The 56785-nt window shown below is 50.9% G+C and carries 56 protein-coding genes (1 of these 56 running past the window's edge); 36 read left to right on the top strand and 20 right to left on the bottom strand.

What is annotated here, in order from left to right; genetic code table 11:
* The 15 genes from HOLDEFILI_RS03000 to HOLDEFILI_RS02930 all read left to right on the top strand — a co-directional run.
* A protein-coding gene (locus HOLDEFILI_RS03000) for a SpoIIE family protein phosphatase (RefSeq protein WP_006057928.1) crosses the window boundary here: on the top strand, positions 1–1663 show its 3' portion. The gene continues 233 nt to the left of window position 1, outside the view; the window shows 1663 of its 1896 coding nt (coding positions 234–1896); its start codon lies beyond the left edge, outside the window; it ends in the stop codon at positions 1661–1663.
* A 150-nt stretch (positions 1664–1813) separates the two neighbouring features.
* On the top strand, positions 1814–3037 hold the full coding sequence (tilS, locus tag HOLDEFILI_RS02995; protein WP_006057927.1) for a tRNA lysidine(34) synthetase TilS: 1224 nt from the start codon (positions 1814–1816) through the stop codon (positions 3035–3037).
* Between the two features lie 21 nt (positions 3038–3058).
* The gene (gene hpt / locus HOLDEFILI_RS02990; RefSeq protein WP_006057926.1) at positions 3059–3598 is read left to right on the top strand and encodes a hypoxanthine phosphoribosyltransferase; all 540 of its coding nucleotides are present in this window, start codon (positions 3059–3061) and stop codon (positions 3596–3598) included.
* 21 nt (positions 3599–3619) lie between these two features.
* Positions 3620–5542, top strand: coding sequence for an ATP-dependent zinc metalloprotease FtsH (gene ftsH / locus HOLDEFILI_RS02985; protein WP_006057925.1), 1923 nt, complete (start codon positions 3620–3622; stop codon positions 5540–5542).
* Between the two features lie 302 nt (positions 5543–5844).
* On the top strand, positions 5845–6108 hold the full coding sequence (locus tag HOLDEFILI_RS02980) for a helix-turn-helix domain-containing protein (protein ID WP_006057924.1): 264 nt from the start codon (positions 5845–5847) through the stop codon (positions 6106–6108).
* A 63-nt stretch (positions 6109–6171) separates the two neighbouring features.
* A complete protein-coding gene (locus HOLDEFILI_RS02975) occupies positions 6172–7017 on the top strand; it encodes a Nif3-like dinuclear metal center hexameric protein (protein ID WP_006057923.1) in 846 nt (281 codons plus the stop codon).
* 463 nt (positions 7018–7480) lie between these two features.
* Entirely contained in the window at positions 7481–8587 is a 1107-nt protein-coding gene (locus HOLDEFILI_RS02970; RefSeq protein WP_006057921.1) for an SIS domain-containing protein, read from the top strand.
* Positions 8584–9006: a PTS sugar transporter subunit IIA gene (locus tag HOLDEFILI_RS02965; protein WP_006057920.1), complete on the top strand. Its 423-nt coding sequence runs from the start codon at positions 8584–8586 to the stop codon at positions 9004–9006. The genes HOLDEFILI_RS02970 and HOLDEFILI_RS02965 overlap by 4 nt, the downstream gene beginning before the upstream one ends.
* A 63-nt stretch (positions 9007–9069) precedes the next feature.
* On the top strand, positions 9070–9567 hold the full coding sequence (locus HOLDEFILI_RS02960; RefSeq protein WP_006057919.1) for a PTS sugar transporter subunit IIB: 498 nt from the start codon (positions 9070–9072) through the stop codon (positions 9565–9567).
* Between the two features lie 25 nt (positions 9568–9592).
* Positions 9593–10360: a PTS mannose/fructose/sorbose/N-acetylgalactosamine transporter subunit IIC gene (locus tag HOLDEFILI_RS02955; protein WP_006057918.1), complete on the top strand. Its 768-nt coding sequence runs from the start codon at positions 9593–9595 to the stop codon at positions 10358–10360.
* Positions 10341–11183: a PTS system mannose/fructose/sorbose family transporter subunit IID gene (locus HOLDEFILI_RS02950; protein WP_006057917.1), complete on the top strand. Its 843-nt coding sequence runs from the start codon at positions 10341–10343 to the stop codon at positions 11181–11183. Before HOLDEFILI_RS02955 ends, HOLDEFILI_RS02950 begins: the two co-directional genes overlap by 20 nt.
* 25 nt (positions 11184–11208) lie before the next feature.
* On the top strand, positions 11209–11931 hold the full coding sequence (locus HOLDEFILI_RS02945) for an N-acetylmannosamine-6-phosphate 2-epimerase (protein ID WP_006057916.1): 723 nt from the start codon (positions 11209–11211) through the stop codon (positions 11929–11931).
* A complete protein-coding gene (locus HOLDEFILI_RS02940; protein WP_006057915.1) occupies positions 11924–12595 on the top strand; it encodes a hypothetical protein in 672 nt (223 codons plus the stop codon). The genes HOLDEFILI_RS02945 and HOLDEFILI_RS02940 overlap by 8 nt, the downstream gene beginning before the upstream one ends.
* Positions 12596–13300: a GntR family transcriptional regulator gene (locus HOLDEFILI_RS02935; protein ID WP_006057914.1), complete on the top strand. Its 705-nt coding sequence runs from the start codon at positions 12596–12598 to the stop codon at positions 13298–13300.
* Between the two features lie 12 nt (positions 13301–13312).
* Positions 13313–14401, top strand: coding sequence for an SIS domain-containing protein (locus HOLDEFILI_RS02930; protein ID WP_006057913.1), 1089 nt, complete (start codon positions 13313–13315; stop codon positions 14399–14401).
* Positions 14402–14560: 159 nt separating this feature from the next.
* On the opposite strand, the gene HOLDEFILI_RS02925 is transcribed toward HOLDEFILI_RS02930, so the two are convergent.
* The 8 genes from HOLDEFILI_RS02925 to HOLDEFILI_RS02890 all read right to left on the bottom strand — a co-directional run bounded on the left by HOLDEFILI_RS02925 (position 14561) and on the right by HOLDEFILI_RS02890 (position 18671).
* Positions 14561–14773, bottom strand: a complete 213-nt coding sequence (locus HOLDEFILI_RS02925) for a DUF3791 domain-containing protein (protein WP_039863790.1) — start codon at positions 14771–14773, stop codon at positions 14561–14563.
* Between the two features lie 2 nt (positions 14774–14775).
* Complete coding sequence (locus HOLDEFILI_RS02920; protein ID WP_006057910.1) at positions 14776–15015, bottom strand: hypothetical protein; 240 nt, start codon at positions 15013–15015, stop codon at positions 14776–14778.
* Positions 15015–15506, bottom strand: a complete 492-nt coding sequence (locus tag HOLDEFILI_RS02915) for a DUF3990 domain-containing protein (protein WP_006057909.1) — start codon at positions 15504–15506, stop codon at positions 15015–15017. Before HOLDEFILI_RS02915 ends, HOLDEFILI_RS02920 begins: the two co-directional genes overlap by 1 nt.
* A complete protein-coding gene (locus HOLDEFILI_RS02910) occupies positions 15503–15805 on the bottom strand; it encodes a DUF6788 family protein (RefSeq protein ID WP_006057908.1) in 303 nt (100 codons plus the stop codon). Before HOLDEFILI_RS02910 ends, HOLDEFILI_RS02915 begins: the two co-directional genes overlap by 4 nt.
* A gap of 366 nt (positions 15806–16171) precedes the next feature.
* Positions 16172–16996: a PTS system mannose/fructose/sorbose family transporter subunit IID gene (locus HOLDEFILI_RS02905; RefSeq protein WP_006057906.1), complete on the bottom strand. Its 825-nt coding sequence runs from the start codon at positions 16994–16996 to the stop codon at positions 16172–16174.
* 2 nt (positions 16997–16998) lie between these two features.
* Positions 16999–17739 carry a PTS mannose/fructose/sorbose/N-acetylgalactosamine transporter subunit IIC gene (locus HOLDEFILI_RS02900; RefSeq protein ID WP_006057905.1) on the bottom strand — a complete coding sequence of 247 codons (741 nt, stop codon included), beginning with the start codon at positions 17737–17739 and terminating at the stop codon, positions 16999–17001.
* A gap of 15 nt (positions 17740–17754) precedes the next feature.
* Complete coding sequence (locus tag HOLDEFILI_RS02895; protein ID WP_006057904.1) at positions 17755–18255, bottom strand: PTS sugar transporter subunit IIB; 501 nt, start codon at positions 18253–18255, stop codon at positions 17755–17757.
* A gap of 17 nt (positions 18256–18272) precedes the next feature.
* Entirely contained in the window at positions 18273–18671 is a 399-nt protein-coding gene (locus tag HOLDEFILI_RS02890) for a PTS sugar transporter subunit IIA (RefSeq protein ID WP_006057903.1), read from the bottom strand.
* 344 nt (positions 18672–19015) lie between these two features.
* Here HOLDEFILI_RS02890 and HOLDEFILI_RS02885 point away from each other — a divergent pair, with 344 nt between their 5' ends.
* From HOLDEFILI_RS02885 to HOLDEFILI_RS02870, 4 genes are all read left to right on the top strand, one after another.
* Positions 19016–20152: an SIS domain-containing protein gene (locus tag HOLDEFILI_RS02885; RefSeq protein ID WP_039863789.1), complete on the top strand. Its 1137-nt coding sequence runs from the start codon at positions 19016–19018 to the stop codon at positions 20150–20152.
* Positions 20153–20215: 63 nt separating this feature from the next.
* Positions 20216–20986: a GntR family transcriptional regulator gene (locus HOLDEFILI_RS02880; protein WP_006057900.1), complete on the top strand. Its 771-nt coding sequence runs from the start codon at positions 20216–20218 to the stop codon at positions 20984–20986.
* Positions 20987–21317: 331 nt separating this feature from the next.
* A complete protein-coding gene (locus HOLDEFILI_RS02875) occupies positions 21318–22271 on the top strand; it encodes a Gfo/Idh/MocA family protein (RefSeq protein WP_006057898.1) in 954 nt (317 codons plus the stop codon).
* 183 nt (positions 22272–22454) lie between these two features.
* Positions 22455–23930: an MATE family efflux transporter gene (locus tag HOLDEFILI_RS02870; protein WP_006057897.1), complete on the top strand. Its 1476-nt coding sequence runs from the start codon at positions 22455–22457 to the stop codon at positions 23928–23930.
* Between the two features lie 316 nt (positions 23931–24246).
* On the opposite strand, the gene HOLDEFILI_RS02865 is transcribed toward HOLDEFILI_RS02870, so the two are convergent.
* Positions 24247–24846 (bottom strand): pyruvate kinase alpha/beta domain-containing protein, encoded by a 600-nt coding sequence (locus tag HOLDEFILI_RS02865; RefSeq protein WP_006057896.1) that lies wholly within the window; start codon positions 24844–24846, stop codon positions 24247–24249.
* Positions 24847–24997: 151 nt separating this feature from the next.
* Here HOLDEFILI_RS02865 and HOLDEFILI_RS02860 point away from each other — a divergent pair, with 151 nt between their 5' ends.
* From HOLDEFILI_RS02860 to HOLDEFILI_RS02825, 8 genes are all read left to right on the top strand, one after another.
* Positions 24998–25663 (top strand): HAD family hydrolase, encoded by a 666-nt coding sequence (locus HOLDEFILI_RS02860; protein WP_006057894.1) that lies wholly within the window; start codon positions 24998–25000, stop codon positions 25661–25663.
* Positions 25664–25746: 83 nt separating this feature from the next.
* A complete protein-coding gene (locus HOLDEFILI_RS02855; RefSeq protein WP_050766910.1) occupies positions 25747–26148 on the top strand; it encodes a PTS sugar transporter subunit IIA in 402 nt (133 codons plus the stop codon).
* A 58-nt stretch (positions 26149–26206) separates the two neighbouring features.
* Positions 26207–27778, top strand: a complete 1572-nt coding sequence (locus tag HOLDEFILI_RS02850; RefSeq protein ID WP_006057892.1) for a PTS system mannose/fructose/sorbose family transporter subunit IID — start codon at positions 26207–26209, stop codon at positions 27776–27778.
* Positions 27779–27960: 182 nt separating this feature from the next.
* The gene (locus HOLDEFILI_RS02845) at positions 27961–29049 is read left to right on the top strand and encodes an SIS domain-containing protein (RefSeq protein ID WP_006057891.1); all 1089 of its coding nucleotides are present in this window, start codon (positions 27961–27963) and stop codon (positions 29047–29049) included.
* A gap of 21 nt (positions 29050–29070) precedes the next feature.
* The gene (locus HOLDEFILI_RS02840) at positions 29071–29550 is read left to right on the top strand and encodes a PTS sugar transporter subunit IIB (RefSeq protein WP_006057890.1); all 480 of its coding nucleotides are present in this window, start codon (positions 29071–29073) and stop codon (positions 29548–29550) included.
* 51 nt (positions 29551–29601) lie between these two features.
* The gene (locus HOLDEFILI_RS02835; protein ID WP_039863786.1) at positions 29602–31521 is read left to right on the top strand and encodes a BglG family transcription antiterminator; all 1920 of its coding nucleotides are present in this window, start codon (positions 29602–29604) and stop codon (positions 31519–31521) included.
* Between the two features lie 14 nt (positions 31522–31535).
* Positions 31536–31919 carry a PTS sugar transporter subunit IIA gene (locus tag HOLDEFILI_RS02830; RefSeq protein ID WP_006057888.1) on the top strand — a complete coding sequence of 128 codons (384 nt, stop codon included), beginning with the start codon at positions 31536–31538 and terminating at the stop codon, positions 31917–31919.
* Positions 31916–32398: a PTS sugar transporter subunit IIB gene (locus tag HOLDEFILI_RS02825; protein ID WP_006057887.1), complete on the top strand. Its 483-nt coding sequence runs from the start codon at positions 31916–31918 to the stop codon at positions 32396–32398. Before HOLDEFILI_RS02830 ends, HOLDEFILI_RS02825 begins: the two co-directional genes overlap by 4 nt.
* Before the next feature lie 73 nt (positions 32399–32471).
* On the opposite strand, the gene HOLDEFILI_RS02820 is transcribed toward HOLDEFILI_RS02825, so the two are convergent.
* Positions 32472–33356, bottom strand: coding sequence for an AraC family transcriptional regulator (locus HOLDEFILI_RS02820; RefSeq protein WP_006057886.1), 885 nt, complete (start codon positions 33354–33356; stop codon positions 32472–32474).
* Between the two features lie 152 nt (positions 33357–33508).
* On the opposite strand from HOLDEFILI_RS02820, the gene HOLDEFILI_RS02815 reads away from it, so the two are divergent.
* Positions 33509–35470, top strand: coding sequence for an FAD-dependent oxidoreductase (locus HOLDEFILI_RS02815; RefSeq protein WP_006057885.1), 1962 nt, complete (start codon positions 33509–33511; stop codon positions 35468–35470).
* A 7-nt stretch (positions 35471–35477) separates the two neighbouring features.
* Here the strand turns inward: HOLDEFILI_RS02815 and HOLDEFILI_RS02810 are convergent, their stop codons facing one another.
* Positions 35478–36434, bottom strand: a complete 957-nt coding sequence (locus HOLDEFILI_RS02810) for a hypothetical protein (RefSeq protein WP_006057884.1) — start codon at positions 36432–36434, stop codon at positions 35478–35480.
* A gap of 364 nt (positions 36435–36798) precedes the next feature.
* Between HOLDEFILI_RS02810 and HOLDEFILI_RS02805 the strand changes: the two genes are divergently transcribed.
* Genes HOLDEFILI_RS02805 through HOLDEFILI_RS02795 form a run of 3 tightly spaced genes read left to right on the top strand, consistent with a single transcriptional unit; the run spans position 36799 to position 40046 of the window.
* The gene (locus HOLDEFILI_RS02805) at positions 36799–37746 is read left to right on the top strand and encodes an AAA family ATPase (protein WP_006057882.1); all 948 of its coding nucleotides are present in this window, start codon (positions 36799–36801) and stop codon (positions 37744–37746) included.
* A 6-nt stretch (positions 37747–37752) separates the two neighbouring features.
* Complete coding sequence (locus tag HOLDEFILI_RS02800; protein WP_006057881.1) at positions 37753–38874, top strand: DUF58 domain-containing protein; 1122 nt, start codon at positions 37753–37755, stop codon at positions 38872–38874.
* The gene (locus HOLDEFILI_RS02795) at positions 38871–40046 is read left to right on the top strand and encodes a DUF4129 domain-containing protein (protein ID WP_006057880.1); all 1176 of its coding nucleotides are present in this window, start codon (positions 38871–38873) and stop codon (positions 40044–40046) included. Before HOLDEFILI_RS02800 ends, HOLDEFILI_RS02795 begins: the two co-directional genes overlap by 4 nt.
* A 237-nt stretch (positions 40047–40283) precedes the next feature.
* On the opposite strand, the gene HOLDEFILI_RS02790 is transcribed toward HOLDEFILI_RS02795, so the two are convergent.
* Genes HOLDEFILI_RS02790 through HOLDEFILI_RS02780 form a run of 3 tightly spaced genes read right to left on the bottom strand, consistent with a single transcriptional unit; the run spans position 40284 to position 42780 of the window.
* The gene (locus HOLDEFILI_RS02790) at positions 40284–40625 is read right to left on the bottom strand and encodes a TfoX/Sxy family protein (protein ID WP_006057879.1); all 342 of its coding nucleotides are present in this window, start codon (positions 40623–40625) and stop codon (positions 40284–40286) included.
* Positions 40626–40627: 2 nt separating this feature from the next.
* Positions 40628–42241, bottom strand: coding sequence for a gamma-glutamyltransferase (ggt, locus tag HOLDEFILI_RS02785; protein ID WP_006057878.1), 1614 nt, complete (start codon positions 42239–42241; stop codon positions 40628–40630).
* A complete protein-coding gene (locus HOLDEFILI_RS02780; protein ID WP_006057877.1) occupies positions 42238–42780 on the bottom strand; it encodes an NUDIX domain-containing protein in 543 nt (180 codons plus the stop codon). Before HOLDEFILI_RS02780 ends, ggt begins: the two co-directional genes overlap by 4 nt.
* A 506-nt stretch (positions 42781–43286) precedes the next feature.
* Between HOLDEFILI_RS02780 and HOLDEFILI_RS02775 the strand changes: the two genes are divergently transcribed.
* The 3 genes from HOLDEFILI_RS02775 to HOLDEFILI_RS02765 all read left to right on the top strand — a co-directional run bounded on the left by HOLDEFILI_RS02775 (position 43287) and on the right by HOLDEFILI_RS02765 (position 46579).
* Complete coding sequence (locus HOLDEFILI_RS02775; RefSeq protein ID WP_050766909.1) at positions 43287–44306, top strand: LCP family protein; 1020 nt, start codon at positions 43287–43289, stop codon at positions 44304–44306.
* A 62-nt stretch (positions 44307–44368) separates the two neighbouring features.
* Positions 44369–45085, top strand: a complete 717-nt coding sequence (locus HOLDEFILI_RS02770; RefSeq protein WP_006057874.1) for a DUF554 domain-containing protein — start codon at positions 44369–44371, stop codon at positions 45083–45085.
* A gap of 183 nt (positions 45086–45268) precedes the next feature.
* Entirely contained in the window at positions 45269–46579 is a 1311-nt protein-coding gene (locus HOLDEFILI_RS02765) for a hypothetical protein (RefSeq protein WP_006057873.1), read from the top strand.
* A gap of 178 nt (positions 46580–46757) precedes the next feature.
* Here the strand turns inward: HOLDEFILI_RS02765 and HOLDEFILI_RS02760 are convergent, their stop codons facing one another.
* On the bottom strand, positions 46758–48128 hold the full coding sequence (locus tag HOLDEFILI_RS02760; protein ID WP_050766908.1) for an MATE family efflux transporter: 1371 nt from the start codon (positions 48126–48128) through the stop codon (positions 46758–46760).
* A 439-nt stretch (positions 48129–48567) separates the two neighbouring features.
* Here HOLDEFILI_RS02760 and HOLDEFILI_RS02755 point away from each other — a divergent pair, with 439 nt between their 5' ends.
* The gene (locus tag HOLDEFILI_RS02755; protein WP_050766921.1) at positions 48568–50343 is read left to right on the top strand and encodes an LTA synthase family protein; all 1776 of its coding nucleotides are present in this window, start codon (positions 48568–48570) and stop codon (positions 50341–50343) included.
* A 443-nt stretch (positions 50344–50786) separates the two neighbouring features.
* Here HOLDEFILI_RS02755 and pbp4b read toward each other — a convergent pair whose 3' ends face one another.
* From pbp4b to HOLDEFILI_RS02740, 3 genes are all read right to left on the bottom strand, one after another.
* Positions 50787–52739, bottom strand: coding sequence for a penicillin binding protein PBP4B (gene pbp4b, locus HOLDEFILI_RS02750; protein ID WP_006057868.1), 1953 nt, complete (start codon positions 52737–52739; stop codon positions 50787–50789).
* Between the two features lie 710 nt (positions 52740–53449).
* Positions 53450–54112, bottom strand: coding sequence for an HAD family hydrolase (locus HOLDEFILI_RS02745; protein ID WP_006057864.1), 663 nt, complete (start codon positions 54110–54112; stop codon positions 53450–53452).
* Positions 54113–54169: 57 nt separating this feature from the next.
* Complete coding sequence (locus tag HOLDEFILI_RS02740; RefSeq protein WP_006057863.1) at positions 54170–54382, bottom strand: hypothetical protein; 213 nt, start codon at positions 54380–54382, stop codon at positions 54170–54172.
* 162 nt (positions 54383–54544) lie between these two features.
* Between HOLDEFILI_RS02740 and HOLDEFILI_RS02735 the strand changes: the two genes are divergently transcribed.
* Positions 54545–55138 (top strand): hypothetical protein, encoded by a 594-nt coding sequence (locus HOLDEFILI_RS02735; RefSeq protein WP_039863782.1) that lies wholly within the window; start codon positions 54545–54547, stop codon positions 55136–55138.
* A 104-nt stretch (positions 55139–55242) separates the two neighbouring features.
* On the opposite strand, the gene HOLDEFILI_RS02730 is transcribed toward HOLDEFILI_RS02735, so the two are convergent.
* Together HOLDEFILI_RS02730 and HOLDEFILI_RS02725 are read right to left on the bottom strand one after the other, a co-directional pair.
* On the bottom strand, positions 55243–56271 hold the full coding sequence (locus HOLDEFILI_RS02730) for a CPBP family intramembrane glutamic endopeptidase (protein WP_039863781.1): 1029 nt from the start codon (positions 56269–56271) through the stop codon (positions 55243–55245).
* A gap of 255 nt (positions 56272–56526) precedes the next feature.
* Positions 56527–56785, bottom strand: a 259-nt coding sequence (locus HOLDEFILI_RS02725) for a hypothetical protein (protein WP_006057859.1), incomplete at its 5' end; no start/stop codon positions are given.

Genomic DNA, 56785 nt, shown 5'->3' with positions numbered 1-56785 from the left:
GCTGCTGCTGGTCTTCTTCCTGCTGCTGATCTGTCTGATCCAGCTGCTGCGGCAGAATTTATTCGCGTGGTTTCCAATGATCTGCGGTCTGAACGTGCTGCTGGCCAGCCTGGCGACCGGAACGGCCTTCGCGCAGGGTCTGGCCGCGGCGGGCGCGGGCATCCTGATCTGCCGCTTCACGCAGTCGGACTGGATGTGGATCGATACGGAATTCAAGCTCAGTATGATGATGCTGGGAATTCTCGGAAGCAGTCTGATCTATCCGATGATGCGGATCTTTCCATTGGAAGGCGCATGGATGGCCTCAGTGCTGGTGATGGCGTGTCTGGCCATGACGATGCCGGTGCGCGAATACCTGGCGTTGTGTCTGGGCCTGTTGTTCTGTTTTCCCGTCGGCAGCCATACGCCGGTCTGGTGCGCGGCGCTGCTATTGATGAACATCCTGCGGCAGGATTTGGGCTGGATGCGCTTCTTAGGCTGGATGGTGCCGTTGATCTGGACCCAGCAGCCGGCCTGGTCGCTGGCCGCGGGCATCGTGATCTTTCTGGCTGCTCAGCAGTTCCCGGCCTCGCAGATTGCGCAGCGGTGGGTGAGCGAGGAAAAGCAGACGCTGAACGGTCAGCGGATCGAAGGCCGCAAACGAACTTTGTTGCACCAGCTATCGCAGTTTTCGCATATCTTTGATTTGATCGCCGATTATTTTGAACCGATTCAGCCAAGTCAGTCGCGGATCCTGGAGGGCATGGCCGATGCTCTGGATACCGTGGCGATGCAGATGAAACAAAGCGTCGTGGATGACGAAGCGCTGAGCGATAAACTGGTGAATCTGTTGGAAGGGTATCACTTTGAAGTCAAGCGCGTTCATGTCCAGCAGTGGGAGGAAGGCCCGCTGCAGGTGGTGATCGATTTCTCCCAGCTGTCGCACAGCGAATTGGAGGAAGTTGTCCTGCCTTTGATCCACATGGTCATCGATCCGGATCTGAAGGTGACGCGGTTCCAGCGCAACCGGATTTTCTATACCGGCAGCCGGCTGGAGTTGTCGACCTCTCAGCCTTCAACATTGAAGACACGGTTATTTACCTTGAAAAAAGATCCTGAGGTTTCCGGCGATACCAGCGCGGTGTTCCGCAGCGGTCAGACGACGATCTGCACGATCAGCGACGGGATGGGCTGCGGCCCCCAGGCAGCGCGCAGTTCCCAATTTGTTACGCAGGTGCTGCAGCGGATGCTGAGCGCCAAGCTGCCGGTGGAAGCGGCGGTGCAGAGCATCAACGCTTTGCTTCACGCCGATCAGCGGGAATTGTTCGCGACCTTGGATTTCCTGTGTTATGACCAACGCCGCCACCAAGCGTTCCTGAGTAAGTCCGGCGCATGTCCGACGTATCTGATCCGGGAGGATCAGATCATGGAAATCAGCGGCGAATCACTGCCGATCGGGATCATTCAGGAAATTGAAACGGATTGCTTTCAAATTGACTGCCAGGATCAGGACTGCTTCGTGATGAGCAGTGACGGCGTGGAAAAACAAGTGCTCGATCAGTGGATCCGCGGCGGCGATCCGGATCAGATTCTGCAGCGGATTGAAACCGGTCTGCAGGCGATGGAGGAAACCGGCTGCGCCGACGACGTGACCGTGTTAATCGCCCGTGTCAGCAAGCGCTGACGCGGGTTTTTCACATTTTGGATTTCAAAACAGAAAAAAAGCCCGAATTTATACAATAATCCGGGATTGTCGCAGGCGAATCGCTTGGCAACGGAATATTTCTGTGGTTCAATAAATAAACCAGGAATTCAAACGGAAGGAGGCGGTACAATGCGATGGAATCAGCTGGCGGAAAAAAAGTGGATCGTGGGTGTTTCCGGCGGTCCCGATTCGATGGCGCTTCTGGATTTGTGCCGCCGTCATCGTGTGAGCGTTGTGTGCGCCCATGTGAATTATCATCACCGGCCGACTGCGGACCGCGACCAACAGATCGTTGAAGCCTACTGCCGAAATTATGCGATTCCGTTTTATTCGCTGGATCCGGTTAAGGAAACGTCTGGAAACTTTCAAGCCTGGGCGCGCGAGGCACGGTATGCCTTCTTTGCGCGGCTGGCTGTTCAGGAAGCGGCGGCAGGCGTTCTGATCGCGCAGCATCTGGATGATTTTCTGGAAACGGCGCTGCTTCAGCAGGAGTCCGGAAGGCAATGCGAAGTGCTGGGCATCCGGGAAGAAGGCCGGGTGCTGGGCGTGGTCGTCGTCCGGCCGTTGTTAAGCTGGACGAAACGGCAGCTGCAGGAATACTGCAACCGGCACAAAATTGCCTATGGGATCGACGAGTCCAATCTGAGCGACGATTACCGCCGTAATCAGCTGCGGCATCATGAGCTGGCGGAACTCAGCGAAGCAGAGAAGCGGAGTGAAGTCAGAAAACTGAAGGCGCGCAATCATGATCGTCAAAAAAAGAAGGAAGCTGTCGAAGCAAAGCTGAATCCCGCGGATCCGATCATTTCCCAGGAAATATTTCTCACGCTGAGCGAAGCGGAACAACGGATTTTCCTGCGGGCGTGGATGCAGGAACAGGGCGTGGTTCCGCCATCGGAAGCCTTTCTTATCGAGCTAATCAAAGCGCTGAAGCAGAAAAACGGGAATTTCGACGTAAGTTTCAGTAAAGACCGCCGGTTTCAGGCGGCTTACGGATTCTTTTCACTTGACTTCACAGATGAGGTATCTTATTGTTATGTTCTGGATAAAATAGAATTGTTCGCGACGCCGTATTTCAGGATCGCGGAGAACGGAGAATCCACGGAAGCGGTCACTTTATATCAGGAAGACTTTCCGATCACAATCCGCAATCCCCATCCCCAGGATGCGATTCAGCTCCGGTTCGGCACAAAGCGTTTAAACCGGTGGTTTATCGACAGAAAGATCCCGCCGGATCAGCGCCGGCGCTGGCCGGTTGTCGTCAACTGCCGCGGCGAGATCATTCTGGTCCCGAAAATAGGCTGTAATGTCGCACATTACTCTAACAATCCAACTTGTTTTGTGATAAAATAGGGATATTCTGGAGGTTTGACTATGCATCCATGTTTAGAAAAAATTTTACTCAATGAAGACGAAATCGTAGCTCGCTGCAAAGAGTTAGGACAACAAATTACCCAAGAGTACAAGAACAATGAACAGCCGCCGCTGTTAGTCGCGTTGTTGAAGGGATCCGTCCCTTTTTTGGCAGAATTGATCAAGCACATCGATCTGGACATTCAGTTTGACTTTATGGACGTTTCCAGCTATGAGGGCACGGAATCGATCGGCGATATCAAGATCCTTAAGGATCTGGACTGCTCTGTCAAAAATCTGGACATTCTGTTGGTCGAAGACATCGTCGATACCGGCAGAACGTTGAAAACCGTCAAGGCGATGCTGAAAAACAAAGGCGCGAAGACGGTGCGCGTCGTCACGCTGCTCGACAAGCCGGATCGCCGGGTCGTCGATATTGAGGCGGATTATACCGGCTTTGAAATTCCGAACGAATTCGTAGTCGGATTTGGACTGGACTTCAATCAGAAGTACCGTAATTTTCCTTTTGTCGGTGTCCTGAAAGAAGAATGCTATAAGTAACGCTAGCGAAGGAGTGATACAATGCGTAATAATCGTTGGATCAATTTTGTTCCGTATCTGATTGTGATCCTGGCGCTGTTCAGTTTGATGAACATGAACACCGGGACTGCGACACAGAATCTGACCTACAACGAGTTTCAAAAGTTAGTTGAAGAACAGAAAGTCACCGAAAGCGCAGTGACGGTCGGCGACAATGTGATTAAAATCAAGGGTGTTTTTGAACAGGACGGCAAGAAGGTCGGCTTTACCGCTTCCGTACCGCGTTCGGAAACCGAAGTCGACGCGCTGATGAGCGCGCTGGAAGCCGCTGACGTCAAGGTCAGCGACATGAACGAATCGAATCTGTTTTTAGATACGATCTTATCGTTAATTCCATTTGTGATTTTCGGCGCGATGGCGTTTTTCCTGATTTCCAAGATGAACGGCGGCGGCAATAACAAGGCTTTTGAATTCTCAAAATCCCGGGCCCGGCTGGAAGGCAACATCAAGGTTCGCTTTGACGACGTTGCCGGGTGCGATGAAGAAAAACAGGAAATGGCGGAAATTATCGACTACCTGAAATCGCCGAAGAAGTTTGCCAAGATGGGCGCGCGGATTCCGAAGGGCATCCTGATGGTCGGCTCGCCGGGTACTGGTAAAACATTATTGGCGAAGGCGGTCGCGGGTGAAGCGGACGTTCCGTTCTATTCGATTTCCGGTTCGGATTTCGTTGAAATGTTTGTCGGCGTCGGCGCCAGTCGTGTCCGTGATATGTTTAAAAAAGCGCAGCAGACAGCGCCGTGTATGATCTTCATTGATGAAATCGATGCGGTCGGCCGGCAGCGCGGCGCGGGTTTAGGCGGCGGCCATGATGAACGGGAACAGACGCTGAATCAGCTGTTAGTTGAGATGGACGGCATTACGGACAATGCCGGTATCGTTGTCATTGCGGCGACCAACCGGCCCGACGTCCTCGATCCGGCGCTCTTGCGGCCGGGCCGTTTTGACCGTCAGATTACCGTTTCCCTGCCGGACCGCAGAGGCCGCAAGGCGATTCTGGAAGTCCATGCCCGCAACAAAAAACTGGCTCCGGAGATTGATCTGGACGCTTTAGCGAAGCGGACGCCGGGCTTTTCCGGTGCGGATCTGGAAAACGTGCTGAACGAAGCCGCGATTCTGGCGGTGCGGGAGAACAGCGATTTAATCCACATGCACAATCTGGATGAAGCGATTGACCGCGTCATGATGGGGCCGGCCAAGAAGTCTAGAAAATATGATGAAAAATCCAAGAAATTGGTGGCATACCATGAGTCCGGCCATGCGATTGTCGGCCTGAATCTGGAAAACTCCAATATTGTTCAGAAGGTAACGATCATTCCGCGCGGCACCGCCGGGGGTTACAACCTGATGACGCCGAAGGAAGAAAAGATCATGAACACGAAGAACGACCTGATGTCGGCGATCACCGGCTACATGGGCGGCCGCGTCGCGGAAGAAGTCTTCTTTGACGATATCACAACCGGTGCGGTGAACGATATCGAACAGGCGACAAAAATGGCGCGGGATATGGTCACGCTGTACGGTATGAGTGATCTCGGTCCGGTTCAGTATGATCATGGTCAGCAGAACGTCTTCCTGGGCCGTGATTACAATTCCTCAAGCAACGTATCCGGCCAGGTTGCGTTTGAAATCGATCAGGAAATCCGCAAGATTATCGATCAGTGCCATGACGAAGCGAAGAAGATCATTCTGGAACACAAAGAAGAACTGATCAAGATCGCGGAAGCGCTGATTGAAAATGAAACGCTGACGGCGGAACAGATTGATAAGATTATCAAGGGCGAACCGTTCCTGGATCTGCCAACGCCGGAAATGAAGGCGGCAGCGGCTTCTGCGGCAGAACCGGAATCCCCGGTTACGGTGGAAACTGAGGAAACAAGCCAGCCTGAAACGGAAACAGAATAGATGAATTGAAAGATGGTCCGGGCGGCCATCTTTTTCTTCATTTTAGAACGAATTGATTTCTTCACGTCATTTTCTCTCTTTTGAAGCGTCATCATCAAAAATAAACATCACATTTCCTTGATTTGATTTTAACGGAAGCTTCATTAAAAATACAAAATAGTTAGAAATCAGGTATGGTTTATCTTACCCCAAATAGCTTATAATTAAGAATAGTTCAGGACCAATTTTATTTTAATCACATTCACAAATTCCTGAATCAGGAAATACAGAAAATCAGACTACAAAATAAGGCAGGAACAGATATGGATTACAATCAAATCTTAGCGAAAAGAATACAGGAATTATGCGAGCTGAAGCAGATCTCTCTCGAAATGCTAAGTCAGAAAGCCAGGATCAGCGAGCGGACACTGACGCGGATTGTCAACGGTCTTTATAAAAATCCGGGAATGGCCACTATTTTCCGCATCGCCTATGCGTTGGATATGACGATGGCGGAGTTTCTTGATTTTCCGGAGATCAACGATTATGAGTTTTCAGAACCTGGGTGGGAAGACCCTGAATTATAATCCGGGGATTAAGGAATAGAAAAATGCCGGGAAAGGGGTTACAATACAACCAGGAGGTCTTTTATGAAAATCAGTGAAGTAATTCAAAAAATGAAAAAGTATCACCGCGGAATTGCCCAGGGGAAGCCGATCGACGACGCGACGACCCGCGACCAGATTCTCTATGGGAATCCGGATCAGGAATGTACAGGCATCGTAACGACGTGTTACGCTTCGGTTGATGTTATCCGCAAGGCCAATGCGTGCGGTGCCAATTTGATCATCAGTCATGAAGCGCTGTTCTGGAATCATGGCGATCATACCGACTGGCTGGAGGAAGCCCAGAATAAAACGTTTCTGGCAAAAAAGCAGCTGCTGGATGAAACCGGCATTGTCGTCTGGCGTGATCATGATTATATCCATTCCGGAATTCCGATGAACGGCGGTTATGTGGACGGGATTTTCCACGGCGTCATGGTTACTTTAGGCTGGGAAAAATATCTCAGCTGCGATCCGGCGCGGCCGATGATTTTTGAAATGCCGGAAACGCCCGTTAAGGAAATTGGGCGTCAGATTATGGAGAAATTCCATCTGACCGGTTTAAAAATGCTGGGGAACACCGAGGCAAAGGTCAGGAAAGTTGCGATCGCCAGTCATATCCTGGGCGGCGATAACGACATGATCACCCGGATCGATCAGGAAGACATCGACCTGTTGATCTCCATGGAACTGATCGACTTTACCGTCAGCGAATATATTCGCGACAGTGCGATGCTGGGGATGCCGAAGGCGATTCTGGCAGTCGGTCATTTCAATACGGAGGAACCGGGAATGGAATACATGGTTCATTATATTCCGGAAGCGCTGAGTGAAGCGATTCCTTGCCGCTATATCCAGTCCGGGGATATGTATGAATTCATGATCGCATAACCTGTCTGGATCTTTTCTCAACGATCTTAAGTCAGTTTCTTTCGCATAAGAAAAGGATTTATCAAGAACTGAAGTCAGCTGTATCAAGGGCTGACTTTTTTTTGTGCGGAATTCAGAGTGCTGCTTTTTTTGAAGAGGAAAGCGAAACAAGAAGGAAAGAGGGCGAACCTGGCGATGAAAAGAAATAAAAAATAGTAAAGATATAGGAATATTGTTGAATGATTATACATATATAATGCTAGGATAGGGGGAGAAAGCGGGATGATTCTTAAAGAATAAAAGCAAACTGAATCATTATAATAACTTGCTTAAATGATTACAAAACTGATTATAAGAATAGTTTTAGTCATAACATCAGCGAAAATCCTACAAAAATCTACAAATTTATATTGACGTAAGCGTATTCATGAAATATATTATGTATATACAAGAAATGAAATTATGAATATACAGGAGGAAAAATATGGAAAAACCTACGATGGCGGGATATATTCTTGACCAAGGCCGGGCGCTTCGTCAGTCGTTTGCCGAAAGAGCCTGCTTCGTCGATCCGATGATTGAATTATTCCAAAACCAGGATATCCGGAAAGTTTATTTTCTGGGTTCAGGAACAAGCTATCATGCGGCGCTGAGCTTTAAGAACTGGTTTGAGAAGTATCTGAAGGTGGAAGCGGAGGTTGTGATTCCGACAGTATTTACGAATTATACGCAGATCAATAACAACGCGATCTATCAGCCGCATCAGATTCTGGTCGTCGGCATCAGTCAGTCAGGCACCAGCGTTTCCACGGTGGAAGCGATGCGCAAAGCTAAAAATGCGGGCTACTTTACCGTTGCGCTGACGGAAGCGTTATCCAGCCTGATCACCCGCGAAGTCGACATCGTCGTGCCGTTAACCTGCGGCAAAGAAGAAATTCCGATCGAAACCCGCGGCTACATCATCACACTGCTGACCGGCTATCTGTGGGCGGTTGAAATTGCCTCGGCGCTGGGCCAGCTGGAGAAAGCGCAAAGTGAACAGAAACTAAGGGAAGCGGAAACGATGCTCGACCATTTCGACGCCTTGATCGAAGAAGTCCAGCAATGGATCGACCGCAATCAACCGGAGCTGCTGGACATGAAAAAGGGGCATATCGCCGCGTATGGAACAAATTATCCGACCGCGCTGGAAGGCGTACTGAAAATGTATGAAACCTTCCACAAGCCGCTGAGCGCCTATGAATTGGAGGAACTGATTCACGGGCCGCAGATGGCATTCGACGATCAGACCTACCTGTATTTCATCGCAAGCAATGAAGTTGAACGATCACGGATTCCGCTGTTTCTGGACTGGATCCGGGAGAATGAAGTGACCGAACACGTCTTTGTGTTCTATGCCGATCAACAAGTGACAAATCCGAAGGATCTGCATTTCCGCAGTCCGATCGCGCCCGATTTAAGTCCGCTGGCCTTCGTTGTTCCCTTTCAGCTGATGGCGGCCCGCAATTGTGAAGCGATCGGCTACGACACCAGCGTCTACCCGCCGAAACGCCGGGCGTTCGCCCATAAGAAACCGGAGGAACAAGCATGAATCAATTTCTGATCGCCACTCATTCCACGCTCGCCGAAGGGCTGGCCAACGCGATTCATTTCTTCAACAGCGACGCCGCTAACATTCATTATATCAACGCTTATGTCGAGGATAATGAATTTGAAAAAGCACTGCGCGCTAAGCTGGCGGCAATGGAGCCGGGCAACCTTGTCATTCTGACCGATCTGGCCGGAGGCAGCGTGAATCAGATCGCTGCGAAGCTGATGCGGGAAATCCCGTTTGTGCTGGTCACCGGCATCAACTTTCCGTTAGTGCTGGAAATGGTTTATCAGAGCGAAGACATCACACCGGAGCTGGCCGCGCAGATCGTCGAGCGCGCAAGAGCGGAAATGATGTGCATGAACACGCTGAACACTGACGCTGAAGAAGCAGATCTAATCGAGGACGACGAGCTGTAAACAAAATCATTGAGGTAATGACCTGAACTGAATCAGGCGTTATAAAAAGGAAAGGAGGATTTTATGATTATTTTAGTCAGAGCGGACGACCGGTTAATTCACGGCATGGTGGCTGTGTCCTGGACTTCCGCAATCAAGCCGGAAACGATTCTGGTAGCCAACGACGAGGCGGCAGGGGACAGCTTTAAAGCCGCGACGATGAAACTGGCCAAACCAGCCGGCGTCAAACTGATCATCAAGACCTGCGATGATTCGATCAAGGCGCTGAACAATCCGATCAACGACCGGAAGAAAATATTCCTGGTCACGGAAACCGTCGAGGATGCCTGCTACATCTGGGAACGCGTCAAGGGGATCGTCAAGCTCAACATCGGCACGGCCGGCGTCAACAAGAAGCCGGGCGAGGACTACATTCCGACGCTGCCGCAGGTCTTCATGACGCAGAAAGAATTTGAATGCGCCAAGAAAATGGCCGACGCCGGCGTGGAAGTCTTTGCGCAGATCACACCGTCTCAAGACCGCATGAACTTCAAAGACATTGAAAAAATATTTGCCAAATAAAAAATTATAAGGAGGGCAAAAACTTATGCTTCAGGGATTCTTAGTCGCGCTCGTCGCAACCTTGATCTACATGGAAAGCCGCATCGGCGGTCAGCACATGCTCGACCGGCCAATTCTCATCGGCCCGATCGTCGGCCTGATCATGGGGGATTTCACCATGGGCTTAATCATCGGCGGCAATCTGGAACTGGTCTGGATGGGCTTAGTCGGTATCGGAACATCCACGCCGCCGGATGTCGTTGTCGGCAGTGCGCTGGCCACTGCGCTGGCAATCAAAACCGGCGCTTCCTATGAAACCACGCTGGCGCTGGCGATTCCAATCGCACTGCTGGCTCAGGTCGGTTCCATCGGCGTCTGCATCCTCAACACCACCTTCGCGCACCGCGCTGACAAATGCGCCGACAAGGGCGACTGGAAGGGCGTTGAAATGTCCAACTGGATGGGCAGCGCGCTGTACTTCGTCTTCAAATTCACGATGATTTTCTTAGGCTTCTTAATCGGCGGCGATGTCATTACGGCGATCGTCAACAACATTCCGGCCGTTATCCAGTCCGGTTTGGCTCAGTCCGGCAACCTGCTTCCGGCGTTAGGAATCGCGATGTTGATTCAGCTGACCTTTGACAAGAAGTTCGCGGCGTTCTTATTCCTGGGCTTCGCTTTAGTCGCTTTCTTCAACGTCAGCACGATTGCCGCAGCGGTGATCGGCGTAATCTGCGCTTATGTTTACTACCAGTTCGCTCCGAGCGGCAAGTCCGGCTCCATGAGCGCCAGCGATGAAAGTGAGGAACTGTAAGATGACGATCGGCATGAAGAAATTAAGCTCGAAAACCTTAAAGAAAGTTTATAATCGTCACTATCAATTATTGGGATGCTTCAACTATGAACGTCAGATGTCGACGGGCTACGCCTGGACGATGATGCCCGCCATCCGCGAGCTGTACGGCGAGGATGAAGCGAAGATGAAGGCCGGCGTCAAACGCCACCTGGAATTCTTCAACTGCGCGACCACACCGAGTCCATTCATCATCGGGATCACCTGCGCGATGGAGGAACAGTGCGCCAGTGCGCCGGACGGCGAATTTGACGTCGCTTCGATCAACTCTGTCAAGGCAGCTTTGATGGGGCCGTTAGCCGGCATCGGCGACAGCTTCTTCTGGGGTACCTTCCGCGTCATCGGCGTCGGTGTTGGTGCGCCGTTAGCGGTCGCCGGCAACATCTTAGGCCCGATCCTGTATTTCCTGATCAACTTTATTCCATCGGAAATCGTCCGCCGCGTCGGCTTCAAAATCGGTTATGAAGGCGGCAGCGAATTCCTGACCCGGATTTCCGAAGACGGCACACTGAATAAGCTGACGGAAGCTGCCCGCATCATGGGCCTGGTCGTTATCGGCGCGATGATGGCTTCAATGGTCAGTGTCAATCTGGTTACAGTCCTCAACATTAACGGCGCGCAGGTTGTTCTGCAGGAGATCTTTGACGCGATCTGCCCGAAGATTCTGCCGCTGGGTCTGACCTTCGCGTGCTACTGGGGCTTACAGAAACGCTATTCCGGTACGGTCATCATGATCGCCCTGCTGGTTCTGGGTGTCCTGGCTGTCGCTTTGGGTCTGTTGTAGTCGAATGAAACAGGGGTGAAAGTGGATGAAAAAACAAGAAGTGCTGGAAAGTCTGAAAGACGGCTTGATCGTTTCCTGCCAGGCAGTGCCGGAGGAACCTCATTATATGGAAGGCATTACCGTTAAATTCGCGGAGTGCGCGGCCTGGGCAGGAGCGAAAGGCATTCGCGCAAATTCCCCGGAGGATATCCGGGCGATCAAGGCGCAGGTCGATCTGCCGGTCATCGGAATCTGGAAAATCAACCGCAATGTGAAGGATGTCTATTTAACACCGAATCTGGAAGCGGCCAAAGCGGTCTGGGAAGCCGGCGCGGAGATCATCGCCGTGCAGGCGACGCATCACTACCGCGACGATGGCAAGCTGGCGTATGAAACAATCCGGGAAATCAAGGAAAACATTCCGGAAGCGCTGATCTTTGCCGATGTCAGCACTGCGGAGGACGCGCGGATCGCCGCGGAAATGGGTGCGGATTTCGTCGCTCCAACCTTAGCCGGGTATACGAAAGCCGGCGCCTTCGACAAGCTGGAAATCAAGGATGCTCCGGATTATATTCTGCTTCGGGATATCGTCGATGCCGTTAAAGGCACCGGCGCCCGCGTCATTATGGAGGGCAAGGTCGCCACACCGGAGATCGCGGTCCAGTGCCTGTATATGGGCGCGTATGCCGTCGTCGTCGGCAACGCGATCACGCGTCCGCACATCACGGCCAAACGATTTGCCCGGGCGCTGAACCGGTTCCATGACTAACCCTATCCTCTGGATCACGCTGCTGTGTTTGTTCGGCAGCGTGATCTATAAAAAATGGGTGAGCGAGAAAGCGCTGCGGAAGCTGTATACGTTTAAAATGAAACAGGATACGGACAGCTTTCTCAAACTGCTCGATTCCCCTTACTGCCGGTTTAATTTTTCCAAGGTATCGCTGTTGATGATGAAGCTGAACTATTTTATTGATCTGCAGGATCATGATCAGGTTCGCGCGACCTACGCGCAGTTTGCTTCGCTGAAGATGAACGCGGATGAAAAGATCGCGCTTGATTCCCGGATGTTCGGCTACGCCCTGCAATTTCGCGACCGTGCGCTGGCCGAGACCTGCCGCGACCAGCTGATGCCGTTGTTAAACGAGAAAAAGGGGCAGAAAGCGGAACTGATCCGCGGGGAAGTGGAACAGCTTGACCGCATTTACATCCAGAAAGACACCACGTTAATCCAGGAGCTGACCGAGGCGCTGCCGGAATGTGAAAACGACGAAATCAAGTCGCTGATCGCTTTCCGTCTGGCTAAACTTTACCATTATGAGAACCAGCCGGAACAGGTAGAGATTTACCTGAACCAGGCAATGCGGTATACTAATAATGATAAGAATAGAAAATCGCTGATGGCGATGATCAGCGATCCCTCGGAGCTGGATTAAATGAATAAATATGAACAAATAATTAATTACTACCGTCAACAGATCGTCGATAAATTGCTCAAGCCGGGCGATCAACTACCCAACGAAATTGAAATTGCGCAGGCGTTTAAGGTCTCGCGCATGACCGCGAACAAGGCCCTGAATATTCTGGCCCAGGAAGGTTGTATCCGCCGGGTCAAAGGGCAGGGCAGCTTTGTCGACAACCAACAGATCGTCAAGGCGATCGGAAACCTGACGAGTTTTACTGACGACATCACGAAGATGGGGCAGAAACCGGGCGCGATTCTGATCGAATATCGGATCGAGCGGGCCGATAAACTGCCGAAGCTGATGGAGAAAATGAAACTGAGTCCGGACGACGCGATTCATTACATCGTGCGCATTCGCACGGCAGATGAAACGCCGATCGCGATCAGCTATACCTATCTGTCGCAGAAATACATGTCGAGCGTGGACCTGCGGAAGATCGAAGGCTCGGTCTATCAGATCATGCAGGAAAACGGCGCGCAGTTTAAGTACAGCGACGGCGAGATGACGGCGATGATGCCGACAGAAGAAGAAAAGCGGTTGTTGAAAATCAAGGATGTGGCGTTATTGCGCAACATCACCTGGATGTACGACCAGGACGACGATCTGATCGAATACACGGAAATGCTGTATATCGGCTCCCGTTATAACTATTACTACCGGACAGTCAATCAATAAGGAGGCTAATTCATGACGGAAAAAAACTGGGATATGTACCAGTATATCCTGGAATCCAAGCCGGCGGTGCGCAATATCGTCGAGCACCAGGATGAAATATTCAAAGAAGCGCTGGATTACTGCGCAGACGGCATGATCGAACAGATCTATGTCGTCGGTTCAGGCACATCCTATCACGGCGCGCTGGCTTGTAAAAAGCTGCTTGAGGATGTGCTGAAGGTTAAGGTCTTTGCCAGCTATCCGATGCAGTTTAAGGACAATGAACTGATTCTGAACCCGCATACGCTGGTCATTGGAATTTCCCAGGCCGGCCGCAGTTCTTCCACGATCGCGGCGCTGGATAAAGCGCGGAGTCTGGGCTTAAAGACGATTGTCGTTACCGGCGAGGCCGGCAAGCCGGTCAGCGATCATGCGGACGTCACGATATTGCTGGCGATCGGCATGGAATATGCCGGTCCGAAGACCAAGGGGTATATCGGCACAATGGCGACGATTATGCTTCTGGGCATGAAGCTGGCGGTGCGTTTAGGCCGGATTTCAGAAGAAGAGAAAATGCGGTTAACGGAACAGATGGTGAAAACCTGCGACAACATTCCGGAGATTGCGGAACAGGCGAGCCAGTGGTATCTGCGCAATAAGGAAGATCTGCTTCCTTGCCGCCGGATGATTCTGGTGGGCTACGAAAGCTGTATTTCAGCCATGATGGAAGGCACGCTGAAAATTCTGGAAGCCGTGCGTTACAGCGTCGTCGGCTACGAGCAGGAAGAATTCATGCACGGCGTGTATCATTCGATTCACGAAGACACGACGATGGTTTATCTGGCTTGCCCGGGGCAGTATTTTGAACGCTGTCTGCGGATGCGGGATTACTTCGCCCGCGAGCGGCATAACCCGAACTATGTGATCACTTCGGAGGCTTCCCAGGCTGAGGATCCGCATAATTTCGTTTACCCGTTTGTCAACGATCCGTATTTCGCAACGATGGAGTATATTGTGCCGCTGCAGGTGCTGGCGAGAAAATTATCGCTGGATCTGGGCATAGACTGCAACGTTGCCAGCGATCCGGATTTCCACAAAAAGATGGGCAGCTATACTTACTAGATCGTTTTCCTCCCTTTCCTCGAATTCAGGAAGTGTAATGCTGTGAATGCCGACGGAACATTTTCGGCAGAAAGTTCAATAAAAAAGCGTTGTCCTTGAAGGCAGCGCTTTTCATATAGAATGAGCAGGTTCCGATTCATTTTATTTCCGGTTTTGCAGTTAAACCATCGCTGATTGTCTGGCTTCAATATACAGATCAATATCTTCAACAATATACTTTTCTCCGGTTGTATGCAAAGCTTCAAAACAAGAATAAATGTAATCCCATACACGGTATTTTGTGAACAATTCAGAAACCTGTCTGCCGGTTAAGCCTTTTGCGGATTTATACCTTTCGATACAATAGATTAAAAAATTACCTTCTTTACTCATCATCATGCCTCCTCTGGGAATGTGAATGTGCCTGTCTTTTTTTCTTCATCGAACATATTGAACAAAGTCAGCGCACTCAAATGCCACAACTTCGTATCTTCCTGCTCCAGAAAAGAATATACCTGAGAGTCATAAAATTCTTTAGAGGCAGTAACTTCATCAAACGGGTAATTCTCAGTGATCAGGTGGACTACCTGCGGAACAAGAAGTATGAGCATCGCTTCAAATTTCTGCTTTTCCATTAAAATTCCTCCTCCGGCACCGTGCCCATAAACTTTAAGTAGCTTAACGCTTTTCCTGAGGTGAGCACTAACTGATTATACAGCTTTTTGATTTTAAGAGCCTCCAAGGTCTGTTCCTTAGTCAATGCTCCAGCGGTATAAAGGGTAAATGTGGTGTAAACATTATCGTTAGCAACAGGCCCCAGGATAAAGTCAAATGTTTCTCCCGCATAGTTGCCTGATCTGTTATCTGATACAAAATCAAGCCATGCTTCGTCAGCGGTATCAAACCGTAAAATGGAACATTCTGTAAAGGCTTTCTGTTCGTCAATCTCATAAATATTGACGATTCTGCCACCGTCTTTTCTTCGTTTATAAACCTTATCCGCAAAGCCTATAGCTTGCTTTTTATTTGTAGTGGTATAGAAACCAAAACCAAAATCTAGAAACCGATTCTGCTGAATCAGCTTCGGTTCAGAAACGACTACATTACTTCCGTGATACAAAATCATAGATTACCCTCCAATACTTTTGCCGCAAGTTTTTGTTCTTCTAGCAGCGATTTAATCATTGTTTCAATATGACGACGTCTGTCAATCTGTTGTTTCAGTTTTTCGATTTCTTTTTTCCCGATGTACTTGGAAATAATCTTTTTTCCAGCTCGGTATTTTAGGTAGTAGTACGTATTGCCTTTGACCTGTTTTTCAGAAATTGTACCCTTTGGCAATTCGGCAAGGGCCTTTTGATATTTTACCAACATATAATCAATTCGTTGCTTTTCCTGCTGCACTGTACTTATAATAAGATTCATTCTTTTCACCTATCTACATTATACCCAACATTATACAAATAAATCAATGAATGTTGGATAAATCTGGTGCGAATACTTTTTTGGAATATCAATCCTATTATTTCTTTACCTTGCATTCAACAGTCTCCTTTACTCGATGATTTTTTATTGTTTTTCCAAGCTGGAAAAGGAATGAATAAACAACGACAAACGCTCACTCGCTTTTAAAATAAGGCTTTTTCCATTTATCATTATTACACCGTGACGGTATTTCCATATCCTTGAACTTGATCGTTATTATTTTACATAAGAAGTCATGATGATGTTTTTCGTAAGAAAAAGCAGGCGATCTCTCAGCCTGCTTATCCTGAAACTATCTTTGCCAGCTTATCCCATCGGGAAGAAACCGACCGCCGTTAATAAAATGCCTAAGCCTAACAAAAGGAATAACAGCTTGTTGACGCTGACGCCTTTCTGGATGTAATGATAAACAACGACGGATAAGACCAACGGCAGTAAATTCGGCATGATGCTGTTGAGAACATCCGCCAGAATGAACGAACCGCCGCCCATGTTCAGCTCCAGGGAAACCGGAACCGCGACGATCGCCGGCACCAGTCCGCCGATGACGACCAGACCCAGAATCTTTGCGGCCTCCGTCACTTTTTCCAGAGTGCCGTCAGCCTGGATTTTCGCTAAGAACTCCCGGCCGCCCTGATATCCCAGCTTAAAGCCATAGACGCGGGTCAAGGTCGACGGCAGTAAATTCAACACCAGATACAGCACGACCCCGAGCAGATTGCCGGCTGCCGCCAGCGGAGCGCCGATCCCGCAGGCGATTACCCGGAACGTCCCCCAGAAGAAGCTGTCGCCGATCCCGGCCAGCGGCCCCATCAAAGCGATCTTGACAGAACTGATCGACTGCGGATCAAACGTACCTTCCGGAGCGTTGGCGTATTCTTCTTCCATCGCGCAGGTGATGCCCAGACAAAACGGTACGAAAGCGCAGGTCGTATTAAACATGACGTTGTGCCGGATCAAGGCTTCTTTCAGATCTTCCGGATCCGGATAGAGTTTCTGCAGCGCCGGAAGCAGGGCGCGCATGTAGGAAATCCCTTGCTGCTTATCGTAGGTATAACACCCCAGCGCCTGATAGGAACGCCAGAATACCTTATTCAATTCCTTTTTTGATAATTGAACCGGATTTGTCATGATTAGTCGTCCTCCTCTGCTCTCGGTTTAAATTGATAATAGATGTATGCGCAGACCAATCCCGTCAGTGCGACGCCCATCGTGCCCATTCCCAGATAGGTTGGAAGCAGGAAGCCCAGCGCAAAGAAGCCGGCATATTTCCAATCAAACGTAAATTTCAGCAGAATGCCGATGCCGATCGCAGGCAGGAGCTTGCTGGCATTGGTCAGACCGTAGCGGACGACGCCTGGAATGGAATCGATGACCGCCTGGATTGCGACGGATCCGGCCATAAAGCCCAGCGCGATAACGACAAAGTAAACGACGAAATAAATGATGCCTCCGCCGATGCCGGTCCACCAGATCATCTTGGTATCACAGTTTTCCACCGCTTTGTTCGTCAAGGAAGACAGAACGGCAGAGTTCACCGACGAGATAAACGTATTCATAACGCTGGCCAGCAGCGCGACCGGGATTGCCAGTGCGACACCTTCCTCGACGGTCAGACCGCTGGTAATGACCAGCGCCGAAGCCAGCACGCTGCCGCTGACAACCTCTGTCGGCGCAGCCCCGATCTGAACGACACCAGCCCAGATCAGCTCCAGCGTACCGCCGATGATGACGCCTTGCTTTAAATCCCCTAACAAAAGTCCGACGAGCGTACACAGCCAGATCGGCCGCGCGATCATCTGCTGCCCGAACCAGGATTGTTCGATCCGTCCGTAACCCGCGACAAGACCGACGAGAATAGCTTGTAAAATCATACTCTTTTCTCCTTCTTATTCAAATTTTTTAGCGAAATCCGTAAAATCGACTGCCGGCATTTGCGGAGTGATCTGCGCGAACACCTCGACACCCTGATCATGAATGCGTTTCAGACACGCGAATTCTACCGGGGAGGCAAAGACGCCGTCGCTGATCTCCACTTTTCCTTCGGTTACCCGCCCCTTTGTACCGTCGACTTCAGGGCCGACATTGACGCGGCGAATCTCCGGACATTGGCTGACGAGCGCTTCCGCGTCGGCGATCGTGCTGACCGTGATAAAGATTTTCTTCGCTTTGTATTTCGGTCCGTTCAAGCGGTCAACCGCCTTGGCCAGCGTCCAGACATACATGTCCACATTGGCCGGCTTGGCCAACTTTAACGTCATTGTGTGAAAACTGTCGTTGGCCGCCGCATCATTGGCGACGACTAAAACATTGGGTTTGAGTTCCCCAACCCAGGTCACCGCGACCATGCCGTGAACCAGCCGTCCGTCGACGCGTAATAAACTGATCATATTGATTTTCTTCCTTTCTAGTCGTCGTCTTCCCCGCCGCCGGTCAACAAGTCGTTCATGTAACAGGTTTGACGGCAGGCGTTGGCGATGATTTCTTTTAACTGCGAAGCATCCAGATCGGTTTCCGTGAAAGCACATTCCAGAATCATCGCTAAATTCATGCCGGTGATCAGATGAAAGGCACGATCCCGCAGGTTTTTGAAAAAGATCTGATTGACGGAACCGCCGTACAGATCGGTAAAGACAATGCAGTTTTGGCCGACGCATTGCTGCAGGATCTGTTCAGCCTTGGCCTCAAAGCCGGTTTCCTGAACGGTTTGTTCAAGAATGATGATGTTTCGGGCGCCGAAAAATTCCAGCGTTTCCTTCATGCCCGACGCAAGCCGGCCATGGGCGGCGATGATAATTTGATTCATTCGATGTTTTTTCCCCCTTTCAATGGATGAAACTGGATGAGAGCTGCCTGATTTAAACTCAGTATAATCTATAAATATATATTTGTAAATATAAAAATATTAAAAATATATATTAAAAATTGAGGACCTAAATGATTACACCCCTAATACAAGACAAATTTGTATCACTTCCAGCATATTCCTGACAAAAAACCGCAGAATATCCTGAATCCTTGGAGAACACAAATTATTTTCAAGAAAGAAATTTATATCAAATATATATTTACTGTTGATTTTTTGGCGGTATGTGGTATATTTGGGATGAGCTGCCCGATGATTCAAGAAAAAGGAGAACAGAATAAAGCATGGAAAAAGAAAAACTCTCAATGATCGGTCATATTCAGGATACACCCCGGGTTTTAAAGAAGGCCTACGCTACCCGCAATGAATATATGCCCCGCTTTGTTGACGCTTTTGTCGAGCATGATTTTAAGAAGGTCTACTTCCTGGGATCCGGTACTTCCAATCATGTTTCGATGGTTATTAGAAATCTCTTTGTCGAGCTGCTGCACGTTGAAGGCGTTGCCTGTGCGCCGACGTTGTTTACCTATCATGAGAATCCGAATCCGTCCGGAATTTTTAAGAAAGAAGAAATCTGTGTCATCGGCTTTTCACAGCACGGCGACAGTATCTCGACTTGTGAAGCAGTAAAAAAAGCTGCGGATGACGGGTATTTCACCATTGCGGTAACCGAACAATTAAACAGCGTGCTGGAAGAGCTGGCAGACGTATACTGTCATTTAGTCTGTGAAGAAGAAGAAATCGGTCCGGAAACGCGTGGTTATACGGAAACCGTCTTCCAGTTTTACATCCAGGCCATTGAGATCGCGCGGCGTAAAAAACTGATTGACCAGGCTCGTTACCAGCAGCTGGATGAAGCGGCCAAGGCGTTGGCCGACAACCTGGAAATAGTTGTCAATGAGTCGATCGACTGGTATAATCGTAATAAAGAAGAATTTTATCAAATGACAAAATCCTCTATCGCAGGCTATGGGGTTAACTATACGACGGCGCTGGAATCACGGCTGAAATTCTTTGAAACATATTCCCGGCCGTGCACGGGTTATGAGATGGAAGAACAAATGCATGGGCCGATGCGGGCCTACAATCAGGATAACTATATCTTTATGATCGCTTCCGAGGGCCGGAAAGAACTGGAACGTTTGAAAGAGTTAGTTCCATATTATAAAGACGTCTTCACAGAGCATGTATTTGTGGTCACCTGTGAGGAGGATGTGGCAAGTTCAGAAAGAGATCTGAAATTCTCAGTGAAAACGACGGATCTGCTTTCGCCGATTCTCTATGTGATTCCTTTTCAGGTGCTTTCAGCGCTGATCTGTGAAGACACGGGAATCGACACGAAGGTCAGTCCGGTTAAAAAGCGTTACGTTTCGTCGCATTATCCAAGCCTCAGACATGGAAATGTGGAAGAAACGAAATAAACAGAACACGGCAATTCTGAGAACAAAAGAATTGCCGAAAGTTTAAAAAGCAGGGGGTAAAACATGCCGAAACTTCCAAAATATGTGGAAATCGTGAATTACTTTAAAGAGAAAATTGAAAGCGGAGAGATTGCTAACGATGAACCGTTTCCGCCGGAAAGCGAGATCTGCGCCAAGTTTTCCACCAGTCACATGACGGTTTCCCGGGCCATGAACGAATTAGCCGTGCATGGGTTTATCAAACGGATAAAAGGCAAGGGTACGTTCGCAGATGACAAATTCAAGGCGAAGATCAAAAAAAGCTCAGTGCGGACTGAAAGCATTACGGATATGATCCGCAATGCTGGTTTGGAACCGTCGGCTGAATTGATTAAATATGGAATTATCAAAGGCAAGGAAGCCCCGGACATCGCCGCTCTGCTGCATGTAGCGGAGGAAGACTTTCTGCATTTCTTCATCCGGACGCGTTTCGGCAACGGCAGTCTGATCTGTATTTCGTATTCCTATATCTCGCAGAATATTCTGCCGACGATGGATATTAAACGGCTGGAAGGTTCGCTGAACCAGTACATTGAAGAATTGGGGATTGAGCGGTCCTACGGATATATGGAATTGGGCGCCTGTCTGCCAAGTGCGGAACAAGCCAAGCTGATCGGCTCCAATCATGTTCCTCTGCTTCGTCAGACGATCCTGTGGAATGTCAACGACGAACCTTTTGAATTAACAACCCACTATTTTGTTGGAGATAAGTTTACGATCACGCAGGACAAGATCACGGCGCGGCCAACACAAACGACGCTGTCGGATCACGCGCGGGAACCGCTGGTCAAGTAAGGACTTTCCGGCAGAGCAGTCGGATCTGAATGGATTGTTCTGCCTCCATTCTGCTTCGGACAAAAAAATGTAAAAAGAAGGGACGCTCTCATCGAAGGAGTGTCCCTTTGGCGTTCTTCCGGCTTCCGCACAATTCGGGTAAACAGAACACTTTTGAAATCGGAAGTTCCATAACAAAGGCGGAGAAGGCTTGGACATCAATAAGAAATACAATACAGTCCATGATCAGGAAAAATAGTAAACCGTAAGAAATCCGTTATAAAAATTCACAATTCTTCGCTTTTTCTTTTCCCCAGGCAGGCGTATAGTGGTGTCAAAGGAGTGTGAAGTTATGCGATTTGGAATATTAGGTTATGGCGGGATCGCGCAGCGATTCGTTCATGACAGCGCCCAGGTTGAAGAAGCGGAGATCACATGGATTGCTTCTCAGACCCCAGCCAAGCGGGAAGCGGCGGCCGCGGCAGTGCCGGGCGCACGGATTGCCGACAACTATCAAGCCTGTCTGGCCAGTCCTGAGGTCGACTGCGTTTACATTGCACTACCGCATGCGCAGCATAAAGCGATGACGCTGGCGGCGCTGGCGCAGCATAAACATGTCCTGGTGGAGAAACCCGCCGCATTTACCAGCGCGGACTGGGATCGGCTGTGCGCGGAAGCGAAACGTCAGGATTGCTTCTTAATGGAAGCGCTGAAGACGCCGTTTTACCCGACCAGCGCGATCGTCAAAAATCTGATCGAAGACGGGGCTATCGGTCAAGTGACTGACGTCGATGTCAATTACTGTTACGATTTAAAAGGCCAGACAAAACCGGGCTGGTACATCCTGGATCCCCTTCAGGGCGGCGCGCTGTACGACATCGGCAGCTATCTTTATTATTTCGTATTGGATTTGTTTCCGAATTTGAAGCCGACTCTGAACGTAACGGCCCAGCTGCGCGATCACATCGATGTTCACTTCCAATGCGAACTGATGACCGACAGCGGCGCGCGCATTCTGACCGAAGGCGCGATCGATCGTGAACGTCCGCGCGAAGCCGTGATCCGGGGAACAGAAGGCACGCTGCGGATTCCTTACTATTACCGGGCGGAGGAAATCATTCTGGAAAACGCCCGGGGAATACAGACGATCCGGCCGACGATTCAGTATACCGATCTGGCGGGGGAGATTGCGGAAGTCTGCCGCTGCGTTGGCAACGGCTGGCGGGAAAGTCCGCTCTATCCGCAGGCCAAGACCCGGGAAGTGCTGGCGCTGATGGAAGCAATCCGCAGCCAGTTTCCCCATTGAAATCATGGGAATCAATGTGTGCGAAAACCTCCGTTTCTAACCCGTAAATAATAAAATCTCCATTGATTCAGCTCAGAGGAGAAAGAAAACTTCACCAGAAATGGTGATTTTTTTCAGTTTCTGCCGCCGGACCGGACTTCCTATACTAAAGGAAGAATGAAAGTCAGAGCGGAGGGGAATTGAATGGAGAAGTATCAGGAATCAGCGAAACACTTTTACCGGCAAGCCCTGAATCTTTGTCTGGCGATGATCGCGCAGCAGCTGATTCTCAACTTGATCACGATTATTGACAACGTGATGGTCGGCCGGTACGGCGATCTCTTCGTTTCATCGGCCGCAATTGTCAACCGCCTGTTTACAGTGCCGAGCAGCTTTCTCAACGGTATTCTGGCGGGCGGGGTTGTGTTTCTCGCCCAATATGCCGGAATTGATCAGCCACAGCGGATGACTCAGACGTTCCGGTTTTCCCTGGCGGCTTCGATCGCGCTGTTGTTTCCGTTTATCCTGGCCGGGCTTGCCTTTCCGCAAACGCTGGTCCGGCTGTTTTCTTCCGATCCGGCGCTGGAAGGCCCGGCCGCGGTCTACCTTCAGCTGCTGGCGCTGTCGATGATTCCCTATGTGCTGTCGCAGGCGATTGCCAACGCGATGCGGGCGATCGGACAGGTGCGCCTTCCGCTGTGGGGCAGCTGCGCCGCCGTCATCGTTAAGATTTTGGCGAATCTGATTTTGCTGGAGGGGATTCCTGGCGGTATGTTGGGGGCGGGACTGGCGATGCTGCTGTGTCGGTGTGCGGAAGCGCTGATCATGATTGTCCTGATGAAACGCTCGCGGTGCGTCTTTGCGCAGGCGTGGAAGGCGACGCCGAAAATGCCGCATTCGCTGGCAATTCAGATTGGGAAAACGATGCTTCCGATCGGATTGAACGAATTATTCTACGGCTTGGGGCTGGCGATGTTATTTAAAGGCTACTCGTCGTTCAGTACGCCGATGACGGCCGGATATGCCATTGCGATGACCTACTATGAGCTGTTCCGGGTGCTTTTTCCTGCGGCCGGCACGGTGCTGACTATTCTGGTCGGTCCGGTTCTGGGGCAGGGAAAGAAAGCGGAGGCCAAGGAGGTTGTGCGGCGTGTGTTCAAGCTGGCGCTGGGACTTTCCATCGCGTTTGGAATACTGATTTATCTCTGCCGGTGGACAATTCCGCTGATCTACACAGGTTCTGCGCTTTCGCTGCGGACGGCAGATCAGCTGATGCAGATCATGGCGCTGTTATTCCCGCTGGCGACTGGACATTTTCTTGTGTATTTTGTCTTCCGCAGCGGCGGGGACAGCCGGTCGATCTTTCTGATCGATTCCCTGTTCATGTGGATCATTCCGATTCCTTTGTTGATTGGATTAACGAGAGGAACCAACTTGCCGCTGACCGCGGTTTACTTCTTGGTGGAAGTCAGTTATGTACTGAAATGTCTGTTAGCGCTGGGTTTGTTGAAAAAGGAACGATGGCTGAACAATCTGACCCAGCCGGAGGTTTCGCCAAAAGAGATGCCGGCTTCGAAGCGGGAAATTGAAAATGGCGGCCCGGCTGTTCCACAGGCAAACCGGATCGACGCGCTTGAGGAAAGTCCGGATACTCCAACTCCGAAAATCTCGCAGCCCTAATCGAATTCTTTTTCTTCTATTCGGAAAGTGCAGCTCAAAAGAAAGAATAAAACGATGACTTTTAAGAGTACTATTCCGCTAAAGAGTTTTAAAGTGATGGGATTCATCGTTTAGGTACGCACTGAAAAGAAGGCGGATTAGGGAGAAGAAATTGAAAATGACCAATACGTTGAACGAGGGAAATGAATAAAACGAAACAAACTCAAATGCGTTGAAATGAAGGCGGATGGATTGTATAATTAACTCATTAGAGGTTTATAGCATTCTCTGAATGCAAAACCTTCTTCATGAAAACGATAACGTGTTCTGACCGGGTCTATGTTGATGAATTTCTTCCTGAAGACCCGGAGTCCGGCATCAGCGCGGGCTTGCAGAGAATCTCATGGATCCGGGTGGTAAGGATGGAGGCGGAATAGCCCGGCGTGATCACAATGGCAGTATCCGCTCCGCTTGCGGTTCCGCCCAGAGCCACAACGGGTTTTCCCCATTCGATCACGTCGGCATCCAGCGCCATCACCGCACATTCAAAACAAACCTTGAAGCCCTGACCCAAAGTCCGCAGCGTGGCGGCCATGATTTCCAGCGGATAAACCCCGCTGAACTGACGGCTCAGTCCGCGTTCCCCGCTGCTTAACGCGTGGCCGGCAGTGACGATCATAACGCCTTGAGCTTCCAGTTCGCGCTTGGTTTCCGCATCCATCCGGTTGACACCGCGAGCTTGGTCATCGGAGACGGAACGGACGTCGATCAGTTTTCCGGTAAATCCCTGTTTGCGCGCTTCCGCAATAACGATTCTGGCCGTCGCGCCGGAGGATGAAGCGAAGACGAGATCGGTATTCAGCTGTTTGGCTTTGCGGATACCCTCGACGGCGGCCGCGTTGGTGTTGTGAGGTCCGGGCTGGGAAAATAAAAGCATGATGCATCGCTCCCTTCTGTTTCCATTATACAAGGTTGCCGCTCAGAAATCAGGGGAACGCTGCACTAAACTTAGTGATCTTTTTCCGTTTTTGTTCCACAGCTCGATCTTCCTATAATAAATCCGCAGGAACACAGAAAGGAGGTTGAAGATGGAGAAAATTGTCATCTTTGATATGGACGGCGTGCTCGTCGATACCGAGCCGGTTTATTACAAACGGCTTGAGGATTTTCTGATCAGCCGGGGTTATGCATTTCCCCGTGCGGTGCTCGACCGGCTTGTCGGGGAAAGCAGCCGCAAAACATTTTCGATTCTAAAACAGGCGGATCCAGCATTTTATGATAGTGAGGAAACCTATCGCCGCGATTACCGGGCGTACCATCAGGGGCAGCGGATCGATTACCGCGAGCTGGCGAATCCTCACGTACATCAAACGCTGAATCAGCTGAAAAACACTGGCTGGCGCCTGGCTCTGGCGTCCAGCTCACCGCGCGCCAACATCGAACAAGTGCTCCGGGAGCTCGCGATCCTGCCCTTGTTTGAAGTGATCGCCAGCGGCAATGATTTCCGGGAAAGCAAGCCGAATCCGGAAATCTATCTGCACGTCGCCGCCCAGCTTTACGCCAAGCCTCAACACTGCACCGTGATTGAAGATTCCACCTACGGCATTCAGGCCGCGGTCCGCGCCAGCATGCGCGTGCTGGCCAAGCGCGATGAGCGGTATGGATTTGATCAATCCCCGGCCCACGCCTTGTTTGACGATTTGGCGGAAATCCCGGCGCTGCTGGAAGGCCGCCCGGCTGATGCACTGCACTAGAATTAGTGAAATTAATTGAGTAGTTAATGATTACAAAGCTTTCTATAATGGCATTGAAAAGGACGAATGGAAAGAGGAATAATGTGAAATATCTGATCGCGAGTCATGGCGAATACGCCGCCGGACTGGCCAGCGCGGTGCGCCGGCTGGCTGGTGAAAATCCGGATGTGACAGCCCTGTGCGCCTATACCGACGAGGTTCCCCTGGAAACCCACATGCAGAAGATCATGGCGGGGCATGAAGCGGAAACCTGGATTATTATGACCGACCTGCTGGGCGGCAGCGTGAATCAATACATGATGCGCAGCCTGCTGAAGCCCAACTGCCACCTCCTCGCCGGGGTCAATCTCGAATTGATTCTCAACGTGCTGAAACTGGAAGAAACAGATGATCTGGCCGCTGATCTGCAGCGCTGCGTCAGCGAAGCGCAGAACCGGATCTGTTATGTTAATTCAATCATTCAAAAGAAAGGAAGCGAGAGCTGAAAACAAACCGACAGGCCTACCGCAACACAATCCAAGGTTAAGAAAGGGGTAAACACTTATGTTACTAAACGCACTGCTTCTGTCGTTGATTTATCTCGTGTCGAGAACCGATATGATCAACGGTTACATGATGCTGACCAAACCGATCGTTCTCGGTCCGCTGGTCGGCTTGGTTCTGGGGGATCTGCAAGCCGGAATTCTGATCGGCGCCACGCTGGAGCTGGCCTTCATCGGCGTCATGAACATCGGTATTTCGGTATCCATGGACGTTTCCATCGCGACGATCGTCGGCGGCGGACTGGCGATTCTGTCCGGTCAGGACGCGGCGTTCGCGCTGACCATCGCAATTCCGACCGGCATTCTGTTCAATATGTTAAAAACCTTCATCCGCGTCGTCATGCAGTACTGGATCGTCGAGATGCAGAAAGCCTGCGAAATCGGCGATTACAAGAAGGTGGAACGGTATCACTGGCTGACCTGGTGGCTGTTCAGTCTGATCATGATGATTCTGGTCTTCGCGTCCATCTATTTAGGCACCGGCGCAGTTCAGGCGGTCGTCGATTTCATCCCGCAGTGGATCTACAACGGCTTAAAAGTCGGCACATCGATTTTGCCGGCGCTGGGCTTCGCGATGCTGCTGAATATGATCTGGACCCGCGAAATCGGCGCGTTCTACTTCATCGGCTTCGTGCTGTCGGCCTTCCTGGGCATGACCAATACGGGCGTCGCGATCCTGGGCGCAGCCTTCGCGGTGATCGCCTTCTTCTTCATCAAGTCGGAGGACAAGGAAGCAGCGGAAGAGGAAGTCACGGACGAAAAGCGCGAAACCAAGCGTCTGAGCCGCAAGGCGTTAATGGGCGTGTACTGGCGCGCGCATACGCTGGAAGCTTCGTTCAACTATCAGAACTATCAGGGCTCGGGTTATTGCTACGCGATGATTCCGGCATTAAAAGAACTCTATCCCGATAAGAAGGATCTGGCGATGGCGCTCAGCCGTCACTATGAATTCTTCAACACGACGCCGCAGGTATCGACGCTGATCTTCGGTATCTCCTGCGCGATGGAAGAAGAAATCTCGAGCAATCCGGATCTGGCTCCGGCTTCGGTCAACGCTGTCAAAGCGGCGCTGATGGGACCGCTGGCCGGCATCGGCGATTCGCTGTTCCAGGGTACCTTCCGCGTCATCGCGGCCGGCGTTGCGGCGCAGTTAGGCTTACAGGGCAACGTGCTGGCGCCTTTCGTCTTCATCCTGCTCTACAACGCACCGCATTTCCTGGCCCGCTGGTATCTGATGTGGAAGTCGTATGATTTCGGAAGTAAGTTTATCAACAAGATCTACAAGTCGAACATCATGGACAAGCTGACGCTGTGCTTCGGCATCCTGGGCCTGATGGTGATCGGCGCGATGACAATGTCGATGGTCTCGGTTTCGACGCCGTTAGTCATTCAGTTTGGTCAGATGGAACCGTTAGCGCTGCAGTCGCTGTTTGATGAAATTCTGCCGGGCCTGCTGCCGCTGTGCATTACGTGGGCGACCGCCTGGCTGTTAAAGAAGCAGGTCAACATGCTGCACATCATGATCGGCATGTTCATTCTGGGCATCGTCTGCAATGTTATCGGCATTCTCTAATCGTAGTCTTCAAACGGCTTCTGTCTCCCTGTCCGTGGACTGAAGCATCCGTCTTGGATCAAGTTTAGCGCGTTTTAAAGCGGCAGGGCAGGCAGACCGCATTGCACAAGGAGGGGAACAAGGCTTTTGCGAAGGGCCTTGCTTCCTCTTTTCCATGAAAAACATAAGGAGGAATTGTCGAAATGGAAACGATGATGGGTTATATTGAAGAAAGCGCGGCGCAGTGCCGCCGCAACATCGAACAAGCTTCACAGCTGGTACAGCCGGCCGTCGATCTGTATACGAAAAAGGAGTACAACCGGATCCTGATCATCGCCTCCGGATCTTCCTACAACGGCTCCTGTCTGGCGAAATACTTTGTCGAAAAGGTTCTCAAGGTCAGAACGGAAGTCGTTACTTCGTTTACCTTTAATCATTATGAAACGATCTTTGATGAAAAGACGTTTGTCTTCGGCGCAGGGCAGAGCGGCCGTTCGACCAACACCAACGACGCCCTGCAGAAAGCCCGCGATCATGGCCTGACGGCGATCGGCCTGACCGGCAATGTCGAGAGCGTCATGAAGGAGCATTGCGATCTGTGCCTGAACTGGGGCATGGGGATTGAAAAGATCGGTTTTGTCACCAAGGGCGTCGTCACACTCGGCTTATATTACATGTTGTTCGCGATTGAAGCGGGCAAGGCCAAAGGTCTGATCAGCGCGGAGGAAGCCGCCGGATATTATGAACAACTGAAGCAGGCCTGCGACACGATGGATCAGACGGTAGAGAAAGCGAAAGTCTGGTATGCCGCCAACGAAGCAGAGCTGACCGACCTCAAGCGCGTACAGATTCTGGGATATGGCCCGAATCACGCCGTCGCGCTGGAAGGGGCGCTGAAGATCGCGGAGACGACCGGCCATGCCGCGACCGCTTATGAGATGGAGGAATTCCTGCATGGACCATCGATTGAGACCAACGCCGAGCGCACGGTGATCATCGTCGATTCGCTGGGACAACCGAGCGACCGCGCGGTCAAAATGTACGAAAGCGTCCATGAACTGACCTCCCGCGTCTATCTGATCACCAACCGCAAGATCGACGATCCGAAAGTGCTGACGATCAATCATCACCTCGATGAACATTTCAGCGTCCTGTTCAATGTCATCCCATTCCAGGTGATCTCCGCGATGGGCCGCGACAAATGGGTCAATCCGCTGGACGAAGCCCGCAAACGGATGAACGACATCATGGGCTCCAAAGCGCCGAAAACCGGCAACGAAGTCGGCTTGTAAAAAACAAGGAGGAACAAGCGAATGATAAAATTACTGCGTGTTGACGACCGTCTGATCCACGGTGCGGTCGGATTTTCCTGGACGAAGCAGCTGTCGATCAACATGATCATCCTCGCCAACGACGCGATCGCCAAGGATGATTTCCAGAAGATGACGCTGGATATCGCCAAGCCGCGGGGAACGAAGCTGGTCTGTGAAAGCGTGGAGAAAGCGAAGGCGCTGATCCGCACTCACTTAAAAAGCAGCACGAACGTCATGGTCATCACCAACAACATCCCTGACGCCGCCGACATCCTCACCAGCATCCCGGAAATCGGTTCGCTGAATCTGGGCGGAATCCGCAAGAATGCCGAAACGAAGGAAAACCTGATCGGCGCGATCGCGGTATCGCAGAAGGATATCGAGCTGTGCAACAAGCTGGTCAGCGACGGCTTTGAGGTTGAGCTGCGCCTGATTCCGGATGGGAAGAAGACGTACTTCAAGGATTATAAGCTGCAGTAGCGCATCATGCAGGGGCAACCCTGCATTCTTTTGAGAGAGGAGGGGAAGCGGATGGAATACATCAGCGACCGCCTGGAACAGATTCTGATCGCGCTGGGGGAAGCCTCCCAGCCGCTGACCAGCGCCCAGCTGGCGGAAAAGGTCAAGGTGTCGGCACGCACGGTCAAAAAAGACATCGGCGAGCTGAATGCGATCCTCAAGGACTACGACGCGGCGATTCTGGCCCGGACCGGGGTCGGTTACCAGCTGTCGGTGGGCGATGAATTTCTCTATAATCAATTTCTGACGGAGCTGAAGCGGCGTGAGCTGCGAACCGCGCAGACCGTGCCGAAGTACCGTTACGAACGCGTCAATTACATCGTGAAGAAGCTGCTGACGGTGGATTACTATCTGACGATCGAGGATTTAGTCGACGAGCTGTATATCAGCCGCTCCACGCTGACCGCCGATCTGAAGGAAGTGCGGGAAATCTTCAAGGACTACAATCTGGAGCTGATTTCCCGGCCGAATTATGGAATATTGTTAGTCGGGGAGGAAATCGCCAAACGGCTGTGCATCGCCGAGTATTTCTTTCACGCCAACGTTTCGACCGGCTATTTCGCCGCTGACAATGCGATGTTTGTTTCCAGCACCAATCAGGATGAAATCCGGTTTGTACGCGGACTGTTGGAAGAAATTATGGAAAAATACGGCATTCACATGTCTGATCAGTCGCTGCAGAATTTCGTGATTCACATCATCATCGCAATCCGCCGGTGGAAATTCTACAATTATGTAAAAATTGAGGATGAAAACCTCGGGGAGCTTCGCTCGAGCGTCGCCCGGGAATGGCCGGCGGCACAGGATTTGGTGCGGCGGCTGCAGGATAAGCTGGAAATCTTATTGCCGCAGGAGGAGATTCTCTACTTCGCGCTGCATTTCAAGTCCAAGCACATCACGGAATTGGACGAAATCACCAGCGAGGAAATCGAACAGGTGGAGAAAACGCTTTACGATATTTACCGGATGCTGCAGAAGCGCTTCGGCGTGATCGCGATCAATAAGGACCGCTACGAGGAATATCTGCGGATGCACATCCCGGCGATGGTCGCAAGGCTGCGCAGCGGTCTGGTCATGCGCAATCCGATGATCTATGATTTCCTGAACAAATATTTGTTTTCCACCCACATCACGATGATGATCAGCGATATTCTGGAACAGAATTTCAACGTCCGGATGAATAAAAACGAATTCGCCTATCTTGTGCTGTATACCAATCTGTTGTTCTCCACGGAGAGCCGGCCGCACGGCGCCAAGATCTTAGTTGTCTGCGGGCGGGGCCGGCCGGAAACGATCACGCTGATCAACGAGATCAACGAAAACCACGCGGCGCTGGCGAACATGATTGAGATCTGCGACGTCGGCGAACTGGAAAATCATGATCTGCATCAGGCGGAACTGATTCTCAGCACAGTGCCGCTGCAGGCATCCTATCCGGTGCCGTCGATTTATATGGACGGCCGGCTGTCGTATGGCGAACAGATCCAGCAGTCGATCAAGCACAACCGCCTGTCGTTCCGCAAGCTGGCGCGTTATTTCTCCCCGCGCTATTTCAACGGCAGTCTTAAGGGAAGCGTGCGCGACGAGGTGTTCCGCGAGGTGGCCAAAGCGTTTGACAACTGGAAAGAGATTCTGGCGATGTTTTGGGAAGCGGAGCACATCCTGTCGCATGAAACGACCAAAGGCGTCGTCTTCCTGCATACGTTAAAACCTCTGCCGGAAAGCTTCATTTATATCGGTTTTCTGAAAAAGCCGATTATCTGGAACAAGCTGTGGGCGCAGGCAGTCATCTTCGTCAACATCAACGGCGATCTGGATTCGCTGCGGCTGGGCTATGATTTCATCAGCGAGATGATCAACGATCCGCGCGAACCCTTCTCGGGGAAAATCACGGAGTATGAGGATTTGATTGAAGTGTTAAGCAAAAATTAGAAAGGAGCGGGCACATGCGATATTTGATTGCCGGACATGGCGACTATGCCCAGGGCGTGGTCAACACGCTGAAATTTTTCAAGGATGATCTGAACAATGTGGATCTGCTTCCGTACAATAACGATTTTGAACAACAGCTGCAGGCGTATCTGGACCGGCGGGATCCGGCGGAGCCGTTGTGCGTCGTGACGGATTTGGTCGGGGGCAGCGTCAATCTGGAAGCGATGCGGCAGTTGCGGACGCGGGATTTCTATCTGATCAGCGGAGCGAATATTTCGTTGTTATTGGAAATGTTGTTTTCCGAAGTGAGCGACGGAGCGCAGATCGAGGAAATTGTGAACGCGGCGAAGGATCAGATGGTTTACGTCAACGCCATGATGGGAGCGCGGTCTGAATGATCCGGCAGGTCAGCGTGGACGACCGTCTGCTTCACGGGCAGGTGGCGTTCTACTGGACCAGCTATTACAATCTGGATATGATTCTTGTCCTGAACGACGAGGCGGCGAACGATGAATTCACGAAGATGATTCTGGGGCTGGCGAAACCGCGCGAGGTGCGCTTACAGATCGCGGAGGTGGAAGCGGGCTTTGAAATCGTGCGCAGACAGCTGGAATCGCCGGACAACGTGCTGATCATCGTCGGCAGTCTGTTCGACGCCAATCAGGTGCTGGAACATTTCCGCGAACTGAAAACGCTCAATCTGGGCGGCCTGCGGATGCGTCCGAACGGGAAGGTGCTGAACGAGAGGACGGCGCTGACCAGCGAGGACATCGCGATCTGCCGGCGATTGCTGGAACGAAAGATTACGATCACGGTGCGGCATTCCCCCGAGGTGGCGGAAAGCTTGTTGACGGAGAGTGTGCTGAAGCAGCTTTAGAAACCTTGTGCGGTGGGAAAGAACATGGGTAATGAAAGAAGAATGAACGAATAAAAAATCAGGGTTTCGCGGCTTAACCGCCGGAGCCCTGATTTTTAAAATGTTTTCTGAACTGCGTCGGCGTCAGTCCCAGCGCGGCTTTAAAGGTACTGCAGAATAAATAGATCGAGGAGAAGCCGGTTGCGTCCGCAATCGCGGTGATCGAGTCGTCCGTCGTTTTCAATAATTCCTGACTTTTCTGCAGCTTAAACTGCAGGATAAACTGGCTGGGCGACTGCTGGACGAGCTTTTTGAAACAGCGGTATAAATAACTCTGCGAGACATGCGCGATTTCACACAGCTTATCGACGGTGATATTTTCATTCAGATGCTCCTGCAGATAGCGGACGCATTGATTGAACACCGTTTCTTCGCTGGAGCGGACATGCGGCGAAGCGGACTGCTGATGATCGCCCTCCTGGCGCAGGATCCGCAGCCGCAGCATCAGGCTTTGCAGAAGCAGCACCGCTTCCAGATAATAACCCGGCTGCTGCTCGTTGACCTTTTTAATCGTGTGCTGCAGCTGATGCACCAGCACTTCGTTGATCGTATCGTGCAGCACCAGAATCTGCGTCAGCTCGAGCGATTCGATAAACCGCGCGATTTTATGCACCGGCTGAACGGTGAAATGCAGGAAGAAGAACTCGATCGTTTCCTCACCTTCGGAGCTGACCGTGTAGAAGGCGTTGATCGGCACGACCAGCAGATCGCCCGGACCTACCCGGTATTCCTGATCTTCGACGATCACCCGGCAGCAGCCCTGCAGGAAGAATAAAATCTTGAAGTGATTCATGAAAATACTGTGATTGATCAACGGCGGTTTCTTCGTAAACTTTCCTATTTTAAGAATTTCATAATCAAATTCTTCTTCAATCTTGGAAAAAGGATCTTTCCGAATCGGCGTATAGATCGAATTCATTCCACAATCACCTCGGTTTCTGTTGAATTAAGTATAGCATAGATTTTTATAACGCAAAAATGAAGGTTCTGAAATTCTTAAAATCATGAGTGAATTTGATATTGTGAAAACATTCTTAAATGATAGAATGGTGATAGAAGGGAAGGAAAGAAATGAAGAAAACAGTAGCCTTATGTTCAGCCTTCTTGTTGATGGTTTCCGCGATGAGCGGATGCTCAACGTCCAACAACAAGCCTGCGGAACAACAACCGTCAGCGCCGGCTACGGCGTATGATGAAGAGAAAACAGCCGACGTTATCGTCGTAGGCGCAGGCGGAGCGGGGTTATCCGCTGCGATCGCGGCCACAGACAACGGCGCACAGAACGTCATCATTATTGAAAAGACCAACCGTACCGGCGGGAATCTGAATCTGACGTCCGGATCGATGTCCGCAGCGGAAACCTCGCTGCAGAAGGAAGCCGGCATCGAAGACACGAAAGCTTCCTTTGTGGAAGACATCATGAAAAACGGCGCTCAGCTGGGCAACCGCGAGCTGGTCGAAGCGTTCGTGAACGAAGACACGGAGATGTTCGAATGGATGCTGGAGCACGGGTTAGCCGACAACGAATTCTCGTTAGACAAAGCGACCGGCGGCAAAGCGGTCTTCGCACCGGAACACCAGTTATATTCCGTTCAGCGGACCTACAAACCGAAGGCGGACGACAAGGAACATTATTCCAGCGCCGCGCATGAGGTGCTCGATCAGTACATCAAGACACTGGACAACGTCACAATTGATTTCAACACCGACGGCGTGAAGCTGCTGGCGAATGACAAGGGTCAGGTCTTAAGCGTTGAAGCGGTTACCGAAGATGGTAAGACGATTAAATATACCGCCAACAAGGGCGTCGTGATGGCGACCGGCGGCTATTCCGGAAACTTCAAGCTGATGGGCAAATACGCGGAACACGGTGCGGATTACCTCAGCTCCACAACCTCGATGGGCGAAGGCCTGCGGATGATGCAGGAAGTCGGCGCCAACGTCGATGAAAAAGCGATGAGCTATATCCCGACATTCCCGATGGGCGTGCAGACCGGCCCGCAGAGCGGAACGATCGGTTCTACTTACACCTGGAAGGCAGGCGGTATCTGCGTCAACCAGGAAGGCAAGCGGTTTGTCAACGAACAGGAAGCGCGCGTCGATGTGCGTGAAGTTGCTCTGGAAGAACAGCCGGGCGCGGTTCAGTATGATATCTTCACCGACAAGATCGTTGCGGATCTTTCCGCAGCCGGCGGCGATATGATGTACCAGCTGTATTTCAATCCGGAAACCGGACGGGCGAAGAACCTGGTGAAGTCAGCGGCGACGCTGGACGAACTGGCAGCGCTGATCAATGTTCCGGCGGAGGCGCTGAAGGCCACGGTTGAAACTTACAACAAGGCTGTCGACGGCGAAGCTGAAGATGAATTCGGCCGCAGCTTTGATGCGACACCATCGGCTTACAGCTTAGCGGTCAACAAGATCGAAGGCGACAAATACTATGCGATTCCGTTAAAAGCGTTGGTCGTTATGACGCTGGGCGGCGTTTCGATCGACACGCAGGCGCATGTGCTGGATGAAAGCGGCACTGTCATTCCGGGTCTGTACGCAGCAGGCGAATGCACCGGCGGCATCTGGGGCAAGTTTGTTTCCGGCGGCACCGGCGTCATGGGTCCGATCACCTTCGGACGGATTGCGGGCCGTACTGCAATGACGGATACCTTAGCGGAAGGCTACACAGTGAAAGCGGCATCCAACCTGTTCGACGCTTCCTTGTTTGAGAAGGAAACGGCGTCCGCGGATCGCTTCGATATGAGCAAGACGCTGAAAGACGGCGAATACACGGCGACGGTCGAAGGCCAGGAAGGTCAGATGACAGTCAAGACGACAATCGCGGACGGCAAGATCAGCGCGGTTGAAATCGTTGAGCAGCATGAAACAGCGGGCGTTGCCGACAAGGCGATCAGCGATCTGCCAGCGGCGATCGTTGCGGAAAACTCCGTCAACGTCGACACGATCTCGGGCTGCACGCTGTCCAGCGGCAGAATCCTGGATGCGGTCACTGACTGCCTGAACCAGGCTTCCGCACAGTAATTCAGCTTTATCTGAAGAAAGAAGACAGAATGATCACAAGCGATGATTCTGTCTTTTCTTTTATATGAATAGGGAAAAGTTTGCTAATTTTCCACACGGCTCTAGTGGTGAGTAAATACCTCATCGCTTGAATTTTCAAACCCTTCGGTTCCAACTTCCGTGTGGTCGACAACAGATTGAAGACGTTGAACCCTTCCTGCCGTTTCCGCTCGGTAGTGAACTGAAGATCGAACGGATTGCCTTTTTCATCCTCCAACGTCATCGTCGGACTCAGCCGCATCGACTGCAGCGGATCAACCGTTTTGTCCTTAAAGCTGCCCTGGATCACAATCTCACCCTGCGGCACCAGCAAACCTTTCCATTCCTCCACCGGCTTATCGTTGATGATGAGTTCCAGCACATCCAGCACATTTTCCGTTGCCGTGCTGGAAATACTGGCGAAATGCAGCATTTTTGTCGCGTTTAACCGGATCACAAAACTGCCGTCGTCCTTGGACGTCATTTCCGTAATTTCGTACGGACCTTCATTCTTTTCTTTCGGCACCAGCTTCAGCTTGCCCAGCCGGATCTGTTCCTCGCTGCCGTCGGTGAACGTCAGGATTGCGTCGGACAAATCCAAACCGCCGCTTTCCGGCCATTCTGTGTCCATCGGCGCGATGACCGCCTGCACCGTCGTCACTTCAAACGGGCCGAAGCTCTGCGTCGTGCGGCCGATCACGTAGACCGGGAAATCCTTAGCGACAAAACGCAGGGTCTCCACAGTTTTCGATTCATCCTGCGCGCTTAAATAGCTGAATTCAAAGCCCATCATTTCCGCCGAACTGCTCTGGTAGATCAATTCGGTATTTTGTTCAATAATCGTCAGGCTTTCCACCCGGAATACGCTGACCAGAAGCAGCAGCACCGCGGCGCACAGCCCCAGCAAGCCGGTCATGATCAGTAATAAGCGATTTCCTTTTCGCATAGTCAGCCCCTTTCTTTCATTTGTTTCAAATCCGATAATTACCGTTTTTTCGGCGGTGCTTTTTTTGATCGCGATCAGCCGGAGGACTTCGTCGATTTCGTCCGGCTTCAGAATCCGATAGCGAATCCATCCGCCTTCCTCGCCGCAGGCCAGGAAACGTCAATTTCCGATTGGTTTTATTATCTCATTGAATGCTTTCAGATTCAATGAAGGAGCGGTGAACAGTTTGGGACTTTTTGTCTAATTTCATCAAATTTTTTTGAAATTTTTGTTTTTTTCCAATTTCCCCGGCTATTTTCAACCGACTTTCCGAATCCCAAGCGTAATTCATGTTAAAATAAGAAAAATCGCAGGAGGTATATCCATGAACTGTCAGGAAGCCGCATCCTTATTAAAAAAAAATATCGAACAGATCATGGTCGGCAGCGAACAGAGCTGCGGCCTGATCATGATGAGTTTATTAGCCGGAGGCCACATTCTTTTAGAAGACGTACCCGGCACCGGAAAGACGACGCTGGCCAAAGCGGTCGCCCAGTCGCTGAATCTCTCGTTCAAGCGGGTCCAGTTTACACCGGATCTGATGCCGTCCGATTTGATCGGCATTCAGTTCTACAATCAGGCTAAAGGGGAATTCGAGTTCCGTCCGGGCCCGTTGTTTACCCAGCTGGTGCTGGCGGACGAAATCAACCGCGCCGCGCCGCGCACCCAGTCGAGCTTGCTGGAAGCGATGGAAGAACATCAGATCAGCGTGGAAGGTACGACTTACCCGCTGCCGGAACCCTTCTTTGTCATCGCGACGCAGAATCCGATCGAAAACCAGGGAACCTTCCCGCTGCCGGAAGCTCAGATCGACCGGTTTATGATCCGGATTCATCCCGGCTATCCTTCACCGCAGGAGGAACAGCGGATGTTGAAAAATCTCAGCGTCCAGGCGGCCGCGCCACAGCTCTCGCCAGTACTCGACGGAAAACAGCTGTTAGCGCTGCGGGATGAGGTCGATGCGGTCCGGATCCACGATGTATTGTTGGACTATGCGCTGCAGGTGGTTGGCAGAACGCGGGCGCATGAACGGATTCAATTAGGCGTCAGTCCCCGCGGAGCTCTGGCCTGGATACGCTGCGCGAAAGCGATGGCCGCGATCCAGGGCCGTGATTATGTCCTGCCGGATGATTTAAAAGCCTGCGCCCAGCCGGTCCTGGCTCATCGTCTGATTTTAGGCGGATTAAGTCTGGGTTCCGATCGGCAGGCGGAAGCCGTACTGGCGCAGATCCTGGAAGAAATCCCGGTTCCGGTTGAAAAGTTTCAGGGTTGATTCCCCATGACGTTGTTGTTGATCTTCGTCCTCGGTCTGGTTTTCGTTCAGCTGGGACGCTATGATTTTGAACGCCGGGGCGCCCGCGGTCTGTCGGTCACACTGCTCAGCGATGTCAGCCGGCTGGAACCGGGACAGACGCTGACGCTCACGGTGATTCTTGAGAATAAAAAGCGGATGAGTGTTCCGCATGCCGCGGTGCGGATTACGTTTCCCGCGATTCTGGACTGCGAAGAAACGGATCTGGCGCTGACCGGCGAAAGCGCGACGAACGCCTTTGTCCTGCATACGACGCTCGCCGGACGCCAGAAGAAAACCCGCTCGCTGCGGTTTACTGCGAAACAGCGCGGTGCCGGCGAATTCCGGGCTTCGACGATCCTTTCTGATTATCTGAATCTGACCCAGCTGGACGGTCCTCTGACTACGCCTCGCTTATGCGTCGTCCATCCCTTACGGCAATTCCCGGCGGCGCTCGAAGCCAGTCCCTGCGGACTTCAGGGGCAGCAGTCAGTACGCCGCTGGCTCTACCCGGATCCGATCTTTTTTACCGGTGTGCGTCCCTATCAGCCGCAGGACAGCTTCCGCGATATCGACTGGCGGGCGACGGCGCGGTATCAATCCTTTTACGTTAAAGAATACGATCACACTTCCGACCCGGCGTTTTCGATCTTTTTAATCCTGCAGTCGATCCAGAATCTCTTTGCGGACGACGCGGAATTTATGGAAAGTGCGGTGCAGTTCGCCGCGGCGGTCCTTGATCAAAGTCAGCGCCAACAGCTGCCTGCGGCCCTGGTCACCAATGCCGTCGTGCGTTTTTCCGTTGCGGATACCTCGGTCTGCGACGCCAGTCTGAACCACACGGTCAGCTGTCTGGATTTGTTAGCCTGCGCCGCCCCGTATCCGCTAAGCGAGCCGACCCGGTTGTTTCAACGATATCCGCAGCTGTTGGATGCCTCGCATCATTGCCTGCTCATTCTGAATTCGCTGACGGAGGCCATCCGTGAGTGGATGATGAAGATCTGCGCTCAGGGCACCGCCGTGACCTTGGTCTGTTGGACACTGCCGGATCCCAAGACGCTGCCGGCACGATGTCAGGCGCTGCCGCTGCGGAAGGAGGAAACCCAATGAAACGCTGCATTCCGTATCTCCTTGCCTTCCAGCAGGTTCTCTGCGGACTCTGGATCATGATCGTCTTCGTGCAGGCCTTTCTGCCCGGAACGCTCTTCCTGCCGGGATGCGTCCTGTTTTTCATCCTGCAATGGGGTCTGTCGCTGCTTTCCCATCAGAAAAAACCAGCGCTGCGGTCTGGCTTGTACTTCCTGAACATCGTTCTCTTTGCGTTTGGACTTCCGATCCAAAAAAATATTCTGACGCTGGTGCTAACCGCCGTCGGGTTGATTCTGGAAACCGGCCTGATCCTGACGCTGGAAGATTTGCGGGATTGTTCATGGGGAAAGCTGGGGATCGGCGCGCTGATTCTGATTCTCATCAATACGGTCAGCACCGGCCCGGATCTGATCCGCAGCTCGCTGCTGCTGGTTTTGGCGGCGTTATGCCTGCGCATCCAGTCTCAGTTTTTCAACCCTTCTGATCCGGCCGCGATGTCCCAGCTGGATCCCGACCAGGAAAAGCTGTTGCTTAAGCTGGCAGGAATTCAACTGGCAGCTACCTTGGCAATCGGCCCGCTGAGCGCTTTGATTCTTGCTGCCGCCCAGTTGTTCAGCCAGGGATTGACCTGGATTTTAAGCCGTTTGATCGAAGCCTTCGCATTTGTCTTCTCGGCGATCATCCTGTCGCTGCAAAGTTTGATTCGCTGGATTCTGGCCCATCAAAAAGGAACGGAAGTCACGACACAGACACCCCAGACCGAGGTCATCCTAACGCCCGATCCGGAATCCGCCAATGCCGCTTCGTCTGCTTTCAACGGAATTCTGGCCGTGATCGCCATGATCGCCGCCGGTTTGCTTCTGTTTTTCCTGCTTCGCTGGTTCCTTCGTTTGATTCGGAAATCCCGGTCGGTTTCCCTGGAGAAGGGGTTTCGCAGTGAAAAGATCGCAGCTTCCGCATTAGGAGAACGGCCGACACTACGTCAGCGCCTGCATTCCTGGCTGCATCCGGAAGTGCTTTCCCCAGTCCGAAAGCAATACAAAGAGGCAGTGAACGAGCGTATTCAACGAGGTTATCCGTTCGCTTCTTCCGAAACACCCTGGGAGTACTGGCAGGAAGTCCAGGATCAGGAGCCGGACGATCAGTTCAAAGAACTGACCCACGCTTACAATAAAGAACGCTATCGACCATGACCTTCATTCTCGTTTATACGACGCGTATAATCATTTCCTTATATTGAAAGCGAGGGATTTCCCTCGTTTTTGTTTTATATCAGCAGAAGTATCCGAACATCCCTATGACAAAATCGATCCTTGCGATTCGCTGCAATTTTATCGGTTTAGATTATGAAGATTTACTTCTTATTTCAAAAACCCGGGTAGTTTAGCAAATAATAAAAAAATAGAACAGAGCCTTTCCCTGTTCTATCTCTATCTTGATTCAGCTTTCGAAGTTTTCGGCCGCCGGGGTTTGGGTTTCGGCAAAGCGTCGCAGGTTGCTTTGACGATTTCCGCTAACGTTTCCCGGTCGTCCAGATCTTCAATTAAGAAACTTTCCTTTGCGCCGGGATAGGGCGGCGCTTTCGGACAATCTGGAATCCTGGCCGCCACCTCCGGCGTGATTTTAATAAACAGCTGATCGTCGCAGATCACCGCGAAGAACACCTGATCGCAATACAAGCCAACCTCCCCGAACATCCGCTTCCAGGTAATTGTGCCGGCCAACGCCAGCTGATCGGTCACATACGTGACAAATTCCAGTGTTGAAGCCATTGTCAGAAACAGGCAATGTTGCTATCGGTGCGGGATTCTGTCCCGCCGATCAACGTGCCGTTCTCCATTCTAAGGATCATCTGTCCCCTGCCGAAAACGCCGGGATCCAGGCAGACTTCAATCCGGTGTCCCCGCTTCTGCAGCGCTTTCGCCAAAGCGGTTGGGAAGTGCGGTTCAACGTAGATCCGGTTGTCCCGTTCCCACAGCCAGCGGGGCGCATCCAGCGCCATCTGCGGATTGAGATGGAAATCGATCAGGTTCATCGCTACCTGGACATGCCCTTGAGGCTGCATATAGCCGCCCATGACGCCGAACGGGCCGACCGCTTTGCCCTCTTTCATCAAAAATCCCGGAATGATCGTGTGATACGTCCGCTTGCGCGGCTCTAAATAATTGGCATGCTGATCATCCAGTGAGAAATCATGACCGCGGTTCTGCAAGGAAATGCCGGTGCCCTCCACGACGATGCCGCTGCCGAATCCCATATAATTACTCTGGATATAGGACACCATGTTGCCTTCCTCATCCGCAGTGCATAAATACACCGTTCCGCTCTGCGGCAGCTCGCTGACCTGCGGATCCTGCGCGGTATCCGTGATCTGAGCGGCGCGCAGACGCCCCAGCTGCGGATCAAGCAGATGCTCCGTTTTCACCTTCATCGCCTTCGGATCTGTAATATAGAACAAACCGTCTTTGAACGCCATCTTCATCGCTTCCAGCTGTCGATGCACCGTTTCCACGTGCAGCTTCTCCTGAAATTGGAATTCTTTCAGGATATTCAGCGCCATCAGCGCGACGATGCCCTGCCCATTCGGCGGAATTTCACAGATTTCATAGCCGCGGTAATTCAGTCGGATCGGGGTAACCCATTCATTTTCAAACGCTTCCAGATCCGCTTTGCGGAGATACCCGCCGTATTTGCGGCTGCAGGCATCGATTTGATCGGCGATCTGACCCTGGTAAAAGCTGTCGGCCTGTGTTCGGCCGATTTCTTTTAATGTCTCCGCATGATTTTTTAAGGTAATCTTATCTCCGGGCTGCGGCGCATGACCTTGCGGAGCGAACGTCGCAAACCATTCGTCAAATTCCGGTTTCCCGGCAAATTCTTTTTTGTATTTATCAAAAGCGGCCTGCCAGTAATGGGCTAAAACCGGAGAACACGGATAGCCTTCCTCGGCATAGCGGATCGCCGGGGCCAGGCATTGCGCCAGCGTCAGCTTTCCGAAGCGTTCGTTCAGACTTTTCCAGGCTTTGACCGCGCCCGGCACCGTGACCGGCGTCCAGCCAAAGGCCGGCATCGTCGAATGGCCCTGGGCTTTGACCTGTTCAGCCGTGATCGCTTCCGGAGCGAAGCCGGAGGAATTCAGCCCGATCAGTTCCCCTTTGTGCCAGACAATCGCAAACGCGTCGCTGCCCAAGCCGTTGGCCGTCGGTTCCACAACCGTCAGCGCGGCCGCCGTCGCTACCGCCGCGTCGATCGCGTTGCCGCCTTGCCGCAGCATTTCCAAGCCGGCTGCCGAGGCCAGCGCGGAGCCGGTACAGACCATTCCCCGGCGCGCCATCACCGGATAGCGGTTGGATGGGTAAGGTTGATCAAAACAGTCGAAATTCATCATTCTTCTTCCTCCAGCAATTTCTGTAATTTCAGCGTCATCGCAATCGTTTTCCCGTCGATGATCTCGCCGCGCATCACCTGATCGACGACGTCCTTCAACGGCACCTTCACGCAGTTCAGGAATTCATCGTCATCCAGGTGCGTGCCGACAAAGGTCAGCCCTTTCGCCCTGTACATCTGAATTGTTTCTTCCAGATACGCGCCGGTCGGCACCATTTCCCCCAGAAACTCAAAGGTTTCAGCGGTATAGCCGGTTTCTTCCTGCAGTTCTCGCTGGGCGGTGACTAACGGATCCTCACCAGGTTCTCGTTTCCCTGCCGGTACTTCGCGCATGATCCGCTGCTGGGCATAGCGGAATTGATCGACGAGAAGCAGTTCGTTCTGATCGGTCAGCGCCGCAATCGCCACGCCGCCGGGATGTTCAACAACCTCGCGGATCGTTTCCGTGCCGTCGGGCAAAGTGACTTCATCATGCCGCACATGAATCAAACGCCCGGTAAATACTCGTTTTTGCGAATTGGTTTTCTCTGTCAGTTCCATATTCTCCCCCTGTTTCGTTTTCTGATCATTTCCCGAAGGCCGATGGAAATCCAGGTCTTCGCGTAAGTCTCTGATTTAGTTATAGAGAGATTTTGAAGAAAAAGCAAGCTGAAAATATTCTTCCATTAACTTCATGAAATGGAAATGCTGAATCAAGCGATTTAACAAAAACAAAGCCTGACCTCTGGTCTTGCAAAAGGATATTCGCTTAACAAACTGCCAACGGCGGACTTCCTTCTACAATTTGTTTGACTCGGATTTTATTGTTTTATTCCACCTCAGCAATTCGCTGGCGATGACGGCTTCCCAACGGCTGGATGCAAGTCCCCCTTCCGCTGCCTCCGGAACACGGATTAAGCTCTGAGATCGTGCAAATCCAAATTTATAGTTATTTACGCAGAAAAGAAACTTTGCCGCTTTTTCCGTTTCGCTTCGATCTCAAACTGGTATAATAAAAACGATTACTTGATTTATCGGATTCTTAGATTATTGCAGAGGTGAAGGAATTGAAAAAGGGTGTTAAAACAGGACTGCTTGTTCTTGCCGTCATTCTGTTGATCGGCGGCTGCGGTTACGGCGCGGCGAATTGGGCAATGGACTCCATGTTAAACAAAATGGAACATGGTGAAATGATCGAAAGCGATACCGCGGCAATCGCGCCTGAGGTCATCGAAGCGGTGAAAGAACGGAAACTCGTCAATATCGCTTTGTTTGGCGCGGACAACAGTCAGGGGCCGACGGGCACCGACGAAGACCGCAGCGATGCGATGAAAATTGTATCACTGGATTTTGATAATAAGAAATTAAAAATCACCTCTGTCGAACGCGACGTCGTTGTCTGGATTCCCGGCGACCATCAGAAATATGGTCATTTCAACTGGGCTTACTGGTTCGGCGGCGCTACGCTGGCCGTTCAGACCTTGAATTATAATTTAGACCTCGACATCACGCAGTATGTGACCTTCAGCTTTAACGCGGTGGAAAAGCTTGTCGATCTGATCGGCGGGGTTGACATTGATCTGACGGCCAAGGAAGTCGGGGCACTGCGGGGAAACACAAAGAACAGCGTGCACACCGGTGTCAATACACTTAACGGCTATGACGCAATGATGTATTGCCGGCAGCGGTACATCGACAGTGATTTCGTGCGGATGGACCGCCAGAACAACGTGATCAACGCGATCATCGCTAAGCTGAAGCCTAAGAATATTCTGGAACTGATGGAGATCGTCAACGATATGCTTCCCTATATTACGACCAACCTGACGAATTCTGAGATTAAAGAGTATCTCGTTTCGCTTTTAAGCTTCGATCTGACAAACATTGAAACTTATAAAGAACCGAGCGGTGAATATGACGATATCATGCGTTGTCCGGGGCTGGGCGGGTATCTGGTGCGCAGCTACAGCGATATGGTGCGGCATCTGCACGCGAATATTTATGGGGATGAGGATTACCAGCCAAGTCAAACGGTGATGGACAATGAGGAAAAAACCTATAAGACTTATGGGGAATTTAAGAAATAACAGCGGAATTGCCGACTGATTTCAGCGTAGTTTCTTTATTTGTAGAGAAAGGGAGTTCAATTATGCCGGGTTTGGGAACATTGATCAATGGGTTAGCGGTCATCGGCGGCGGGCTGCTGGGGCTGATTTTCCGTAAAGGCTTACCGCAAAGGTTTCAAATCACGTTGATGCAGGCGTTGGGACTGTCCTCCATTTTTATCGGGATAGCCGGCGCGCTGGAAAAAATGTTGGTGATTCAAGCCAGCGGCATCTGCGTTCAGGGCACCATGCTGGCGGTGCTCAGCCTGGCGGCCGGCGCACTGTTGGGCGAGGGAATCAATCTGGAATACCGTTTTGAACAATTCGGAAGCTGGCTGAAAAAGAAAACCGGCAGCGATGAAGACGACCGGTTCATGGAAGCATTTCTCACCGCTTCGTTAACGATCTGCGTCGGCGCGATGGCGATTGTCGGCGCATTGCAGGATGGTTTGGCCGCCGATCCGTCGTTGTTGATCACCAAAGCCGTGCTGGATTGTCTGATCATCATGATCTTTACCTCAGCCTTAGGGAAAGGCGCTATTTTTTCCGTCATTCCGCTTGTCTTGTTTCAAGGTTCGATAACCTTATTAGCGCAGCTGATCGCTCCAGTGCTCAGCGACGGGATGATCGCCAACCTGGCGATGACCGGCTCGATGTTAATCTTCTGTGTCGGCGTCAATCTGATGTTTAACACGAAGATCCGGGTTGCGAATCTGCTTCCAGCCTTACTGATCGCCTTATTATTAACACCCTTATTTTGACGAACGGCTAACGCAAAGCTGACGTGGAATAAACATTTATTTCAAGTGCGGGATTCCGGACAAAGGATCCCACATTTTTAAAAGTGAAGCCAGGAACAGGATTGACCGCTTCAGAATTCAATCGTATCCCTTGTGAATCCCGTTTTCCCCGCATCACGTTGATCGCGGAAAGGAGGCAGATGTATGTTCTTTAAAACCCGGAACTCCGTAAAAATTTTGAATGTAGATTTAGATTTGTCCGCCATGCCGTCTATGCGCTCGGCGAAACTCATTTCTATCGTTGGAAGCGGACAGCTGAAAAAACAGATGGCCCCGTTAGAGGATGAACGCTACGCTTATCATTCACTCATCACTATGACATTAAATCAGATTCCGTTGGTCCGGATGATTCAGCCCGGGTGTCCGACCTGCGCCAGCTTGTTAGCGGCCGGACTGGGCATCGAACACGCGGATTGTGAAGCGCTGCGAAAGCTGGAAGATCCGCTGAATCAACCGTTTGTTTCACTGAATCAATCCATCACTCAGCTAAAACCACTGCTTTCTCTGCTGGAATCCGGACTTTATGTGATTGCCGAAGGGATCTGCATGCCTACCGATGGCGAAGGTCATTTCTTCTGGGATATTCAAAATACCTGGACAGAATCCGCGGCAACTGCCGGAGCGTTTATCGGATCGGATTATGAATATGTCAACGGCTGGCCACTGTATCTCTATCCCACAGAAACCTCCGCCTGTCTGAATCCGGAACGTGTAACCCATTATGAAGAACTTTTCCGGACTTCGGCTGCCCGCCCGCGCGCTGTTGTTTATCATCTGAATGAGTTCATGAACTTCATTCTGGATGGTCATCACAAAGCCTGCGCTGTTGCGCGGCTGCGTCAACCCCTGGACTGTTTGTTTATCATTCCCGTCAGCGGCATCGCTTATTCCCGCGATTCAAAACGAAAGCCGAAACAATTTTATTTTTCCTCCATCCCGGTTTCCGCAGATCAGCTGCCCGCCCGTTTTCAAGCCGCGTTCCACCCTTTGCGGCGGGAGGAAAAGGCCGTTAAGCTTCAGGATCTTCCAGCTTACCCGCTGAACTCAACGTCATGGGATGCCGCCTATCGAAACAGCGCACAGTTTTATCCGACGGTGGTGGAAGCCGCGGAAATGGCCGCTGCGGGTTTAAATTGGAACAGGGCCCTGGACGACAAACAGCTTTACGCTTTCCTGCGGATGGACGTTCAGGACAAAGAACTAAAAACAATGGCGTTGTTCAACTATTTGCGCTGCCGCCGCGATCCGCGGCTGAAGGCGTTAGCGCTGACCTGCCTTGACGATCAATCGCCTAAAGTGCTGCGCAAAGCAGCTTATCAGGCACTGCGGATATTCCCGGAGGATCCCGAGGTTGAACAGCGGTTCATTGATTATCTTGTGCAATGCGATGATCCGCATGACGAAATCCTGCCGCTGATCCACAGCTTCTGGGATCAGCAAGATTCCTGTCGGTAGCTTTTCTAACATAAAAGCCGCCGCTTCTCATCAAAATCAAAATAAAAGCTTATCGCCCTGGTTGTCATCCATTGATTCTGGAAATTCAGAATTTCAGAATTGATTTAACCGCTAAGGAAGATAAGCTTTTTTAATGGGGATCATTTCCCGTTTTCCACGGATTTGACGGTGATCGATTCTACGCCGGATCCACCTCGGCCGCCGCTGCCGGACTCTCCGTCAGGTTTTTCAGCCAGTTGCCCTTTTTCAAAAACCAAGTTGCCAGACAGACTTTAACCAGACCCGCGCCTTCGACGATGCAGTAAGCCGGAAACAACGAAACCTGAAACACCCGCGCAACCAGAAAGCTCAGCAAGACCGGTCCAAACCAGGTGAACAACCCGTCGATGATCAGCACCGACTTCGTATCGCCGCCGGAACGCAGAATATAATAAACCGTGTTCGCATAGCCCTGCGTCCAGGCCAGAAACGCCTTCGCCAGAATCAGGGACGCCGCCATTGAAACATTCGCCGGACTTAACGAGAACCAAACCGGAGCCCAGCGGTGGATCGCCACTAAAATCAATCCCCCCGCCAGATACACTGTCAGCGCAAAGCCGATCATTTTCTTTGCGTCCTGTTTCGCCTGTTCCAACCTTCCTGAGCCCAGCGCCTGACCGATGATCACCCCGACCGCCACCGAACAGCCGCTGAAGGCGACATAAACAAGATTACTGATGTTGTCGACTACCGTGATCGCCGGAATATACTGTTCCGCAATAAAGCTGTAATTGATGAAGATCATATTCAAGCCCAGCGACCAGATCAATTCGTTTCCCATCAGCGGCAGCGCCTTGCAGATAACCGTCCAGCGCATCGACGCCGGCAGATGATTTTTTAACCGCAGCTTCAGTGCGGGCAGAGATTGACGGGAAGCATAGAACAAGTAGGCCGCTTCGAGAAACCGCGCAATCATCGTCGCCACCGCCGCACCGATCACACCCCAGCGCGGGAAACCGAATAAACCATAAATCAACAGCGCATTGAAAACAATGTTGACCAGACAGGAAATCACCCCGGAAATCATTGGAATAGCCGGCCGGCCCATCACACGGCACGCTACGCTGATCATGGACGTACAGGCAAACGGCAGCAGCGTCCACAACAGTACGCCCAGATACGCTTCCGCATCCGCCAGCACAAGCGGATTCTGAACAAATAAACCGAGAATCGGCTGTGGGAAAATGATCAGAATCCCAGTGACCACAATTCCCATGACGCAGCACAAACCAAGTCCGAAATTATACAGATCCGTGATCTGATCCTCCTGCCGTGCCCCCATATACTGTGAAATGAAGATTCCAATTCCATTGCTTAACCCGAATAAAATCAGCTGATAAACAAAAAAGACTTTGTTGACAATCGCCACCGCGCTGATCGCATTCTCGCCGATCCCGCCGATCATCATCGTATCGCACAGGTTCAGCATATTCGTCAACAGCTGCTGGATCATGACCGGCAGCGAAAGTAAAACCACCCGTTTCAAAAACGCCCAGTTTTCCCGTTTCATCTTGAATTCCCCCTTATCCAAGCTGGTTATGAGAGATATTGTAAGGCGAAAAGACAACGAATGCAAGCCGGCGTCGGAGGACTTTCTGCCAAAACCCGGGTGTTCTTCCGTTTTGCGGGATCCACTTTTCCCGTTTTTAAATTCATGATGCCGAGAATGAAATACCTTGGCATGATCGCATATCCCGGCAGATTCGCTGTGATGATCGCCTGGAAAAAATCTCAGCTGTGATCCCCCTGCTTTTGACACAAAACCATTCTTAAAATGTGGGAATTTTTAGTGAATTGACCCGGCTTTCTTGATCTTTCCTCAGAACTCGTTTAAAATAAGCCAATATGTTCAATTTGTGAAAATGAACATTGAAAGGGGGATGAATTCCTTGCTTCCTTATATCGAGAAGATAAAAAAGAACCGACTCCGGATCGGGGGGCTGTTCTTGATGATAGCGACGCCGTTTACCGCCGTCTTTCTGATGCAGTATGTTTACTGCGGGGATCCGTGGCAGATCTCAGCGCCGGCTTTTCTGGCCAATGCGATCTGCGTCGGCGTCCTTTATTACCTGATCTGCGCGCTGCTTCGCAAACCGGCCGCCGGCAGCTTCCTGATCCATACCGCCTGCGCACTGCTGGGCGCGATCAATTATTTCGTCTCCGTCTTCCGCGGCACGCCGGTTTTACCCTGGGATCTGACCGCGCTGAACACCGCGATTGCCGTGTCCTCCACTTATGATTTTACGCCGAACGGGCCGATGATCATCACCGCAGTTCTCTTAGCGGGATTTCTGCTTACCGTTCTGTGCTTTCGCAAGCTTGACGTTCTGCCCCGCTCGCTCTCCGCGCGCTTTCCGCTGCCGGTACGGTTAATCTGCCTGGCGCTGACTTTGCTTTGCGCATTCCTGGCTTCGCCGCAGAATTTAGCCCGGTTTAACGTCCGGACGGATGTCTGGGATCAGTCCGGCGCTTACCAGAAAAGCGGTATCCTCGCCACCTTCTTACGCAACACTGAATTTATGAATGTCGAAGTCCCGGCGGATACCTCGGCGGAAAAATTAGATCAGATTCTAAGCACGGTGTCCTTGGAGGGCGCGTCCGTGACTTTAGATCAAAAACCGCATATCATCGCCATCATGAACGAATCGTGGGCGGACTTTGAAGAATTCGGCCAGCTTCAGCTCAGTGAAAGCGTCATTGACGACATTTCCAGCTTGGAAAACGCCCGGTTCTCCCATGCTTATGCCTCCGTCTTCGGCGCGGGCACCAGCGCGAGCGAATTTGAGTTTCTGACCGGAAATTCAATGGCTTTTCTGCCTTCCGGAAGTATTCCGTACCAACAATATATTTTAAAGGATTCCTTCTCCCTGGCCTCCCAGCTGAAGCAGCTCGGCTACCAAACGGCAGCGTTTCATCCGGGTGAGCGAAGCTCCTGGCAGCGCGATCAGGCCTATCCGCGGCTTGGCTTCGATTCATTTAAAAGCGTGAAGGAGCTGGATGTTCCCCTGACCCTGGAACATGGCTATGTCAGCGATGAATCGGATTTCAACCAGATAATCTGGGAATATGAACACCGCGATCTAAACAAACCGTTATTTCTGTTCAATGTTACAATTCAGAATCATGGTGCGTATACCGTGAAGGATTATCCGGCTCAGATTGTTCTGACCGATCAGCCGGGAGCCTACCCGATGGCGGAACAGTATCTGACGTTGATTCACAAAACAGAGGAGCAGTTTCTGCGGCTCACGGAGTATTTCAGCCAACAGGAGGAACCCGTTCTGATTCTGATGTTCGGCGATCATCAGCCGTCAGTGGAACAGGCGTTCCTGGATCAAGCTTATGGGGTGGAAGAGGGCGCGATGTCCATGGAAGAGTATATGAATAAATTCCGTGTTCCGTTTGTTCTCTGGGCCAATTATCCGCTGCCTGAGGCCCCGCTGCCGGAAACCAGTCTGAATTTTCTGTCGGCGCTGCTGCTGGACTATGCCGGAGTGGAAAGCGACGCGTATGGACAATATTTACAAACGCTGCGCACGTCGCTGCCGGTCGTAACCTTCGCGGGCTACATGGATGCTCAGGGAAATGCGTACAGTCATTGGGAATCAACGGATTTCACGCCGCTCATCAAAGACTATCAAACCTTGCAGTATGAGCGCTTATTCGGCGGCAGCTACTTTAAGGATCAGATCCAAGGGAATTCTGAAACTCTGTCGCAGCCCTGATTAAGCAATGGAAGTCATTGACACAAAACACTTAGCCCTGGGATTGAGAATTGGTAAAAGAAATCAAAAAAACAGCGGATTGTCAAAGTCGTGAATCACGTCGGACCGTCCGCTTTTCTTATTCTTTGATCAAGTTCCGAATCGCAACAGGAAATCCGCCGGGAATGAATCGAAGCGGGGAAGGTTGTTTCCAGGTGAAACCAATCAGCATGAGCAGATGTTTTTTCCTTGATCTTCTTTATCAGCCTTCATAAAGAGAGATTCTCTCTCGCGAGTTGAAAGAGTCAAAAAAAGAAGCGGATTGATTTCGCTTCTTTTTACTTCGATTCCATATTAGAAAATTTCAGCACATTCAGCAGAATAGGTCTGAAAGCAGGTTCTTCACGGCTTGGATTTCATCCTTCCCGCTTGCCTGAAATTCTGATTTTCAGGAAGAAAGCTGCTTATTTCACCGCGGCCAAACGTTCATTCAGCGCCGTTTTCGCCGCATCATCGCTCAGCTTGCCGACCAGTCGTTCGGCCTGACTCTTCACGGCGGCGGAGCCGGTCTTTTCCACGCGGCTGACCAACAGATCCATCAAGGCTTGCAGCGACTGTTCATCGGCAGCATTTTGATAGCCTTCGTCCGTTTCGATCAATGTCAGCTTGTTCGCGACCATCTGCGCTAACAGGGAATCCGTGCTGTCCATCGACGTCGGATTCAGCGCGTCATAAGTAAGTGTCGCCACGCCGCCCAGGGTGCCGCCGACAAAATGGTTGCCGTAGAAATAATTGGGATTGACCGTCGGATCGACAACCGGACTGTTGATTTTGTTGGACAGCCAGATGACGATCATGTCGTTTTCCGGATCGATCAGACTTAACGTTCCTGTCCAGCCGGTATGACCATACGTCGAAGCTCCGGCCTGCGGACCGAAATACCAGCTGTAGCCGTGATCGCCCATCCGCCGCCAGCCCAGCCCATAGGTCTGACTTGTAAACTTCGGCTTGGTGAACTGATCAATCGTCTGTTTCGAGAACAGCTTCACATCGCCGTAACCGCCCTGGTTCAGCATAACCTGCGCCAGCCGCCCCAAATCCTGCGCGTCGGCAAACAGACCAGCATGTCCGGAAACGCCATTCATCGCATAGAAAGCTTTTTCATCATGAACTTCGCCCTGAATCGTATCAGTGCGGTTAACGGTAAAGGAAATCGCACCGTCGCGGGAATTTCCGTTCAGCTCAGTCGCCGCGCATTGATCTTTTTCAAATCCCTTCTGCAGCGGATTGAAAACGATGTGATCGAGGCCGAGTGGTTTGTAGATATTTTCTTCGACATACGCATCCAGCTCCATGCCGGTAACCTGTTCAACGATCAGTCCTAAAAGCATGTAGTCGACATCGGAGTAAACGGTTTTGCTTCCCGGCTCATACTGCAGCGGCGTTTTCATAATCATTTCCTTTGTCGTGGCTTTTTCCACCGAATACAGATCGTTGACGCCGTTGACAATCCCATCATCTTTGTCATACGTATCGTTATGATACTGCGGATCGGCTGGGAAGCCGGCCTGGTGTTCCAGAATATTCTGAAGGGTCATCGTATTCTTGCCCAGGATTGCCGCGCCGGGTTCGTCCTTAAACTCCGGGAAATAGCTCTGGATCGTATCGGTAATGTTAACCTTCCCTTCGCTGACCAGCATCTGCAGCGCATAGTTGGTCGCGTACATTTTGGTATTGGAGGCTAAATCATACAAAGTTTCCGTCGTGCTTGCCACCGGATTTTCAATCCGTGTCCCATCTTGATTATAGGAATTGGCATAACCATAAGCTGTGTTTTTGATCATTTTCCCGTCTTTGATGATGACCAGCTGACCACCCGGGAAACCGTATTCCACTTCCGTGTTCAGCAGATCGTCAATGAAACTCAGCTTTTCGCTGCTGAAACCGACTTCCTCCGGCGTTCCTTCGATAACCGTCGGATAATCGACTTTAATATTCACGCTTGCGGTTTCCGGAAGAATGTTCGTCACCTGAATCGTGTTGATCTCGTTGGTGGCCAGAGCGGAGAAATCCACCGTGAAAGCCTTCCCGGCATATTCACTGTGATCCACCGCAGTACCGTTGATAAACAGATCGAAGCTTTCCGCACCTTCCGGCGTGACAGAAACCTTCCCTTGTCCGGCATACGTTTTAATCGTGGTCAGGTTGTTCATGGCCAGCGTATCGTCCAGTCCTTCCAACGGATAGGTAACATCCGCCTGAACCCCTTTAACACTGGCGCCTTCGCTCAGCGTCACACCGCCCGTTTGGCTCGTCGGTGCCGATGGCTGGCCGGCGGGGGACGAGTTAGTCGTGCTGCATCCGGCCGCTGTGGTGGCTAACACTGCGGCCAGGACTAAAATCATCAGTTTTTTCATCCTTTTTCCTCTCTTTCGTCGTACTCTCTTTCCAAAGTCTTCCTTTCGACTTCTTCATCATAGCAGTATCTGGTCTGACCAGTCAAGTAAAAAATGAAGCGCTTACAAAATTGTTTTTTTCACAAACTGAAATCCATCAATTTTATCCATTCGAACCAGTCTGATCCCGCAGAGAACCTGAAGATGATTCGATTTCCTTTTTATCCAATTTCTGAGCTTTAAAGTTCATTCCCTGAGAAACGCTGAACTTCTGCTTACTGGAAACTAGTTTATTCGATTGGACCTTTGCTTTTTGTCGAAATCGAAACTGCAGCAATCTTCTTTGTCTGACTGCCTACCATTTTTCCCTGAAGGATCATCCTTTGAGGATAGAAATACCAAAAGCGGGAGTTCTTTCCGTCTTCGATGCAAGCCTGCAATACAAAAAAAGACTGTTCCCTCATGGATGAGTGAGTGACTCAGTCTTCTGTTTAAAAATAGAGCGGAACCGGAACTGCGAGATTGGTGAGAAAGCTTCCAACGATTCCTTCAAAGTCGAACGTTGGCATTCATAAAAACATCTTGAACTTTTTCAGCAATTTCCCGCCAAAAGAGCGATTCCAGAAAAGGCAAGAATCGAGATTTATTAACGGTCTTGGACTCAAAAGATAAATTACCTCTTGCCCATCGATCATCCATGATTCCTTCGGTTCTGAAAAGTCTATCTGAATTTAACGCTCAAGCTGATCAACAATCGCCGGCACTTCCTGTAATTGTTTTACAAAATAGTGAGCCTGCGACTGGTCCATCGGGAACCGTTCGTCCTGCCGGGCGATGACCGTCATCCCTGCCGAAACTCCCGCCTGAATTCCATATTGCGAATCTTCTACCACAAGACACTGATGCGGATCCAGCTTCAGCTTCTTTGCGGTAAACAAATAGATTTCCGGATTCGGCTTTGATTCTTTAAACATTCCGCCGGACGTGACCAACTCGAAATAAGCATACAACCCCGTGTCCGACAACATCTTTTCTATCGAGGCAAAGGAACTGGAGGAGGCCAAAGCCAGCTTCTTGCCACGAGCTTTGAGTTGTTTCAAAGTTTCTTCCACTCCGGGAAATAACAACGGCCGGTAGTCCTCAATTCCCTGGGCATGGCGATATTCCCGCAAACCGACCATGAACTCGTCATACGGCTGCGGCAGCGTTATTCCCTCCAGAATCTTGGGCCATAAATTCATTTTACCGTTGGCCCCGACCAATAGATTCAGCCGCTGCGGTGGTAAATCTACCTCCATCGCTCTGAAATATGCCATTAACCGATCTTGATAATACTGTTCCGAATCAATCAGAACGCCGTCCATATCAAACACAACCGCTTTGATCTGCGTCACGTTATCACCCTCTTCAATCGCTTTTAGTTTAGCGGATTTCGCTGCGGGAGTAAAGGCCTATTCTCCTTCGTTTATGGACTTATTATGAATTTCGTCGATCAATTCAAAATAATCTGCCCAGCGTTCTTCCCGGATCGGCATCGGCGGCTCGTTATCAAAATACAATACCATGGCCGGCGCAATTTGATTCCAGCGTTCCACCAATTCAAAATGCGTACAATGTCCTTCACGGATCAGGCGCATCGCTTTAGCATGATAATTAAAATACATCGCGAATCTCCCTTCCCCGCTAGTTTTACCCGCGGTTATCCTGCTTATTCGGTTTTCACTCTGACTGCAGCCTGACCTGTGCCTTGTCCTCCGGGGCTTTCTATGGTAGAATTCCCGGTGAACAAGCATTTTTCCAAAATTCATGCAGAGAGGAGTCTTTTTATGTCAGAAGAACGTTATCTTACAGCCGGCAAAGCCTTGAAACTGATTTTTATCGGTCAGGTAATCGCGCTGTTTGTCAGCCTGCCCAGCGTAGGTAATTTTATCAGCTTGATCGCCGGAATCACAATTTTAGTCGGGATCGTTAAAGCGCGCAAAGCCGATGCTTTATATAACCGGGCCTTCATTATGGTTCTGTGCAGTCTAGGCTGCAGTTTGATCCTGTCGATGGCAACGGTTTACTTTTCCAACCTGTATGCCGGAGGCAATACCGGAGCCGCTGAGACATTTATGATCGTCGCGCTGGTCTTGTCCGTTATCGCCGCGGTCTTCGGCTTCCTTCAGAATTTCTTCATCATCAAGGGAACGACCAAGTTCCTGGGCGAGCTGCAGGAAGAAGCGCTGGTCAAGCATGGTGAAACAACCTGGAAGCTGATGATTGTCAGCTATGGTCTTAATATTCTGTTTTCCATTTTGTTAGTATTTATGTCAAACTGGTCCGGCGTTCTTTCGATTGCCAGCAACGTCATTAATCTGGCGATCACCCTCGTTTACATCCTGTTCTTATACCGCAGTGAAGTCCGGCTGTTAGCGTAAGCTTAAGCAGCTCAGCATTGCGATCGCATTTCTGACTTGTCCATAAGATTAAAAACGCGTTTTATCCTGTTGCTTCAGGATCGAACGCGTTTTACTTTGGATTTTTACAATTCTATCTTTTCAGCTTGGCTGGCAGCCTTGGATTCCGCTGGGAGTTCTTGATCGGTTTCCCGTTGAAAATCGCCGGTCGCTTCCTCTTTGACTACGGATTGATCCCCCGCTTTTAGCTGAGCGATCAATCCCGGCAGTTGTTCCCTGGTTCGCCAATACCAGACGCCGATCATCAGAAGAATGACCGCTGTGACAATCAAACCGCCTTCCGGTCCGAAAGCACCGCCGTTGAGCAGTGAATTGCCTTTCATGTAGGTTGTCAGAAGACCGTTTTCCTGACCGCCGCTGACGGAAAAGCCGTAAATCGGACCCTGGAAAAAATTCCAGAAAATGTGGAAGCCGATGGCAGGATATAAGTTGCCGCTGGTCAGCGTGATCAGCGACAGGAACAGCCCGATCAAAAAGATATTGAGATAAGGAATCAAGCCGATCCCCTGATTTGCCGAGTGCAGCAAAGAAAAAATCAGCGAAGGCACCAGAATGATCAGCCAGGGATTTCGCGTTTGCCGCATCACGCCCTGAATGTACCCCCTGCAAATAATTTCTTCCGAATATCCGACCAGAATATACAAGATTAACATCACAAGCAACGAAGGCGACAGCTGCGGAACCCAGGTCAGAACCTGCGCGCTGTCCGTCACCAGAAGCAGTAAGAACGTCAGCGTCATTGATCCCGCGCCAATTGCCAATCCCAAGATCATCGCGCGTCCATGTTTTGACAAAGAAGGCAACCCCAGCGCCGACTTCTCTCTTTTTAATCGTCGTGTCCATAAAAGAATCGGCACCGCGATCATCACCCCGGACTGAATAAACATCATCGATCCATTTAAAAGAGCCGCTATCTGATAAGCAAACGGCGTGGACATCCCTGTCGCCTGATCAAGATTGCCAGTTGCGATCATCACAGACGCAAATCCAAACTGAATCACAAAAATCAAGAGAAACAATACGCCGAAGACGATTCCCAGCATCTCTGCGATTTTCCATCCGGAACGAATCTCCCCGTTTTTATTCCTAAACATCATACCCCTTCTTTCGCGGTTTATGATAGGAGTATATCATGATTCTTTTCTGGTAACTCTTAAATCTTATTAAAGTTTCTATGACAATTCACGCAGAGCCCTATCTCTGATTTTCTTAATGAACAACCCCTTTTCTTTTCCAAAATACAATCTGAAGTTCTCACGGACGTCGTTTATTTTACGGTCTGTCCATTTAGGCTGTGAAATTATGTCTTACCATCAAAATGAGATGTTCAAAGTCTTCTTCTAACTTCATTACAAGCTTCTGACTTTTAAAGACTGATTAAACTGATCATTAGCATTCATTCTTTGATTTACAATTTCATGAACCTGTTCAGTCAGATCTTCGGACGTCTTTATCCTCTCATACCGTTCCGACAATAATAAAAGCTCATCACCGTTTAATTGCTGAAGCAGTTCAGCTTCTTCTTCACCCATCGGTATCCGGATACTCAACATTTGTTGAAGCATCATTCTTTGTCTTACTTCCCCTTTGCGTTCTCCAATGAGTTCT

The sequence above is a fragment of the Holdemania filiformis DSM 12042 genome, assembly GCF_000157995.1.
In the GTDB taxonomy this organism is placed as follows: Bacteria; Bacillota_I; Bacilli_A; order Erysipelotrichales; family Erysipelotrichaceae; genus Holdemania; species Holdemania filiformis.
This window is presented reverse-complemented; position numbering and strand designations above follow the sequence as displayed.

Coding starts and splice junctions, on each gene's coding strand:
- HOLDEFILI_RS02910 (WP_006057908.1), bottom strand. CDS start 15,805: ATGAATCTTATTATAAGTACAGTGCAGCAGGAAAAGCAACGAATTGAT.
- HOLDEFILI_RS02915 (WP_006057909.1), bottom strand. CDS start 15,506: ATGATTTTGTATCACGGAAGTAATGTAGTCGTTTCTGAACCGAAGCTG.
- HOLDEFILI_RS02980 (WP_006057924.1), top strand. CDS start 5,845: ATGGATTACAATCAAATCTTAGCGAAAAGAATACAGGAATTATGCGAG.
- HOLDEFILI_RS02810 (WP_006057884.1), bottom strand. CDS start 36,434: ATGCGAAAAGGAAATCGCTTATTACTGATCATGACCGGCTTGCTGGGG.
- HOLDEFILI_RS02905 (WP_006057906.1), bottom strand. CDS start 16,996: ATGACAAATCCGGTTCAATTATCAAAAAAGGAATTGAATAAGGTATTC.
- HOLDEFILI_RS02950 (WP_006057917.1), top strand. CDS start 10,341: ATGAAAGTGAGGAACTGTAAGATGACGATCGGCATGAAGAAATTAAGC.
- HOLDEFILI_RS02815 (WP_006057885.1), top strand. CDS start 33,509: ATGAAGAAAACAGTAGCCTTATGTTCAGCCTTCTTGTTGATGGTTTCC.
- HOLDEFILI_RS02765 (WP_006057873.1), top strand. CDS start 45,269: ATGTTCTTTAAAACCCGGAACTCCGTAAAAATTTTGAATGTAGATTTA.
- HOLDEFILI_RS02885 (WP_039863789.1), top strand. CDS start 19,016: ATGGAAAAAGAAAAACTCTCAATGATCGGTCATATTCAGGATACACCC.
- HOLDEFILI_RS02940 (WP_006057915.1), top strand. CDS start 11,924: ATGACTAACCCTATCCTCTGGATCACGCTGCTGTGTTTGTTCGGCAGC.
- HOLDEFILI_RS02890 (WP_006057903.1), bottom strand. CDS start 18,671: ATGAATCAAATTATCATCGCCGCCCATGGCCGGCTTGCGTCGGGCATG.
- HOLDEFILI_RS02925 (WP_039863790.1), bottom strand. CDS start 14,773: ATGAGTAAAGAAGGTAATTTTTTAATCTATTGTATCGAAAGGTATAAA.
- pbp4b (WP_006057868.1), bottom strand. CDS start 52,739: ATGAAAAAACTGATGATTTTAGTCCTGGCCGCAGTGTTAGCCACCACA.
- HOLDEFILI_RS02780 (WP_006057877.1), bottom strand. CDS start 42,780: ATGGAACTGACAGAGAAAACCAATTCGCAAAAACGAGTATTTACCGGG.
- HOLDEFILI_RS02920 (WP_006057910.1), bottom strand. CDS start 15,015: ATGGAAAAGCAGAAATTTGAAGCGATGCTCATACTTCTTGTTCCGCAG.
- HOLDEFILI_RS02965 (WP_006057920.1), top strand. CDS start 8,584: ATGAATCAATTTCTGATCGCCACTCATTCCACGCTCGCCGAAGGGCTG.
- HOLDEFILI_RS02895 (WP_006057904.1), bottom strand. CDS start 18,255: ATGATCAGTTTATTACGCGTCGACGGACGGCTGGTTCACGGCATGGTC.
- HOLDEFILI_RS02935 (WP_006057914.1), top strand. CDS start 12,596: ATGAATAAATATGAACAAATAATTAATTACTACCGTCAACAGATCGTC.
- HOLDEFILI_RS02955 (WP_006057918.1), top strand. CDS start 9,593: ATGCTTCAGGGATTCTTAGTCGCGCTCGTCGCAACCTTGATCTACATG.
- HOLDEFILI_RS02730 (WP_039863781.1), bottom strand. CDS start 56,271: ATGTTTAGGAATAAAAACGGGGAGATTCGTTCCGGATGGAAAATCGCA.
- HOLDEFILI_RS02735 (WP_039863782.1), top strand. CDS start 54,545: ATGTCAGAAGAACGTTATCTTACAGCCGGCAAAGCCTTGAAACTGATT.
- HOLDEFILI_RS02850 (WP_006057892.1), top strand. CDS start 26,207: ATGTTACTAAACGCACTGCTTCTGTCGTTGATTTATCTCGTGTCGAGA.
- HOLDEFILI_RS02865 (WP_006057896.1), bottom strand. CDS start 24,846: ATGCTTTTATTTTCCCAGCCCGGACCTCACAACACCAACGCGGCCGCC.
- HOLDEFILI_RS02770 (WP_006057874.1), top strand. CDS start 44,369: ATGCCGGGTTTGGGAACATTGATCAATGGGTTAGCGGTCATCGGCGGC.
- HOLDEFILI_RS02845 (WP_006057891.1), top strand. CDS start 27,961: ATGGAAACGATGATGGGTTATATTGAAGAAAGCGCGGCGCAGTGCCGC.
- HOLDEFILI_RS02880 (WP_006057900.1), top strand. CDS start 20,216: ATGCCGAAACTTCCAAAATATGTGGAAATCGTGAATTACTTTAAAGAG.
- HOLDEFILI_RS02900 (WP_006057905.1), bottom strand. CDS start 17,739: ATGATTTTACAAGCTATTCTCGTCGGTCTTGTCGCGGGTTACGGACGG.
- HOLDEFILI_RS02875 (WP_006057898.1), top strand. CDS start 21,318: ATGCGATTTGGAATATTAGGTTATGGCGGGATCGCGCAGCGATTCGTT.
- HOLDEFILI_RS02830 (WP_006057888.1), top strand. CDS start 31,536: ATGCGATATTTGATTGCCGGACATGGCGACTATGCCCAGGGCGTGGTC.
- HOLDEFILI_RS02825 (WP_006057887.1), top strand. CDS start 31,916: ATGATCCGGCAGGTCAGCGTGGACGACCGTCTGCTTCACGGGCAGGTG.
- HOLDEFILI_RS02805 (WP_006057882.1), top strand. CDS start 36,799: ATGAACTGTCAGGAAGCCGCATCCTTATTAAAAAAAAATATCGAACAG.
- HOLDEFILI_RS02795 (WP_006057880.1), top strand. CDS start 38,871: ATGAAACGCTGCATTCCGTATCTCCTTGCCTTCCAGCAGGTTCTCTGC.
- tilS (WP_006057927.1), top strand. CDS start 1,814: ATGCGATGGAATCAGCTGGCGGAAAAAAAGTGGATCGTGGGTGTTTCC.
- hpt (WP_006057926.1), top strand. CDS start 3,059: ATGCATCCATGTTTAGAAAAAATTTTACTCAATGAAGACGAAATCGTA.
- HOLDEFILI_RS02790 (WP_006057879.1), bottom strand. CDS start 40,625: ATGGCTTCAACACTGGAATTTGTCACGTATGTGACCGATCAGCTGGCG.
- HOLDEFILI_RS02930 (WP_006057913.1), top strand. CDS start 13,313: ATGACGGAAAAAAACTGGGATATGTACCAGTATATCCTGGAATCCAAG.
- HOLDEFILI_RS02870 (WP_006057897.1), top strand. CDS start 22,455: ATGGAGAAGTATCAGGAATCAGCGAAACACTTTTACCGGCAAGCCCTG.
- HOLDEFILI_RS02835 (WP_039863786.1), top strand. CDS start 29,602: ATGGAATACATCAGCGACCGCCTGGAACAGATTCTGATCGCGCTGGGG.
- ggt (WP_006057878.1), bottom strand. CDS start 42,241: ATGATGAATTTCGACTGTTTTGATCAACCTTACCCATCCAACCGCTAT.
- HOLDEFILI_RS02800 (WP_006057881.1), top strand. CDS start 37,753: ATGACGTTGTTGTTGATCTTCGTCCTCGGTCTGGTTTTCGTTCAGCTG.
- ftsH (WP_006057925.1), top strand. CDS start 3,620: ATGCGTAATAATCGTTGGATCAATTTTGTTCCGTATCTGATTGTGATC.
- HOLDEFILI_RS02945 (WP_006057916.1), top strand. CDS start 11,209: ATGAAAAAACAAGAAGTGCTGGAAAGTCTGAAAGACGGCTTGATCGTT.
- HOLDEFILI_RS02840 (WP_006057890.1), top strand. CDS start 29,071: ATGATAAAATTACTGCGTGTTGACGACCGTCTGATCCACGGTGCGGTC.
- HOLDEFILI_RS02760 (WP_050766908.1), bottom strand. CDS start 48,128: ATGAAACGGGAAAACTGGGCGTTTTTGAAACGGGTGGTTTTACTTTCG.
- HOLDEFILI_RS02860 (WP_006057894.1), top strand. CDS start 24,998: ATGGAGAAAATTGTCATCTTTGATATGGACGGCGTGCTCGTCGATACC.
- HOLDEFILI_RS02820 (WP_006057886.1), bottom strand. CDS start 33,356: ATGAATTCGATCTATACGCCGATTCGGAAAGATCCTTTTTCCAAGATT.
- HOLDEFILI_RS02960 (WP_006057919.1), top strand. CDS start 9,070: ATGATTATTTTAGTCAGAGCGGACGACCGGTTAATTCACGGCATGGTG.
- HOLDEFILI_RS02740 (WP_006057863.1), bottom strand. CDS start 54,382: ATGTATTTTAATTATCATGCTAAAGCGATGCGCCTGATCCGTGAAGGA.
- HOLDEFILI_RS02975 (WP_006057923.1), top strand. CDS start 6,172: ATGAAAATCAGTGAAGTAATTCAAAAAATGAAAAAGTATCACCGCGGA.
- HOLDEFILI_RS02755 (WP_050766921.1), top strand. CDS start 48,568: ATGATAGCGACGCCGTTTACCGCCGTCTTTCTGATGCAGTATGTTTAC.
- HOLDEFILI_RS02970 (WP_006057921.1), top strand. CDS start 7,481: ATGGAAAAACCTACGATGGCGGGATATATTCTTGACCAAGGCCGGGCG.